A 54,252-nucleotide genomic window follows, 5' to 3' on the forward strand; every position below is an offset into this window, starting at 1 on the left:
GGTGGGACGTTGAACGGCGAGAGTCACCAGTCTATAGCTGGCGACTGATTGCCTGGAGTCCACATCAAAGCCCCTCCCTCAAGGACCGAGGCGCGTAGCGCCGAGGGAGTAGGGTGGGGTAGTTTACTGCCGGGGCCGTCTCGTTCGCGATGGCGGACGGCTACGTCGTCGCGCTACTCTCGCGGGCGCTCATCGGGACGGGCAGCGGCGTCATCTTCGTCTCCATCCTCCGGTTCTGTGCGAACTGGTACGAGGCAGCCGAGTTCGCGACGATGACTGGGCTGACGGGCGCGGTCGCAGGGCTCGGCTCGATACTGGCGACGACGCCGCTTGCACTCGCCGTCGGCGCGGTCGGCTGGCGGACAACCGTTCTCGGCCTCGGGGGCGTCGGCTTCGTTGGCGCTGTCGGCGTCTTCGCACTCGCCCGAAAGTCGCCCGCCGGCGCGGGGCTTGAACCCATCGAGGGCGTCCCCGAACAGCCGTCCGTGACGCTTCGGGAGACGGGCGGACACCTCCGGACGCTGCTCTACGACCTCGACCAGTGGCTCGTCTCGTTCGTCTTCTTTGCGACGATGGGAATGTTGCTGACGCTCATCGGTCTGTGGGGCATCCCGTATCTCGTCGTCGTGTACGGGCTTGACGTGACGACCGCCTCCTACTACACGCTGTTGGGGAGTGTGGGAACGTTCCTTGGGCCGCCGCTCGTCGGGCGGTTTTCGGACGCCATCGAGAACCGCGTGCTCCCGATGTCGGTCTCACTTGGGCTACTCACGCTCGCCATCGCAATCATTCCGGTGTTCGGCAAGCCGCCGCTGCCCGCCGTTGCCGGCTCGTATTTCCTCTGTGGCTTCCTCTTCGGCGGCGCGATGCTCGGGTTCACCATCGTCAAGGAGCGGTATCCGGCGGAGGCAAGCGGCGTCGCGACGGCGGCTGTCAACACCGCCGGCTTCATCGGCGGCGCGCTGTTCCCGACGCTGATGGGGCTGGCGCTTGACGCCTACCGCACCGACGAGGTCGTCGCGGGGTCGGTCGCCTACACCGAGTTTGGCTATCGGGTCGCCTTCTCGATTCTCGTCGCCGCCGTCGGCATCGCGTTCCTGTGTACGCTGTGGTTGGTCGTCCGCGAGCGACGGGTCGCCTAACTCCGGAACATTCGGTAGGCGCCCTGTCCAACCGCGACGGGCTGTTCTTCGCCGTCCGGCGTCTCGCTGACGACCTCGATGTAGGAGACGCCGACGCTGTTGCCGGCGCGGATGACCTCGGCCGTCCCGGTCAAATCGCCCGCTGCCGGGCGGAGGTAGTTGACGTTGAGATTGATGGTCGCGATATCGTCGTCGAGCGGGTCGGAGAGATACGGCCGTAGAGCGATGCCGCCGACCACGTCGATGAGGGTCGATGCGATGCCGCCCTGCACCGTCGGCGGCTCGGTCGGGTTCGTCAGTTTCTCGTCGAACGGCACCGTGCCGACCATCCGCCCGGCCTCGAACTCCTCGACGGTGAAGTCGAGCCACGAGAGGAACTCGTGTTCGTCCTCGAGATACTGTTGTAACACGGCGACGGCCTCGTCGGGCACGTCGCGGGGTTCGATTTCCGTCATGTAGCCAAGTGGCACACGTGGGCGCTTGTAGCCTTGGGTCACCCTGACGCTGAAGTTCACCGATTCCGTATGTGGTGTGTGAGCAAAGTGAAAGCGGAGTTCGACGCCGATGCGCTGGCAGCGGGGCTGGAGACGTTCGGCGGCGACGAAGCCGAACGGCGGGCGGTAGCCCGTCATGCGCGTGACCTCGCCGATAGCGGCCGCTACGAAGCGGACGCCGACGTCGAGTTCACGCCCGAACACGTCGTCGTCCAGTTGGCCGACGCCTCGGAGGGGAGCCCAGCAGAGCGGTGGAACTGGTGGCTCAGCGCCTTAGAGTTCGCCTACGGCGGTTACGCGGAGTTCCAGGTGCGACAGTGGAGAGAGTAGCCTGACCATCCGGATGCTTTTACGCGCGGAGCGCTTCTGTTCTGACGTATGGGTTTTGGTAGCTACGACGAATCCGAGCAGAACGACCAGACCGTCGAGACTGGCGAAGACGAGGCCGTCAACGTCCACGAGAACGAACACGACGGGAGCGTCGAGTTCGAATTCGAGGAAAGCGAGGAATCGTTGATCGACCAGCTACAGGAGATGAAGGACGACGACGAAGACGACGAATAACGACGTCTTCGGGCGCTGATTCTGCCGGTCGCGGCCGAGCGACCGACGAAGGCAAACGGGACGAGCGCGTACACTCGCCAATGGATCTGCAGTTTCTCGGCGGCGCCGGCGAAGTCGGCCGGAGCGCGATTCTCGTAAACGAATCGCTCCTGCTCGATTTCGGCATGAAGACCGACTCGCCGCCGCAGTATCCGGTGGGCGACGTGACTCCGGACGCGGTCGTCGTCAGCCACGGCCATCTCGACCACGTCGGTGCGATTCCGTCGCTGCTTTCGGGACGCGCCCGCCCGCCGATTCACTGGACGCCACCGACCTACGAGCTGGCGATGACGCTGGCTCGCGACACGCTGAAGCTCCACGGCGGGACGATGCAGTGTCCGTTCACCGAGGAAGACCTCCGGCGGGTCACCGAGGTGGCGGAGACACACGGCTACCGCGAGCCGTTCGAGGCGGCCGGCCACCGCGTCGAGTTCTTCGACGCTGGCCACATTCCGGGCAGCGCACACGTCCTCATCACCGAGGGATGTAGTCCCTCGAGCAGTCGGACGCAGTCCGACGACGACGGGGAGACGCGACTCCTCTACACCGGCGATTTTCACACCGACAATCAGCGTCTGGTCTCGGGTACCACCGCCCGCCCCGACGCCGATGTCGTCATCTGTGAGAGCACCTACGCCGACGTCGAACACGAGGAACGGGCCGCGGTCGAAGACCGCTTCGCCGAGAGCGTCAAGACGACGCTGTGGGAGGGCGGCACCGTCGTCGTGCCCGCCTTCGCCATCGGCCGAACCCAGGAAATGATGCTCATCTGTGCGGAACACGACATCCCCTGCTACGTCGACGGGATGGGCAAGCAGGTCACTGAGATGCTGCGGCAGTATCCCGAATTCGTCCGGGACGCAGACGCCCTCAAGCGGGCGAAATCCCACGCGCGATTCGTCACCGGCCGCGACGGCCAGCGCAAACGCATCACCGACCAGAAGGCCGCCATCATCACCACCAGTGGGATGCTCTCGGGCGGCCCGGCGATGACGTACATCCCTGAAATCCGGCGGAATCCGACGAACAAGATCACGATGACGGGGTATCAGGTCGAGGGAACGCCCGGCCGTGACCTGCTCGACACCGGCCGCGCCGAAATCGACGGTCGCGTCATGCCCGTCAGCGCGCAGATCGAATCCTACGACTTCTCGGCGCACGCCGACCGCGAGGGCATCGAAGGGTTCCTGTCGGCGTACGAGGACACGCCGATTCTCGTCAACCACGGCGACTCGACGACGTGGTTCGCCGAACAGCTCGAGGCCGACGGCTATGAGACACGGGCGCCCTCGCTCGGCGAGACGGTCGAGGTGTGATGGGACGAAAGCATCGCTTAAGCCACTCCGGTGCCCAGTGGAACCGATGACAGACCGTCCGCTTGCGCCCGGGGCGACGCTGCTTGTCGACCTCGATGGCGTCGTTGCTGACCAGCTTCCGCGGCTCTGTACGCACCTTCGGGAGACGTACGACCACGACGTTCCGCCCTCGGCCATCGATAGCTGGACGTACGCCGTGCCGGACGCCGACGGCCACATCGGTGATGTCATCGGCGAGCTGATGGCCGACCCCGACCGCGCAGAGTGGTATTTCGGTGGCATGGAGCCGACACCGGGCGTCGCCGACGCGCTCGGGGCGCTCCGCAGCGATTACCGGATCGAAATCGCGACCCATCGGATTCCCGAAACGCACGACGTCTCGAAGGCGTGGCTCGACGACCACGACATCCCCCACGACGCGTTCCACGACGAGGTGCCTGCTGACAAGGGAGCCGTTCCCGGCGACGCGCTCATCGACGATTATCACGGCAACGTCGCGAACGCCCTCGATGCGGGCAAGACGGGCGTGTTGATGCGACAGCCCTACAGCGACCCAACGGCCTGCGACGGCGCCCACGTCGTCGACTCCTGGGCTGACGTTCGGAATCTCCTCGAACTGTAGGCTTTTGCTGACGGGAGCCGATTCGCCCGTATGGACACTTTTGATATCGGCGGCGAGCTGACAGTCGACAGACTCGGCTTCGGTGCGATGCGAATCACCGGCAAGGACATCATCGGCGAACCGGACGACGTCGAGGCGGCCCGCGACGTGCTCCATCGTGCGGCCGACCTCGTCGACCTCATAGACACCGCGGATTCCTACGGCCCCGGCGTCTCCGAACGCCTCATCGGCGAGACGCTCGCGCCCTACGACGACCTCGTGGTCGCAACGAAGGGCGGCCTGCTGCGCAACCGCGACGGCGAGTGGCTCCCCAACGGCGACCCCGATTATCTCCGGAACGCGGTGCTTTGCAGCCTCGACCGCCTCCGTGTCGACACCATCGACCTCTATCAGTACCACCGCCCAGACCCGGACGTCGATTTCGAGGAGAGCGTCACTGCGCTCGCGGAGCTGAAAGACGACGGCGTCATCTCCCATCTCGGTCTCTCGAACGTGAGCGTCGACCAGCTGGAGACGGCCCGCGACCACGTCGAAATCGCGACCGTCCAGAACCGCTATAACGTCGGCTACCGGGAGGAAGAGGCCGTCCTCGACGCCTGCGAGGAGTACGGCATCGGCTTCATCCCGTGGTATCCGCTCGCGGCCAGCGAACTCGACGACGTGGAAGGGCTCGAACGCGTTGCCGAGAGCCACAACGCACCACCACAACAGATCGCGCTCGCGTGGCTGCTCGAACGCTCGCCGGTCATGCTCCCGATTCCGGGCACTTCGAGCGTCGAGCACCTCGAAGAGAACGTCGCCGCGGCCGATATCTCACTCACCGACGAGGAGTTCGCGCGGCTGAACTGAGAATCAGTCGTAGGGATAGTTCGGGTCGCGCTCGTCGTCCTCGCCGGGACTGCGCGTCGATTCGGCGGCGCCCGGGAGACAGGCACCGTACTCACGGAAATTTTCGCGGGCTTCGGACAGCGCGACGTGATTGTAATCGCTCTGAGTAGTCGGATGATAGAAACCGACCAAGTCGTCGAGCCAACCGCAGACGGCACAGACTTCATAGGAACCGGGCTGACCGGGCGACAGCGTGCGATAGCCACAGCAGGGGCAGAATCCGAGTTCGCGGGAGACGGGGCTGCCGCCGCCACCGGCGCGTGGCCCACGCTCGTCGGCCATACGTGCAGTTGGCGCTCGCGGTCTATCAGTGCTCGGCGCTCAATCCTCGTTCGCTTCGACCTTCTCGGCGTGTTTCTCTAGGTCGGCGGCCAGCTCTCGGGCCTCCTCGGGCGTGAGCCGTACCTTGTCGGCGTGCGGCTGGAGATGCTCCAGTTGTGTGTTGTCCAGTTCGAGCTGCAGGGAGACGTGGTCGGGGTTCTTCCGCGGGCTGGTGACGTTCACGACCGCGTAGGCGTCCTCCTCGAAGCCGTGGCCCTCGGCTTCACCGTCCAGGAGGTCGAGCGTCGTGTACGCGTTGACCTTCATGATGCGGTCTGCCATGTCCATTGGGAGGGGATACGCCGGGGTAAGCGTGACGTTCGGTGCGGTGGTTTCACTTCGCTACTCTGAGTAGCGTTCCGATAACACGAGATGCGATATAGTGGCTAATCTGTATATTGAGACCTAATCTATAATAATGGCCTCTTAGTATTGAGAATAGTTAGCATGGAATTGGGGGAACTCGCTGATCAAAACTGGAACTCGTACGAAAAGAAGCGGTTTCTGAAGGATGGTTCGAAACTGAAGACAGACTCCTTTGACCCTGAGTCGTTCAAACATGATGGTTTTGACGACCGTGAGCGGTATCTTGATACCTACGTTCCCGCGTTGGCCGATGAAAGACGGCTTGAAAAAGAGCTTACTAATTTCACACCACCGCGACTCAGTTCGATCAACGATTCACCGTATCAAGCCTTAGTAATCCGGTATGGCGTTCTTCGAACCCTCATCCGACAGCCAGATTTCAGCATGGATAAAAAAGAGTTGCAGAACGCCGTACAGTCGTGGCAACAGGAACTGATACGAAACTCCGATCAAGATGATTTGGCTGATGATGAGTTACTCCACCTCGCGAAAGCCGCTGTAAACTACGGTTCTGATGTCGATGACTCGGAGCTACATATGGTGTATCGGTATTTCGAATTACACAACCGTGCTCAGGAGTGGAAACACCACTACTACACCTGGATAGATGTTTTCGAGCGGCTCTCATCTATCGACAGATTTCCGAAGGTGTCGCGCTCGGAGAAGCCGGAACACGCGCTCGATACAATCGAAAAAGGAATCTGGTCGCTACAGGAACAGGCCCTGGTTTACGAAATCGTTGACTCGGAGCATGGCGATACTGTCGGTATTCCTGAAGAGTACACGGGATTCATCGCTGATTGGCTCAACTACGAGATGACAGAGGAGAATTATCTCACGATGTTGGAGACGCTTGAGCCGTTCGACAAGCAAGCGATCCTCGTCGAAGCGAGTGATACATTCAACATCACCGCAAAGAATCACGGTAGGAATCAGCTCCGTCGAGAAAACATACTTAATGCCGGTATCTTCCCGAGCGACCTGTTCGAAGCAGTGCTGTCTAAAGAACAGCTCAAAGAAATCGTCGATCAGTACGGCCTGGATGCGCACAAGCGGCGGAGCGGTGAGATGATAGAGGCGATTATCGAGTATTTTGAGCGATCACAACGGTCGGTTGATAACAGTCAGGATACTGTCGAGCTGTTTTTAGACGCGTATGAAGATATCGCGGATGGCACCGTTAGGCGAATCCCGCCACAACTGCAGGGCCTCGTCGAGAACGGTAACCACTCCAAAAAGTTGGAAATACTCTTTGAAGAAGCGACAGCAGAAATATTCCGAAACGTGTTCAATCTTGGTGGTACAGAGCTACTGGGGCAGCAGGCGAGTGGTATTGTCGCTGACGGAGAAATCGAACAGGACGGGAAGTGGCTATTGTGGGACAATAAGCGCCGGGCAGGAAAATTCAAGCTGAGTAGCAGCACGCAGAGCAAGATCAAGAATTATATCGACACAAAAAGCCAGCAACACGACGTTGAGTGGTTTCTCATCATCGCTCCTGAGTTTACCTCGATAGCGAGGACAAACGCCAATCAAATGGAAAAGCAAGTCGGCGGTATCGATATCCGGTTAATGCGCGCCAGCGACTTCACGGCGCTTGCAAGATTCTGGCAAGATTCGTTCGAGGATGACGCGGAATTCCCTCTTTCGATGTTCTACGGATCAGACATCGTCGATGTCGAAACGACCAAGGACGCCCTTGAGAAGGAGTTCTCATAAATCCGTCTCCGCACGACCCCCGCTATTCGAACACGAGAACGGTCGCCTCGCCCGCTTCGAGAACGACGACCTCCTCGCCGGTCTCGGAGCGCTGTTCTTCGACGATGTCGAACATCTCCTCTTCGACGGAGACCGTCTCGCCATCGATGTCGAGTTCGATGTGGCCCTTCGTCTCCAGTTCGGCTTTGAGTTCGGCCGGGTCGGCAGCCTCCAGTCGGCCGATAACGTCGCCGGCCGTATCTCGGAAGGCGGGGCCGAGTTCGCTGTGTTCGATGTCAACATCGACGGGCACCATCTCGATGTTCGGGGTGCCCGCCTCGATGTACACCGGGCCGTTGGCCGTATCGGCGAGGTCGTACGTGTCGAGCGGGCGCTCCTCGTCGAGGTACACCTCGATGCGGTCGAGTTCGGCGTTCAGTGGCTTGCCCTCCTCTGATTTCCAGCCGCGGACGGTCGCGGCGATGTCGGCGATGAGTTCGCCACGCGTTTCGGCCTCGGCGTCGCCGGCGGGCAGGTCGGGCCACCGGGCGTTGTGGACGCTCCCATCGGTCGGGAGATGGCTCCAGGCCTCCTCGGAGATGAAGGGGGCGAATGGTGAGAGCATGCGTAGCGACGCCGTCAGCGCCGTGAAGAGCGTGTGCTCGGCAGCTTTTCGCTCGCCGGGACGGCCCTCGTAGAGCCGGCCTTTGACGAGTTCGAGATAATCGTCGGCGAGGTCGTGCCAGACGAAATCCCGAACCTCACGGAGCGCGCTGTCGAAGCGGTGTTCGTCCATGTCTTCTTCGACCGACTCGGCGACGCGTGCGCATTTCGAGAGGATCCACTCGTCGGCGTCGCGGTAGGCGGGGTCGGTTATCTCCGGCGTCGATTCGTCGACGTGGCCGGTGGCGAACTTCGTGATGTTCCAGACCTTCGTCTGGAAGCGAGAGGCGGAGGTGACCTCCTTCCACTGGAACTGGATGTCGGTGCCGGGCTGGCCGCCCAGCGCCATGGCCTGCCGGAAGGCGTCGGCGCCGTACTCCTCGACGACCTCCTCTGGCTGGACGAAGTTGCCGCGGGACTTCGACATCTTGTTGCCGTCCTCGCCGAACACCATGCCGTTGATGAGCGCCTCCTCCCACGGAATCTCGTCGGTGACGGCCGCGGTTCGGAGGATGGTGTAGAACGCCCACGTCCGAATGATGTCGTGGCCCTGTTCGCGCAGCTGGACGGGCTCGAAGGACTCCTCTGGCCAGCCGGAGACGTACATCGGCGAAATCGAGGAGTCCATCCAGGTGTCCATCACGTCGGTTTCGCCAGTCCAAGAGTCGCCGCCACATTCGATACAGGTGTCGGTGGCCGGGTCTTCGGTCATCGGATCGACCGGCACTTCCTCGGGCGTCGCGGTTTGGACGTGCCCGCACTCTTCACACTCCCAGGCGGGAATCGGGGTCGCGAACACGCGCTGGCGGGAGATGACCCAGTCCCACTCCATTCCCTCCGTCCAGTCTTCGAGCCGGTCGTACATGTGCTCCGGATACCACTCGATTCCCTCGGCGGTCTCCAGAATCTCCTCCTGGTCGACCTTCACGAACCACTGCTCTTTCGAGAGAATCTCGATGGGCGTGTCACAGCGCCAACACTGGCCGACGGACTGTTCGGTCGGCGTTTCATCCTCGAGGTGGCCCGACTTCTGGAGTGCCGTCGCGATCTCGTCTTTCGCCTCGTCGATTGTGAGGCCCTCGTAGTCGCCCGCGAGCTCGTTGAGACGGCCGTCCTCGGTGACGGCCGGCCGGAGGCCGAGGTCGTGTTCGGCCCACCAGTCGACGTCCTGTTTGTCGCCGAACGTACATATCATGACGGCGCCGGTACCGAACTCGGAGTCGACGTCGTCGTCGGCGATGAGTTCGACCTCCTGGCCGAACAGCGGCACCTCGAAGGTGTCACCGACGCGGCCCTCGTAGCGCTCGTCGTCGGGGTCGACGACGATGGCGACACACGCCGCGAGCAGTTCGGGGCGCGTGGTCGCGATTTCGATGTTGTCGTTGTTGATGCCGTCGAAGGTGACGTAGTAAAGCGTCCCCTCGTGGTCTTCGTTCTCGACCTCGGCGTCGGCGATGGCCGTCTCACAGCGCGGACACCAGTTGACGGGGTGTTCGTCCTGGTAGACGTAGCCGGATTCGGCCATTTCGGCGAAGGAGCGCTGCGTTTCGCCCCAGTAGTCGGGGTTCATCGTGCGGTACTCGTGGTTCCAGTCCTGAGAGAACCCGAGCGTGTGCATCGTCTCCTTCATCGCGTCAATCTGGTCTTCGGTATGTTCGATACACCACTCGCGGAACTGCTCGCGGGAGATGTCCGTCCGGTGGATGTCGCGGTTCTCCTCGACTTTCACCTCGGTCGGGAGGCCGTGACAGTCCCAGCCCTGCGGGAAGAGCACGTCGTCGCCCTGCAGCCGGTGATACCGGGCCGCGAAATCCATGTAACACCAGCCGAGGGCGTTCCCGATGTGGAGGTTCCCAGTCGGGTACGGCGGCGGCGTGTCGATGATGTAGTCGGGGCGCTCCTCGTCGTCTTCGTATTCGTAGACGCCCGCCTCCTGCCAGTGGTCGCGCCATTTCTGCTCTGCCTCTCCGGGGTCGAAGCTATCTGGAACCTGACTCATTGTTTGGGTGCGTAGACCCGCCGGTAGTCGGAATGGTCGTGCGCGTGATGAGAAAACGCGCGGTTACAGCCCACGTACTACCGACGAGGTCGCGCTCATACCCGACTGGTGGCACGTTCCGGATAAAAAGGTTCGCTTAGCCACCGGCGGTTTCAGGCTATCGCCAATCTGGCGGGGTCGGCTCCGCACAGCCGGCACGAATGTCGTCGCAGTCATGGGATTGTTGGCTGCGGTCGGGGAATGCTCGCTTCGAGCGGTAGTGGAAACTGAGGCGGTCGGCGAAGGCATCGTCGGCCAGGAGTCGGCCGTCGGCGTCGTGATATCCGGACTCCTCGGGCGTCTTGAGCCAGCGGTCGAACCACGCGACAGTGTAGTGGTCGGCGAGGGCGTTGCCGAACTCCCAGGAAGTGGTCGGGAACGTCGGCAGTCGCGACCACTCGTAGTGTGTGCCGCCGCGGATGACGAACTGGTAGGCCGGCACGTCGGCGTCGCGCCACTTTGCGAAGCCGGTCGATTTGGCGTTGGGGTCAGGCGGCCGCTCGTGCGGCGTCGGCGTCAGGAAGTAATCGCCGGACTGGCCCATCGCGGGCACGCGAGGGGTGACGCTGCCTTCGGGTACCGTGTCGAAGAACGCCGCGGTGTCACTGCCCTCGGCTGCGGCACCGTCGCCGCCGATATCATCACTGTTGCCGAGGTTGTCCCACGCGACGACGGCGTCAACGGGGTTTTCGCCGCCCGTCGGCCACGGCGTCAGCCCTTGGACGATGCTGGCGCCGATAGCCCCCGCCGAATGGCCGGCGATGCCGAGACGGTCGCGGTCGAGGCGGTCGAAGACGGGGTTGTGCTCGACGACCGGCGCGCCGTCATCGCGTCGGTACGACGCCCTCGTGTTCGGTTCGTAGGGGTCGTTCGGCGTCGAGTGGAAGAAGTCGATGGCGTCGACCTGGTTCGTGACGAAGACGTCGCCGTTGGCGTTGCTGCCGCGCTCGCCGTCGGGCGTGACGCTGTCGGAGCGCCCCTGCCCGCGTGGGTCGTAGGTGAGAACGGCGTAGCCAGCGGCGACGAGCGACTGGGCAGCCCACCAGTAGGGCGGTTCGGGCGCCTGCACGGAGCCGTTTGTGATGACGACGCCAGGCAGGTCGTCGCCATCCGTCGGCATCCAGAGATGCCCCGAGAGCCGTGCACCCTGTCGGTCGTAGAAGGCAACGCGGCGACGCTCGCCGACGGTGCCGTAGAAGTCGCGGGCGTCGATGTCCCGGTAGAGTGCTGGGTCGCCGGTACACTGCTCGCCCCACGTCGCACAGAGGTTGGCGTGGCTCCGCCAGCCCGGTTCCGTGCGGACGCGGTCGGCGTAGTCGGCGCCGTTTTGCTGGCTGCGGCGCTGCCATCGCTCCATGAATCCGGGGTCGCCGGCCTGTTCGGCCGGCGCCTCCTGTGTTTTCGCGTAGTTGCGGAACTCGCGTTCGTACCATCCAGCGTCGGCCAGTCCATCCGCGGGGCTCTGTGCCGACGCGTGCCCGCTTGCGAGCGCGGGCGCTGTCACCCCCGAGGCGGCGGCGACTTCGAGCAATCGCCGTCGTGTGAACTGGCCCCGCATCGTTTCACCTCGGAGTTGCTGGAACTATATCAAAGGGTTATCGGCGCTTCTAGCCGGCTATTTATCAGGCATTGGGAAGGGTCGCGCGTGCGAGAATCACAATCCTCACTTGTCGGCGCGTGGACGTACCGGTATGCAACTGGGTGTAATCGGGCTCGGACGGATGGGCCGTATCGTCGTCGACCGGGTCGTTGATGCAGGCCACGATGTCGTCGCCTTCGACCTCGACGAGGAGGCAGTGGCGGCCGCCGCCGACGCCGGGGCCTCGCCCGCGGATTCCATCGAGGATTTCGTCTCACAGCTCCCCGAGGAGAAGCGCATCTGGCTGATGGTGCCGGCCGGTGACGCCGTCGACGCGACGCTCGATGACCTCGAACCACACCTCGACGAGGACGACATCGTCGTCGACGGCGGCAACTCCCACTTCGAGAAATCCGTCGCCCGCGGCGAGGCGCTGGAGGCCGCCTATCTTGACTGTGGAACATCGGGCGGCCCCGCCGGCGCCGAACTCGGCTTCTCGCTCATGGTCGGTGGCCCCGAGTGGGCCTACACCGAGATGGTGCCGGTGCTCGACGCCATCGCGACCGGGCCGCAGGGCCACGACCACATGGGCGCGCTCGGCTCCGGCCACTACGTGAAGATGGTGCACAACGGCGTCGAGTACGCGCTGATGCAGGCCTACGGCGAGGGCTTCGAGTTGCTCTCGGAGGGCCGCTACGACCTCGATATGGAGTCGATCGCACGAACCTGGAACAACGGCGCTGTCATCCGGTCGTGGCTGCTCGAACTCTGTGAGGAGGCGTTCCGCGAGGAGGGTAACGACCTCGGGACGGTCGCAGACCACATCTCCGGCGGGTCGACCGGCACGTGGACGGTACAGGAGGCGCTCGAACAGGAGGTCTCCATCCCGCTCATCTACGAGGCGCTCGGCGAGCGGTTCGACTCCCGTGTCGGCGAGGACGGGAAGTTCTCCCGGCGGCTCGCGAACCGACTCCGCTACGGCTTCGGTCGCCACGAAATCGAACGGCAGGAGTGAGCGGCCAGGCACGCCCCCTGTTTCAGGTCGAGATTGCTTCGGGCGGCGTCCCCTGCGGGCGGTACAACCCAGTTCAGCACGCCCGTGCGGCGGCGGTTTCAATATCTGTGTCGGTCTGAACCTTATTTGAGGAGTAGGGGCTATCGTATAGTGGCTAACGGCCACAGCCGTTGGCTCTGTCTTCGGGCTGGCACCCCGCATCACTGCTTTTGACGGGAAAAACGGAGAGTGCGGCATCCCGCGCTCGTCTCGCAAATATTGCCGTAACTCTTGGTTATAGAAGCGAGTAGTGATATGCACACCATACATGAACGACGAGGAGCGGCAGTTGGGCTTCGGAACGCGGTGTCTGCACGTCGGGCAGGGCCCAGAGCCCGAGACGGGCGCCGCCGCGCCGCCCATCTACCAGACGACGTCCTACGAGTTCCCGGATGCCGATATCGCGGCGTCTCGCTACGCGCTTGAGGACGAGGGAAACGTCTACTCTCGCATCGCCAATCCGACTGTGCAGGCCTTAGAGGAACGCCTCGCCTCCCTCGAGGGCGGCACCTCGGCGCTCGCCACCGCGTCCGGGATGGGCGCGCTCGATGCCGCGACGCTCGTGCTCGCCGAAGCCGGCGACAACGTCGTTTCGGCCTCATCGATCTACGGTGGCACACACGCCTACCTCTCGCATACGGCCGCCCGCCGCGGTATCGACGTGACGTTCGTCGACACGCTCGACCCCGAATCCTACGCCGAAGCAATCGACGAGAACACTGCGTACGTCCACTGTGAGACGGTTGGCAACCCCTCACTCGTGACGCCGCCGCTGGAGGAGATCGCTGACGTGGCACACGACCACGGCGTGCCGCTGTTCGTCGACAACACCTTCGCGACGCCCGCGCTGTGTCGTCCGCTGGAACACGGCGCCGACATCGTCTGGGAGTCGACCACGAAATGGATTCACGGCTCCGGGACGACGCTCGGCGGGATTCTCGTCTCCGACGGCTCCTTCCCGTTCGAGGAGCACCCCGAGAAATACCCCGAAATCGGCGGGCCGAACCCCGCCTTCGACGGCCTGAACTTCAGCGAGCGCTTCGGCGACCGCGCGTTCACGATGGCCGCTCGCCAGCGTGCGACGCGCAGTCTCGGCGACCAGCAGTCCCCGTTCGACGCCTGGGTGACGATGCAAGGCGCCGAGACGCTCGACCTCCGGATGGAACGCCACTCAGAGAACGCCCGCGCTGTCGCGGAGTTCCTCGACGACCACCCCGCAGTCGGCTGGGTCACCTATCCCGGCTTGGAGAGCCACGAAACCCACGACCTCGCCTCGAAATACCTCGACGGCGGCTACGGCGGCATGATCGCCTTCGGCCCCGAGGAAGGCTACGAGGCCGCCAAACGCGTTTGTGAGGAGACCGAGGTGGCGAAGTTCCTCGCGAACATCGGCGACGCCCGGACGCTCGTCATCCACCCGGCCTCGACGACGCACGCGCAGTTGACCGAGGCCGAACAGCGCGCCAGCGGCGTCACGCCCGACCTCGTTCGACTCTCCGTCGGTATCGAAGACGTAGCTGATATCATCGCAGACCTCGATAGCGTACTATGAGCAGTGAACAGAACGTCGTCTCGCTCGGCGAGTTCACCTTCGAGAGCGGCGAGTCCATCCCCGACCTCGAAATCGCCTACGAGACTTACGGCGAGTTCACCGGCGACAACGCCGTCCTCGTCTGTCACGCGCTGACCGGCAGCGCCCACGTCGCGGGCAGTCGGCGCCGTGCCGACACCGCCGGGCAGGCCCACGCCTGGTGGGACGACATCGTCGGGCCGGGCAAGGCCGTCGACACGACCGAATACTACGTCATCTGTGCGAACGTGCCCGGGTCGTGTTACGGCTCGTCCGGCCCCGCCTCCATCAACCCCGAGACGGGCGAACCATGGGGCACTGATTTCCCGGCGGTCACGGTCGGTGACTGGACGCGCGCCCAGCGCCGCCTGCTCGACCATCTCGGCATCCCGAACCTCCATGCGGTCATCGGTGGCAGCGTCGGCGGCATGAACGTCCTCGATTGGGCGAAGCGCCACCCCGACCACGCCGACCGCGCCATCGTCATCGCCGCGTCGGCCCGCCTCGACCCCCAATGCCTCGCGCTTGACGCCATCGCGCGGCGCTCGATTACCACCGACCCGAACTGGTCGGGCGGTGACTACTACGGTGAGGACGACGACCCGCCGACCCAGGGGCTTGCGTTGGCCCGCCAGATCGGCCACGTCATGTACCTCTCGAAATCGTCGATGGAGAAGAAGTTCGGCCGCCGGTCGGCCGGGATGGACGTCGGCCGCGACACGTTCCCGACCGACCCCGCAGCCGGATTCTTCCCGTATCGGGAGGTCGAATCGTATCTCGATTATCAGGGCGAGAAGTTCGCGGAGCGGTTCGACGCCAACGCCTATCTGTATCTCTCGCGGGCGATGGACAACTACGACCTCTCGTCGGGGTACGAATCCGACGCCGACGCCCTGGCGGCGTTCGACGGCGAAGCCCTGTTGGTCTCCTTTACCGGCGACTGGCATTTCACCGTCGAACAGAGTGAGGCGCTGGCGGAGGCGTTCCGGTCGAGCGACGCCGGCACCGCCCACCACGTCATCGACTCCGACCACGGCCACGACGCCTTCCTCGTCGAACCCGACCGGCTCGGCCCGCCGCTGGCCGATTTCCTCGAGGACGGCGTTCGCGGCAAGGCCGTCTCGGATACGAAAACGGAGACGGACACGGGCGACGATTTCGCCCCCGTCCACACCAGTCTCTTTTCGGACTGAGTTCAGCCGTCGTAAAAGAGGAACACTGCGAGGCCGACGACGGCAGCGACGACGTATGCAGGCTGGGCGAGCGCCGTCTCGGAGATCGCGGTGGCCGTCGCGCCATCGAAGGTGAGGCCGCCGCTGGTCTCGGCGACGACGCCGACCGACGCCAGGAAGACGGCGAGCGCGCCGAGTGCCACGATGACTCCGGCGGCGCTCAGCGGGTTATCATCGGCCCAGCCAGCGATGCGGTACAGCGGCCACAGAAGCGTCCCTCGGAGTCCCATGCCCACCCGGACGTTTCGTATGGAGATAAAACCGCGTCAGACATCCGCCACCGACCGCCGGCGGCCGATTCTTACGAATTGTTGTAACTGTTTACCGCGACGACCGCCTGAAGACTGGCGGTCGATGCGGAAATGAATTACAACAGTCCGTATCAAATGACGTGTTCGGTGTCGTAGGAGCCGAGCACGCGAACCCAGCCGGTGGAGGCGATGTCGCGGAGGTCGTCGATGGCTTCCTGGGCGCGCTCCTCGTAGAGGCCGGCGGCGAAATCGAAGTGGAAGACGTAATCGCCGAGGCGCTCGCCGCTGGGGCGGGATTCGACCCGCGAGAGATTGACATCACGTTCTGCGAACGGTTCGAGCATCTCCAAGAGCAGGCCTGGGTAGTTCGTGTTCGGGTAGACGACGACGCTGCTTTTGCCGCCGGCGTCGGAGCGTTCGGTTTCGGGCGCGAGCACGACGAACCGGGTGGCGTTCGAGTCGCTATCCTGGATGTCGCGGGCGAGTACCTGCAGGTCGTCGCCGGCGGTCGCGGGATGGCCGATAGCGGCGACGGTGGAATCCTCGCGCGCTCGTTCGACCCCGCGGGCGGTGGAGGCGACGGCCTCGGTTTTGACGCTCGGGTACTCACGGGAGAGGAACTCCCGGCACTGGGCGAGCGCCTGGGGGTGGCTCGTGACAACCTCGAACTCGCTCGTCTGGGCGAGGAGGGCGTGCTGGATGGGCGTGACAATCTCACGGACGACGGAGACGTTGCGGTCGGCGAGGGCGTCCAGCGATTCGGTGACGCTGCCCTCGATGCTGTTCTCGATGGGAATGACGCCGCGCTCGTATTCGCCGCTTGCGACGCCTTCGACGATGCCGGTCACGGATTCGACGAAATCGATCTCGTCTGCGACGGCCTTCGTCGCGCGGTGTGAGTAGGTTCCTTCCGGGCCGAGCGTGAGCGCCTTCATTGCACCGGGGTAGTGTGGGAGTTGGCAAAAGAGCGTCGGGTGCGGGACTCCGAGCAGAGCGAGGAGTCCCGATGTAGCGAGCGGGAGGAGCGAGTGCAACGATCGACGACACGCGAGCGGCGAGAGCCTGAGCGCAGCGAAGGCTCTCGATATGACGAGCGGGAGGAGCGGTAGCGAGACACGACCGGAGGGAGTGTCTCGAAGAATCGAGCGGAGAACGAAGTGAACCGCGAGACGTGCGAACCGCGAGCAGCGAGGCTGAGCTCCAGAACAAACCGCGAGCAGCGAGGCCGTAGAGTCACCGATTCAGCGTGTGAACGGCCATGTCACGAGCGTTCGCGGCCGCCTCGGCAACAGCCTCCGACAGCGTCGGGTGGGTGTGAATCGTCGCTGCGATATCTTCGAGTTGCGCTCCCATCTCGATGGCGAGGCCGACCTCGGCGATGAGTTCGGAGGCCTCGGGAGCGACTATCTGGGCGCCGAGGACGAACTCGGTTTCGGCGTCGGCGACGATACGGACGAAGCCCTCATCGGCGCCGAGCGTGAGCGCGCGGCCGGAGGCACGCAGCGGCATCTCGCCGACGATTGGGTCGAAGCCGGCCTCCTCGGCCTCGGCTTCGGTCATCCCGACCGTGCCGATTTCGGGGTCGGTGAACACCGCAGCCGGGACGGCCTGGTAATCGAGGGCTGCCGGTTCGCCGGCGATGACTTCGGCAGCGACGTGGCCCTCCTTGTACGCCTTGTGTGCGAGCATCGGCTCGCCGGCTACGTCGCCGACGGCGAAGACGTGTTCGACGTCGGTTCGGGCCTGGTGGTCGGTTTCGATGGTGCCGTCCTCGTTCGGTTCGAGGCCGATGCCGTCGAGGTTGACCGTGTCCGTGACGGCCCGGCGGCCGACGGCGACGAGCACCTTCTCGGCGGTATATTCGTGGGTGTCGCCGTCCTCGGTTTCGGTGGTGACGAGCGCCTCGCCGCCAGCTTCCTCCCAGCCCTGGGCTGCCTCGCCGAAGTGGAAGTCGATGCCGTGTTCCTCGGCGCGGTTCCGGATGATGCGCTTGACGTCGTCCTGATAGCCCGGCAGGATATCGTCGAGCATCTCGACGACGGTAACGTCACAGCCGAGTTTCGCGAGCACGGTCGAAAGCTCCATGCCGATGTAGCCGCCGCCGACGACGAGCATGGATTCGGGCACCTCATCGAGGTTCAGCGCCCCGGTGGAGTCGAGAATCCGGTTGCCGTCGAAATGTAGTCCCGGAAGCTGGACGGGGCGGCTCCCCGTCGCGATGATGGCGTGTTCGAACTCGATGGATTCGCTGCCCTGCCCCTCGCCGCCGTGGGCGACGCGAGCCGTGTTCTCGTCGACGAACTCCGCGCGGCCCGAGATGAGGTTGACACCGTTGGCTTTGCAGAGCTTCTCGACGCCGTTCGTTAGCTGGTCGACAACGCCATCCTTCCAGCCGACGAGGCCCTTCATATCGACGGCGGGGTCGGCGTGGATGCCCATCTGCTCCGCGTCACCGACCTCGTCGGCCAGCCCCGTCGCGTGGATGAGCGCCTTCGAGGGGATACACCCCTCGTTGAGGCAGGTGCCGCCGTAGGCGTCCTTCTCGACGAGCGTGACGTCCAACCCGAGCTGTCCGCCGCGAATCGCGGCGACGTAGCCGCCCGGCCCGCCACCGATGACCAGTACCTCCGTTCCTGTCGCGATGTCTCCGACGACCATTCGTTGTAGACCTCTCGCCCGGAGGGGTTAAAAACTGGCAGGAATTGCCGAGGGGGTCGGCGCGCGTGGAAGAAAGGCCGAGGCCGAAGGCGCTACTCGTCGTCGTCGGGCGCGTAGTAGTACTCGCCCGCTTTCTTCTGCTCGCGGTCTTTCTGGGAGCCGGGCTTGTTGATGCGGGGACGACCCGTCCGTTCGTCGCGGCGGAAGGTGACGTCGAGGTTCGACAGGAAGGTGTTCATCCCCTCGCGCATCCCCATCGGCTCGCCAGCGCGGCCGTGTTCGGCCGGCTGGCCTTCGAAGACCTGGAGCCGGTCGGAAAGCAGGTCGATCATGTAGATATCGTGGTCGATGACCATCGCCGTCGCACCGTGGTTTTCGGTGTAGCGGCGGATGGCTCGCGTCGCGAGGACGCGCTGTTCGACGTCGAGGTGTGCGGAGGGCTCGTCAAGGAGATACAGGTCGGCCTCTCGGGAGAGACACGCCGCGATGGCGACGCGCTGGCGCTCGCCACCGGAGAGGTCGGTGAGGTTCTGCTCCATGATGCGCTCGAGCTGGAGCGGCTGGGCGATCTCGGTGTTCCAGTACGAGGAGCCGAAATCGTCGGTGATGGAGCGAAGGAACGAATCGACCCGCATCGGCTGGTCGATTTCGACGTACTGCGGCTTATACGAGATATCGAGACGGGCGTCGAACGACCCCTCGTCCGGTTCGATGCGGCCGGCGAGCAGTTTCGCGAACGTCGATTTCCCGATTCCGTTCGGGCCGACGATGCCGAGTACCTCGTTCTGTCTGATTTCGCCAGCGTCGACCTCCAGCGTGAACTCACCCTCGCCGTAGGATTGCGTCATGGCCGGATACTCGACGAGCGTGTCGCCGTGCGAGGCCGTCCGCGGGGCGTGTTCCTCGAACTCGATGGATCCCGGCCGGATGCGCATGTTCTCGTTTTCGAGGTAGCCCTCGAGATACTCGTTGATGCCCGATTTCGTGGATTTCGGCGGCGTGATGACGCCGAAGACGCCGGGCTCACCGTAGGCGACGTGGAGCGCGTCGGCGAGCAGGTCGAGCACCGCGAGGTCGTGCTCGACGACGAGCATCGACCGGCCCTCCTCGGAGAGTTCCTGGATCAGGCGGGCGGCGGTGACGCGCTGGCCGATGTCGAGATACGGCGTGATCTCATCGAGGAAGTAGAAGTCGGCGTCCCGGACGAGTGTCGCCGCCAGCGCGACCCGCTGGAGTTCGCCGCCCGACAGCGTGTCGATGGGCTGGTCGATGACCGGCTCGATGCCGAGCCGTTCGACCAGCTCGTCGGCGGCATCACGTTCGTCGACGCCGGCAAGTAGTTCGCTCGTCTTCCCGTCGAAGGTGTCGGGGATCTTGTCGACGTACTGCGGTTTGCGGGCAACGGTGACATCACCCTCTCGGAGGTCTTGGAGGTATCCCTGTAGTTCCGTGCCGCGGTACTCATCGAGCACCTCGTCCCAGTCAGGTTCGTCCTCGAAGCGGCCGAGGTTCGGCGTGATTTCGGCCGCAAGGACGTGAACGGCGGTCGTCTTCCCGATGCCGTTCGGCCCCAGGATGCCGGTGACGCGGCCCTCCTGTGGCGCCGGCAGGCCGTACAGGGCGAAGCTGTTCTCGCCGTAGCGGTGGGTGGGATCGTCCTCCAGTTCCTGCGGGAGGTTGATGATTTCGAGGGCGTCGAAGGGGCATTTCTCGACGCAGATACCGCAGGTCTCGCCGAGACAGAGGTCTTCGGAGATGGAGACCTGGTCGGGCGCGCCGGCGAAGAGGCCGTCCTCGCCGTGGCGCTCCTCGCGCGTGACGATGCACTCCTCGCCCGTCCGGTTGGGCGGGCAGAAGTTCGCACATTCGTAGTTACAACGGTCGGGCTGACATCTGTCGAGGTCAACGACCGCGATACTGTCTTCGGCCATCAGAACGTCGTCCCCGTTACGAGCAGGATCGACCAGCAGACGAACCAAAGCGCGAACGTCATGAACGCCACGTACAGGTAATCCTTCACGCCGAAGTCCTCGACGTCGATTTCGAGCCCGGCCGCTTCCAGAGCCCGAAGCAGGGGGAACTGCACGATGACGGCACCGGCGAGCACGTAGACGGCGAGTGGGTCTTCGGCGCCGCCGGCGACGGTGCCGGAGATGAGCGCCGCAACCACGCCAGCGAGACACGCGATCGCCGTGACCGTCACGCCGCGGACGTGCGCGACTCGGCGTTCGGCCGTATCGGTTGCCATACGGCATACTCGGCCATCCGTCGTCAAAAGCGGTTCGTTCCCACGACGGGGGTGTTGGCGACAATACCACACCTGTTGGGGTCAATGTTTATACTCCTGGCAACCCTCCTTTCAGGTACAAATGGCCGATTCTGACGGGGAAGAACTCACTGACCTTCCGCCCAGCGCGAAACTCGTCTACAAGGTGCTCGAATACAACGGGCCGATGACCCAGAAGGCCATCGTCGAGGAGTCGATGCTCTCGGCTCGGACGGTTCGGTACGCCCTCGAGCGGCTCGAGGACATCGACATCGTCACCGAAGACGTCTACTTCGCCGACGCTCGGCAGAATCTCTATGAGATCGAGGCACCCGTGGAAGCTGCGGCCGACGGCGGCACCGAGGCGGCCTCCTGCGACGACTAATCCCGCTGCTTTTGTTCGGCATCACACCGTAGCGACAGCCGTATCGAAAACGGAAGCGAGCGACTACTGCGGGACGGCCGTAATCTGATTGCCGCGGTCGATAGCCTCCTCGATTTCGTCGGCGATGGCCGATCCACGAGAGACCTGCACCTCGCCGCCGCGTGAGACGGTCGCGGTGAACAGGTACTCGCCGTCGGCCCGCACCTCGACGGTTTCGCCCTGATGGCCGGACATCGGGATGACGACGTGGCGGTTCGTCACTTCGGGCGTGACGACTTCGCCGGCGTGTTGGGTGGTGCCACCACCACCGCTGCCACCGCTGGAGGCAGATTTCCCACCGGGACGCTCGGAGAAGGTTCGGACGTCGATGCTGATGCCGAGACGGTCTTCGATCTGGCTGATACGGCCGCCACCCTTGCCGATGACGTAGGAGATGTCGTCGTCCTCGACATAGACGACTGCCTTCTCGCGGCCCTTGATTTCGACCTCGACGTGCCCGCGGGCGACGGAGCGGATCTCGCGTTCAATCTCCTGTTTCGCGACGCGTTCGATACCGCTTTCCTCGCCGTCCTCGCCCTCGGCGCCTTCCAGCGGCACGGTGACGACCTGGCGGTTGAACGTGTAGATCTCGTAGGCGGGCTCGCCCGTCTCGAAGTCCTCGATGACGATGACCGGGCGGGCGAGGTCTTCCTCGACGAGGCCGTGGGGCACTTTCACTTCGGTCTTCACGTCGTAGACGGTGTGGACGTCGCCGGCTTCGATGTAGACGACGGTGTCGACGACCTGCGGAATCATGCCGAGTTCGACGCGGCCGACGAGCCGCTGGAGGGCGTCGATGGCGCGAGTGGCGTGGACGACGCCAATCATGCCGACGCCGGCCATCCGCATGTCCGCGAACGTCTCGAAGTCGGACGTTTTGCGCACCTCGTCGTAGATGGTGTAGTCGGGCCGCACCATGAGCAGCGAGTCGGCGGTGTTCTCCATCGATCCGCTGAGTTCCGTGTACTGGGTGATTTCGGGGCCGACCTGGAGGTCACGCGGCTTCTCCATCGTCTTGACGGCGTAGCCGGAATCGCTGAGGAACTCGGCGACGGCCTGTGCGAACGTCGACTTCCCGGCGCCGGGCGCCCCGGAGATGAGGACGCCTCGCTGCCGTTCCGTAAACCGGTCGCGGAGCGCGTCGGCGTTCTCGTAATCCTCCAGCGTCGTCTTGACGATGGGTCGGACGGCAGTCACCTCGACGCCGTCGGAGAAGGGGGGTTCGGCGACGGCGATTCGCATGTCGCGAATCTGAACGATGGTCATGCCGGGGTGGGTGAGTTCGATGAACCCCTCGGCCGAGGAGCGAGCGGTATCGATGATGTCGTTGGCGAAGGTGCGCATCTGCTCTTCGGTGAGCGTCTCCTCGCCGATGTGTTCGTACGACATCTCGCCGATGGTGCCGCGTTTCGCCATCGGGCGCACGCCGGTCTTCAGATGCACCGACATGGTCTGGTCGTCGAAGTACGTCTTGATGGCCAGTTCCGTCTCCTCCTCGGTGCGGGGTTCGACGTAGCTGACGTCGAGCCCCTTCGCCTTCGCGACCTCGCTTTGGACGACATCGCTCGTCAATAGGGTGGCGTCGTACTCGTCCGCGAGATCGCGAATCAGGGCGTCGATTTCGCCCTCGCCGGCTTCGCGTTTCTCGATTGCGGCGGGGCGTCGGCCGACATATTCGAGGGCGATTTGCCCCTCCGCTTCGTAGTCGATGAGCCGCTGGAGTTCCTCGAGGCCGTTCCAGCCGCTATCGCGGCCTTCGTTGGCCTGCGCCTCCAGTTCACCGACGACCGCCTCCGGAACGTAGACGGTGCCATCGAAGCTCTCGGCCTCGATGCGTTCCGATACCCGGCCGTCGATTACCGCGCTCGTATCCGGGAGAATGTCCATACCGAATTTCGGTTCCCAACGCGTATAAATTCGGTGATACTTGGAGTGAGAGCAGGAATACATCACGGTACAGAACCGCTTCCTGTGGGTGTATCGCGCGCGGCCGACCATCAGAAGCGTGTTACACGTCCACACAGCAGTTCGGAGGGTTCTTTTGCTGTGAATCCGCAGTATTTGCCATGGCAACCGACCAAACGACGGTTCCAGAGGCCTATGGCGACCTGCTGGAGCAGTACAAGCGGTCGACGTATCTCGGCGATGCGAACATGGTGTTGAGTTGGGATCAGGAAGTCATGATGCCGGAGGGCGGCACGCCCGCACGGTCGAAACAGCGCGGCGCTATCTCCGCCGTCGCACACGACATGCTCGTCGACGACGATGTCGCCCAACTGCTCGACGAGCTGGAGGGCGCGGAACTGCCGGACGGCGAAGCCGCGAACGTCCGCGAAATCCGCAGACAGTACGAGCGGAAGGCTCGCGTCCCGACCGACCTCGTCGAGGAGATCAGCGAGGCCACAAGCGACGCCCACCCCGTCTGGCAGGAGGCCAGGGAGAACGACGACTGGGACACCTTCGCGCCGACCGTCGAGCGCATTCTGAACCTCAAGAAGGAGTACGCAGAGCACATCGACCCTGATTCCGACCCCTACGAGGTGCTGTTTGCCGACTACGAGCCGTATCTCGACCTCGAGACGGCCGAGCGCATCCTCGAACGGCTGCGCGACCGGCTCGTCCCGCTCATCGACGCCATCCGCGACTCGGACACCGACCTCTACTCGGTCGAGGGAACGTACCCCGAAGACCAGCAGATGGAGCTGGCGCGTGACACGCTCGACACGCTCGGCTACGACTTCGAGCACGGCCGCATCGACACCGCACCGCACCCCTTCTCCAGCGGCACGCAGTTCGACGCCCGCGTGACCACGCGCTTCGATGAATCCGACCCGCTGGATTCGCTCGGCTCGACCATCCACGAGTTCGGCCACGCCACCTACACCCAGGGGCTCCGAAAGGACGCCTACGGCACGCCGCTGGGCGAGCATCGCGGCCTCACCGTCCACGAATCGCAATCCCGGCTCTGGGAGAACCACGTCGGCCGCACGAAGGATTTCTGGGAGCTGTTCGCGCCCCAGTTCAACGACCAGTACGGCACCGACCTCTCGGCACAGGACGCCTACGAGGCCGCGAATCAGGTGTACGAGGACAACCTCATCCGCGTCGAAGCGGACGAGCTCACCTACCACCTGCACATCATCCTCCGGTTCGAAATCGAGCGCGACCTGCTGACCGGCGACCTCGACGTCGAGGAGGTGCCGGCCGTTTGGAACGACAAGATGGAGGAGTATCTCGGCATCCGGCCCGATGCCGACAGCGAGGGCTGTCTGCAGGACATCCACTGGAGCCACGGCTCGTTCGGTTACTTCCCGACGTACTCGCTGGGCAGCGTGCTTGCGGCCCAGCTGCACGCCGCGGCGAAAGACGACATCGGCACCCTCGACTCGCAGGTGCGGGCCGGCGAGTTCGACGCCCTCCACGAGTGGCTCACCGACAACGTCCACAGCCAGGGCCAGCGGTACACCACCGACGCCCTCATCGAGGCGGCCACCGGCGAGGCGTTCACCGCCGACTACTTCCTCGAATACGCGGAGTCGAAGTTCGCCGACCTCTACGACCTCGACCGCTAAGGTGTGGCCGGCGTGACGCCGGGCTTTTCTACGCGCGCCCCGAGAGGTGATGCATGGACACGGACGCGAAACGCGAGGCCGCAATCGACGACCTCCGTGAGTTCGATGGGGTCGTCATCGCCTTCTCCGGCGGCGTCGATTCGGCCGTCGTCGCCGCCCTCGCAAAAGAGGCGCTCGGCGGCGACGCGGTCGCCTGCACCGCCAAAAGCGAGACGCTGCCGGCGGCCGAGCTGACCGACGCGACTCGGGTCGCCGAGGAAATCGGCATCCGCCACGAAATCGTCTCCTTCTCCGAACTCGACAGCGAGGCGTTCATCGAGAACGACGACGAGCGCTGCTATCACTGCCGGTCGATGCGACTCGGGAAGATGTTCGAGACGGCCCGAGAGCTGGGCATCGAGACGGTGTGTGACGGGACGAACGCATCCGACCCCGGCGATGGCCACCGCCCCGGACTCCGGGCCGTCGAGGAGCTGAACGCCTACTCGCCGCTTCTCGAACACGGCATCACGAAAGACGAGGTGCGCGACATCGCCCGCCACTACGACCTCTCGGTGGCCGACAAACCCTCGATGGCCTGTCTCTCCTCGCGCATCCCGACGGGACTCGAAGTGACCGAGGAGAAACTGACCCGCGTCGAGAAAGCCGAGACGCTCCTGCGGACGTGGGGCTTCGAGCAGTTCCGCGTGCGCGACCACGACGGCCTGGCACGCATCGAGGTCGGGGAAGCGGAACTCGACCGGGCGCTCGACCCCGATTTCGCCGCCGCCGCCCGCGAGCACCTCGCTGACGTCGGCTTCGACCACGTGACACTCGATTTGGAGGGCTACCGGACGGGCAGCGTTTCGCCCTCGGATTCCTCCGACGACGTTCTCGACGCCGAATACCCCACGAGCGACGATTGAGGCGGCGAGTTCGACCTCGATGAGGAGGCGACCGACGCCGCCGGATAAGCAATAATCGCTACCCGTCCCACTCCGTTGCGTTCTCACGGAGGATGTCCACAGTACCGTCCTCAGCGACGAACTCGTTGACCGCGCAGTTGGCCTGATGGTGCTTGCCGAGCGCGTCCTGCAGTTCCATCCCCTTCGCATAGCCCAGGAGGACGTGCAGTGGGCCACCGTGTGTGACGACGAGTACCGTCCCGCCGTCGTGGTCGTCGACGAGGCGTTTGAACCGGCCGGTGACGCGGTCGGAAACGTCCCGGAGCGACTCGCCGCCTTCCGGCACCGCGAGAGCGGCCTCGTAGGCGGCGTCGCCGAGGCCGAACTCGGGGAACCGCTCCTCGACATCGGCGTAGGTGAGGCCCTGATACACGCCGAGATCGCGCTCGCGCCAGTGGGGTTCGTACTCGACGTGGCGGTCGCCGATGTCGACGGAGTCGAGGATATGGTCGGTCGTCTGTCGCGTGCGCAACGAATCGGAGGCGAAGACGCGGTCGATGTCGTGTTCGTATCGGTCGGCCAGCCACTCGCCGGCGGCCGCCGCCTGCGTTCGGCCGGTGTCGTTGAGCGGCACGGGGGCCCACCCCTGCATCCGGCCGTTTCGGTTCCAGTCGGTTTCGCCGTGGCGGACGGCGACGACGCGCGTCATTGGGTAGCCGTACTTCACGGTGGGCAATGAGCTTTCGGTCACCGAGGCCGACAGTAGTTCTATACGGCCGAGCGGTGTGGCTCGCGTATGGCGTCCGAGGAATCGACCGGCCCACCCCCGGTCGAACGCATCGGGTGGTCGCTGCTGGCGGGTGGCTGTTTCGCGGCCTCGGCATCGCTTTTCGTCGTCCCGTTTATCGGCGCCGGGCGGGTGTGGTCGAATCCGCTGTCGGATAGCGACGCCGCGCTGGGCGTAGCAGCGCTGCTCGCCGCGTTTCTCGTCGGCGGCGCGTCCTGGTACTACGTCGAAGCGAACGCTACCCGGCGCTACGTCAGCGCCGGCGTCGTCGCTGGCGTCGTCACCGGAACGGTCGCACACCCTGTGATGTGGTTCCTCTGGGGACTGTTTGGCGGATCGCTCTTTTATGCCGTCCTGTTCGTCGTGGTGCCGCTGTTCTGGCTGTTCGGATTGCTCTTATTCGGTATCGTCACCATCCCGCTCGCGGTCGGTGCTGGGGTCGTGGTCGGCACGCTCCGAATCGTGACGATACGGTACCGAGAACGGCGCGCGGAGTGATTACCGCTTGACCCACTTCAGCGTGAGCAGCGTGCCCTCGAAGAGGCTGATCATCGTCGCGGCGACCATGATGGGCGCCATTCCGGTCGGGTCGGGGCTGAAGAGGAACGCGATGCCGAGGAACGCACCCCAGAAGTAGAGGCGCTTGTCGGCCAGCCACGCCCGCGTCGTCAGCCCCATCATGATGGCGAGCATGACGAACAGCGGAATCTGGAAGACGGCGGCGAAAAGCCCCATCATGAGGACGATGAGGTCGAACGTCTCGGTGAGGCCGAACGCGATGACGGCGGCGTCCTGTGAGTACGTGAGGAAGTACGTGAAGATGGCCGGGAGGATGAGGAAGTACGCGAAGAGCACGCCGACGCCGGCGAGCACGAGGCTCGCGGGCACCGAGGCGAGGTAGTACCGTCGTTCGTGCTGGTAGAGGCCGGGGCGCATGAACAGGTACGTCTGATAGACGAAGACGGGGAGAGCGATGATGAAGCCGCCGAGGGTGGCGACTTTCAGCCGGGCGAGGATGAGCGCGAGGGGGTGGTACACGCGGGGTCGGGCGATGTCGCCGCCCGGCAGCACCGAGTACCACAGGAAGTTGATGATGCGCTCGCCGAAGGGAAAGATGACGCCGGAGATGAGCGCCATGACGATGAGGACGACGCCGAGCCGGTAGACCATCTCCTCGATGTGGTCTGCCAGCGGCATCTCCTGGTCGCTTTCGGGGGCCTCGCCGACGACGCCCTCGTCGGGGTCGTAGCCGTCGTCGGGCTCATATCCCCCTTCGGCGGTCTCTCCCATTGTGCTTCGCTCAGCGCCGGCCGTTTGTAAGCCTTCTCGTCGCCGCGGCCGCCGGATTTCCCTTCCCGCTTCGAAAAGGTTGATAACTGCGAACAGACAACCTTCCCTCGTGTCTAGCGCCGTAGACGACGATGTCGCCGAGACGGTCGCTGATGGGCGCCAACAGCTCGGGGCGCTTCTGTCGACTGCCCAGACGCATCTCCAGAAGGTGTTCATCGTCTTCGTCATCGGGCTGGTCGGAACGATATACGTCCTCAGAGCGTTCGTCTGGGCGCAACTGAAAGCCGACCTGAACACCAACCCCGATATCGTCGTCGTCGCCATCACGCCCTTCGAGGTTATCCTCCTGCAGGTGAAGATCGGGCTCGTCGTCGGCGTGTTGCTCTCGGTGCCCCCGCTCATCTACTACTCGCGTGATTCGCTGAAGCGCCGTGGCCGGTGGCCGGAGCACCTCCCGCGCTGGAAGGCTGCGGGCTTCATCGGCGTCAGTGCCGCCCTCTTCGCCGGCGGCGTCGCCTACGCCTACAACCTCTTTTTCCCGCTGATGTTCTCCTTTTTGGCGTCGAACGCCGTCAGCGTCGGCTTCCAGCCCACCTACTCCATCTCGATGTGGGCGCAGTTCATCTTCCTCCTGTCTTTGTCGTTCGGGCTTGCGGCCCAACTGCCGCTTTTGATGAGTACGCTCGGCTACACGGAGATCGTCCCCTACGAGACGTTCCGGGACAAATGGAAACACGCCATCGTCCTCATCTTCGTTTTCGGGGCACTGTTCTCGCCGCCCGACCCCTTCACACAGGTGATGTGGGCGGTGCCGCTCGTCACCCTCTACGGCGTCTCGCTGTACATCACGAAGGTCGTCGTCACCGCGAAGCGGTCGAGCGACTCCGTCGACATCCGCCAGACAGCGCTCGACCACTGGAACGTTCTCGGTGGTCTGTTCGTCGTCGGCCTCGCGCTTATCTACGCCTTCTACACCTACGGCGGCTACGAGGTCGTCAACAGCGGGCTCGCGGCCGTCGATTCCAGTTATCGGTTCCTCCCCGCCGGTGAGGGATACGGCATCGCCGAACCCGCGTACATCGCCATCTTCGGCGTCATCTACGGCAGCGTCTTCGCGATAATCGGGCTCGCGTACCTGGTGTACGACCGGCTCGAATCCGTCGAAGAGAGCCGCTATGCGGTTGCGGGCGGCCGGCAGGGCGACCCCGCCGATATCGACCTTTCACAACTCGACGAAGCCGGTATCCGGGCGGCACCCGCGGCGGCCTTCGCCCGACTGGACGAGGACGAGGCGCTCGCACTCGCCGGCCAGGCAATGGAAGAACAGGACGACCCCGACAAGGCCCAGGCCATCCTCGACCGCTACGACGACATCAATCCGCCGAGCCCGGACTTGTCACCGAAAGACCACGACGGCGAGGGTGCGAGGCCGACGGCCGAGCCGGACGGGACGATGCCCAACGAGGGCGACGAGGAAGCGGAGGGCGGTCTCCTCGCTCGCCGCGGCGCCGGCATGCTCAGCGCCTTCAGCGAGGACGAGATCGACGAGGACGACATCGGCGGCTACGCCTACGACATCGCGTTCGTTCTCGACAGCCTCACCTCGAAATCGTTCCGCCTCGTCGGTATCTTCATGGCCGTCATGGCGACCACGTTCTTCGTGCTATATCAGGGCGGCATCGGGGTGCTCAACGACCAGTTCGTCAGCCGGATGCCCTCGGAGTTCGCCGCCGAACAGGTGTCTATCGTCACGCTACATCCCGTGGAGGCGCTGATCTTCCAGATCAAGGTCTCCGTCATCTTCGGCGCCGTGGCCGTCGTGCCGTTGCTCCTCTACTACGCGTGGCCGGCGCTGAAAGAGCGCGGCGTCGCTCGTGGTGACCGCCGCGTCCTCCTGGTGTGGGGCGGAAGCCTCGTGCTCGGACTGGCCATCGGCAGCGTCGTCGGCTTCATCTACGCCGCCCCCGCGGTCATCTCGTGGCTCGCTGCGGACGTCCTCGGTGCCGGGATGATAATCGCCTACCGTATCAACAACTACGGCTGGCTCATCTTCTTCCTCACCGTCGGCATCGGCGTGCTCGCGATGATCCCCATCTCGATGCTCCTGTTCCAGCACGGCAACATCGTCCCCTACCGCATCATGCGGGAGCGCTGGCGGGAGTTCACCCTCGCCGTGCTCGCCCTCTGTGCGTTCCTCTCGCCGCGAGGCGTCTTCACGATGTTCCTGCTCGGCATCCCCGTCGTGGCAGCCTACGGCGTCGGACTCGGGCTCGTGTGGCTCGTCACGCTCGGCGGGCGGCGGACGGCCGAACCGGTCGAGCCGGCGGACTGAGCCCCGCTCGCGGCACTCTTTCCACTTCGATTGTTCTCTCACCGACCGATTCGACGGCGTTTAGTGCTCGCGAGGTATTCGTCCAGTATGCCCAAGATAAGCGTCGAGATTCCACAGGAACTCCTCGAAGACCTCGACGACCACGTTGGAGACGACGGCAAATACGTCAACCGCAGCGACGCCATCCGGGCGTCCATCCGCAAGAATCTCGATATCCTCGATGAGATAGACGCTCGCCACAACCGGCTGGAGGACGATGAGTAACGTCACCGCCGGTCAGCGACCCACACTACCCGCCGTTGCGGTCGCGCTCGCGGCGCTTTTCGTCACCGCACTGGTCACCGCACAGGTGACCGCGGCGAAGGTGCTGTCCTTTGACCTGCCGTTCGCGCTGCCCGTCGCCGGCGCCGAGCTGGCGCTTCCGGGTGCCGCCCTCGCGTACGCGCTCACCTTCTTCGCGACGGACTGTTACACGGAGCTGTACGGCAAACGCGCCGCGCAGGTGCTCGTCAACGTCGGCTTCGTGATGAACTTCCTCGTGCTCGCGCTCATCTGGAGCACCATCCTCGCGCCCGCCGCACCCTCGAGCATCGACCCGGCGGCGTTCAGAACCGTGCTCGGAGCCTCCACCAACATCGTCGCGGCGAGCCTGTTCGCGTACGTCATCAGCCAGAACTACGACGTCGTCGTCTTCCATTATCTCGCCGACCTGACCGACGGCGACCACCTGTGGCTCCGCAACATCGTCTCGACGGGGACGAGCCAGGCCATCGACACCGTCATCTTCGTCGGTATCGCCTTCTGGATACTCCCGCAATACGCCGGCCTCGGCCCGGAGCTGCCCGGCAGCGTCGTCCTCTCGCTCATCGTCGGCCAGTACGCGCTGAAACTGCTCATCGCGCTCGTCGACACGCCGTTCGTCTACCTCGTCGTCGGGGGCGTCCGTCGCGCTGACACGTCCGGCATCGCAGTCGGCCGATAGCCGCCGAACGCTTTTCTAACAGCCCCGATACGTCGGATGCATGCTGCCCCTCCAGTTCGCCATCCCCGGTGGCCCGGAGTTGCTCGTCATCCTGCTGATTGCCATCCTGCTTTTCGGCGCGCCGCTACTGCTGGTCGTGCTACTCATAGCGAAGCAGGGCAGCGGAACCGACAGCGACCGCGTCGCAGAACTCGAACAGCGAGTCGAAGAACTGGAAGCCGAACTCGAAGAAGAGCGTTAGGCGAGTCGCTCGGCGAAGCCGTACCGCGGTTTCACGTCCGTCACGCGAACTTCGACGGTGTCGCCAGCCTCGGTGCCGGCGACGAACAGCGTGTAGCCGTCGACCTTCGCGATGCCGTCGCCCTCGCTGCCGACGTCCTCGATGTCGACCTCGAGCGTGTCACCCTCCCGGACGGGCCCGGTCAGCCGACCCTTCGCGACCATGTACAGCTCCGAGGAGGAGTCACGAGAGGCCTTCGGATGGATGGTGCGGACGTACTCGAACTCCTCGTCGATGTCCGCTCGGAGGTCGTTCGTGTCCTGGCCCTCGAACACCTTGGCGACGAAATCGCCGCCAGGGGCGAGCAGTTCCAGCGAGGTTTCGAACGCCATCCGCGCGAGATACACCGACCGCGCGTGGTCGAGGGAGTACTCGCCGGTCATGTTCGGTGCCATGTCGGAGATGACGACGTCCGCTTCGCCGCTCGCGGGGCGTTCCGCTCCGCTCCCGCTGCCCGAGGTCTCCCGCTCGACCTCGCGCACCGAGTCGATGACCCGCTCGCGCGTCTCTTCCTCGGTCATGTCGCCGCGAACCGTCTCGACGCCGTCGATGGGTTTGATGCTCTGGAGGTCGATGCCGACGACGGTGCCCTCCTCGCTGACGAGTTCGGTCGCGACCTGCAGCCAGCCGCCCGGAGCAGCACCGAGGTCGACGACGGTATCGCCGCGGCTCATCAGCCCCGCATCCTCGTTCAGTTGCTTGAGTTTGTAGGCAGCCCGGGAGCGATACCCCTCCTGTTTCGCCCGATTGTAATACTCGTCTTTACCAGTCATAATGGCTCACCAAATTTGCTGACATGTTCCGCGGGAGAACCGCAGGCGAATTCGCGTTCATACTAATTACGACGGGGTCGAAGCGGAAAGGGACATCGGATGGCGTCGGCTCCCTTTCGAATTAGCGCCTTTGCCTCGATATCCGCGACCGTTTCGGCCGGCGATTCAATAGGGAATGGCTGCTCCCACCGAATTTTGATATCCGTCTAGTTGTTAGTGAGACTATGACTGGCTCGGAGCGTTCTGAACGGCTTCGACAGCTGAAACAGATGGTTCGGGAGGAACTGGAACGTCGAGAGGATGTTCGCGAATTCACCATCCGGGAACACGATGTGCAGGGGATTCTCGTCGACGCCACCGAAGAAGACGAGGATCGACTGTATCACGTCACGCTCGAACGGCTGCCGGACGGAACCGAGGAAACTCATTGGAGCTACCTCGGGACGGAGAAATCCGAGTGAGGAATCTACAGTCGGCCTCTACACTCAGCCGTGTGGAACGATAGCAGAGAGCGCCTTGGCGGAACCGACGGCTGGTCGTCCCATTTAAGCCCCCGCACGACCGACCACACATCGATGCCGAATTCGAACGCCAAAGGCGACCGCCGGGAGCGCGAACTCGTCAACGACCTCGACGAGTCCGGGTTCGCGGTGATGCGGGCGCCCGCCTCGGGCAGCGCAACCGAGCGGGAACTGCCGGACGTGCTCGCTGGCGACGGCGACACCTTCTACGCCATCGAGGCGAAATCCTCGGCCGGCGACCCAATCTACCTGACCGGCGAGGAGATCGAGGCGCTCGTCTACTTCGCACAGAACTTCGGCGCGAAACCCCGTGTAGGCGTGCGGTTCGACCGCGAAGACTGGTATTTCTTCCATCCCGGCGACCTCTATCAGACCGACGGCGGAAACTATCGGGTGAAAAAGGAGACCGCGCTCGCCGACGGCACCGATTTCGCGGAGTTCACCGGCGCCTCCGAGAAGGTGACACTCGATGAGATCACTGTCGAGAAATCCGAGGACGACGAGAACGTCCGGGAGATCCTGGGCGCGGTCGAACGGGGCGACCTCCCCATCGCGGATGCCGCCGAGATGCTGTAAGCCGTTCTATTCGATTAGCATCTGGTCACGAACCGCAAGCCGGGAGTACGGGAACGCGTAGCGAGGTCGTTCGTCGAGGTCGGCTTCGGCGTCGCCGCTGAAGGGGTAGACGACCTCGACGACCGGGTCGTCGGTCGGATAGCCGTCGTTTTTCGGGTAGTCGGCGACGGTGCAATCGGCCGAATCGATGTATCGCTTCGAAGCGGTTTCGTCGGTCAGTCGGTAGACGACGACCGTATCGCCCGTCTCGCGGTCAGTCGCGACGTCGCCGCGTTCGAGCCAGCAGTCACCGCAGACGGCCGGCCCAGACTCGGGGACGAACGACTCGCGGGTACAGATGTCGCAGTCGCCGCGCACCTTTCCGGGTGGCGGGACGCGGCCCTCGGTCACCTCGATGGCGACCCGGCGGAGGTGTTTGCAGCGCTCGCCGCGAATCTCGTGGTCGGGGCAGGTACAGTCGCTGCGCGGGAGGGAGACGAGATACGTCGCGCCGGATTGGCTCTCGACCGCGTATCGGCCGTAGCCGAGCGGGCGAACCGCCATCGCCTCCGTCCACGCGCGAGCCGAGCGGTCGTCGAGCCGGCTCGTGTCGGGCGCCAACGGGCGCCGAACGTCGGAATCCGATGACGCGGCTGTGTATTCGGGATGCGTCATTCCAGTTGAAACGTAGGTGTTCGACGCTAATGAGTCGTTCGACCGTTCAGACCGTTACGGACAGTTTTTCGGCCGTTTGGCGGCTCCAATCGGGTGTTTTCGCTGCCTGCAACAGCCAGGCCTTGCACCGCAGGGTCGTCTCGCCTTCGAAGCGCTTTTCTCCCAGACCATCGGATGGGCGGGCATGGATAGGGATGCCGTCGTCGAAGCCGTCGTCGCCTTCGTCGGCGTCGCCACGCTCGCCGCCATCATCATCGGAGTCGGCGTCGCTTACAACGACAGCGGCCTCTCGGCCGACGGCGGGCTCGCGCTCGTCGGCGCAATCGCGTTCTTCATCGTCCTCATGACCGCCGTCGGCGTCGGCCTCTCACGCCGCTACTGAGCGCGCCAATCGGCGATGCGGTCGTCCGGGGCCTGCTGGAGCCGTGATTCGTAGTACGACAGCGGGTGCTGAATCGTCTCACAGACGTCGTCCTTGTCGACGCAATCACCGTACTCGTCCATCACGGTACACGACGGCGGCGCGGCGACGGCGCCGTTCTCGTCCTGCAGACGGCCGACCTGCTCGGCTACCGCGTCGGCGGCGTCTCCCGAGAGGTCACACAGGGACGTCACCTCCTCGGCGTCGAGGCCGGTGCTGACGAGAAACGAGACCAGCGAGAACCGAGACGTATCTGAAAGTGACTCTCCTTCCCGCACCCGCGTCAAAAGGGCGCGCATGCATGGCGGGAAGAGACCTGGAACGACGGCGTCGAACGCCATCGGCGGGTCGAGGTCAGCGACGCTGCGCCGGATGACGCCCAGTTCGTCGTCGAGCGGGTCGGCGATGGGGTCGGGAACCGACAGCGGCAGCCCCTCCTCGACGCGGCGGCGGACGGCCTCCCGAAGCAGCGTGTAGAGTTCGGGGCGGTCGACGGGCACGCGGCCATCGGCGAGCGGGCGGGCGGCCAGCCGCCACTGGCTGCCGTCGAGCGACGCCGCGAGTTCGAGATACGCGGTGACGGCGACGCTGAACCGGCCGTTTCCGGTCGGCTCGACCCGACCGGACATCCCGAAATCGGCGAGCATGCGGTCGAGGGTGAGCCGCTGGTCGGCGGCGCTGCGCAGTTCGATATCCGCCTCGAAATCCTCGACGAACCGCTCGCGGGCGGTGGCAGCCTCGGCGGCGGCGTACTTCTCGACGGCGCCGGGGACGTCGAGCAGCGAGACGAGCACACGGGCGACCGGATAGGAGAGCAGTTCCGCGCGGTCGCTCCAGGTGCGTGGCTCCTCGGCTTCGGTGGTTCCTTCGAGCAGCGCGCGGCGGACGCGCTCGCGACCGCGCTCGACCGCCGGGCCACCCGCAGCGACGAGGGCCGCGAGGTCGACGTCCGCGGCCTCGACCGCATCGCGAGAGGCCGCAAGGAAGGGGTACCGGGCGTGGAGCCGCTCCATACCCACCGGTATCATTCGGGTGCCGATAAACGCACCGACCCCAACTGCGTGAATATTTGTCGAAGTAATCGAGTGAAGGGACGCGAGTACCGCTACCCAGAAAGCCCTCGGTGCGGTGGCGGCCGCTGCGGCGGATATCCTCCCTCCGGTCGGATAGGGCCGCCGCAGCGACTCCCCTCCAGCGCCACCTTGCCTCACGGGTCGCTCCGCTCCCCGTTCGGCCAATCGAGACGCTCACTCCGTTCGCGTCTCGCGCGCCTCGCCCTTTCATCCACCAGGACAGCAAGCCTGCCCTTCCCCGGCCGAACAGTCATCATCCGGCGCGGGAACGGTAGCCATTCGAGAAGCCGTCTCCAGAGAGTCGACACGCCTTTGACCGCCGCCGTCCACCCGACGAATACCCGTGCGCCTCAGGTACCGCTGTCCCGGCTGCCGGACGACGAGCAACCTCCACGACCCCGGCTGTGAGTTCGAGGGCACCGAGCGGGTACATATCGAGAAGGCGTACACCGACCTGCTCGGGCCGCTTTCGGCGCGCACCTACGCGGACGAGGACGCGCTCCGTGAGGCCGTCCCCGAGCGCTGGAGCGGGCTTCACGCCGCCGTCCTCTCCCGGCTTCGAGGCGACCAGCGCGTCGTCGACGAAGAGGGTGAACTGCGTCTCCTGCCGCCCGAGGAGTACAAAGAGCGCGTCGCCCAGCCGACGTTCGAGCCGCTGAAAACCATCTACGAGAAGGGGAGCGTGCCGGGCGCCCACGACAACAGCGTGTTCAGCCTGCTGGCCTTCTACGAGATGGTCGGCCTCTCGTGGGAAGAAGCCCGCGAGAACACCGTCGATTGGCTCATCGAATCCGGGACGTGGAACCGCGGCGGCTTCGAGGAATCCTCACCGGAGGAGCTGGTCGACTCGAAACAGCACGTCTTCGAGATGGGATACGGCTGGAAGGAGAAAGCGCAGGCCGCGAAGGCGGTCATCGACCGCCACCTCTAATCGGGCGTCCACCGGTAGCGCGTCGTCCGCGTGCCATCGAAACTGGGCCCGGGGCCGTGCTCCTCGAACCCCGCCCGCTCGACGGCGGTCTGTGCCGACTCGTCGGCCTCCGTGACGAGCAGTTCGACTTCCATGTTCTCGCCGGCCGCGAACCGCGTCGGCTCCTCGAGCAGCCGTTCACACAACTCTGGGTCGCCCTCCAGTTGCGTTACGTGGATGGTTTTCTCCTGGGCGTCGTAGCTGACGAACCCCCGCACGTCGTCGGCCTCGTGGGCGACGCGCACCGTCCGGTCGTGGACGAGGTTCCGCATCACGTCCGTCGGCGCGCCCGTCAGGGTCGCCAGCCGTTCGGCGTCGGCCTCGATGGCGTCCCGGATGTCCATGTCAGGCGATAACGGACTCGGAGGGATTAACCTTTGCTGGCGTTGCCATCGTGCGGTCGCGCTTCCGGGTGCGCAAGAATCGCCGTGAAACGGGGCTGTCGCAAGCGTTCTCCAGATGGACAGGATTATCTCCCGTGACCGGCTACCGGCGGACATGAGCCACCACGCCGCACAGCAGGTGATTGTATGCGCGTAGTCGCCAAGTTCGGCGGCACGAGCCTCGGGAACGGCGACCGAGTGAACCGGGCCGCCGACTCGATTGCTGATGCCGTCGAGAAGGGTCACGAAGTCGCTATCGTGGCGAGCGCGATGGGGTCGACCACCGACTTCCTGCTCGACGCCATCACCTTCGAGGCGGACGAGTCCGACGAGGCCGAAATCGTCTCGATGGGCGAGCGAACCTCCGTCCGGATGCTGAAAGCCGCCCTCGGCGCCCGCGGCATCGACGCGAAGTTCCTCGAACCCGGCGTCGACGGCTGGCCGGTCATCACCGACGAACACGGCGAGGTCGACGTCGAGGAGACCCAGCGCCACGCAAAGCAGTTGGCCGCCGACATGGCCGCCAAAGGATACGTCCCCGTCATCACCGGCTTCCTCGCCCAAGACCACGCCGGCAACGTCACGACGCTCGGTCGCGGCGGCTCCGACACCACCGCTGTCATGCTGGGCAACTACATGAACGCCGACGAGGTCGTCATCATCACCGACGTCGAAGGCGTCATGACCGGCGACCCCCGCGTCGTCGAAGGCGCGCGAAACGTCGGCGAAATCACCGTCGACGAACTCCGGAACCTCTCGTTCCGCGGTGCCGAGGTCGTCGCTCCCTCCGCGCTTTCCTACAAGACGGCCGATATGACCGTCCGCGTCGCCCACTACCAACACGGGGACTTACTGGAGGGCGGCACGACCATCGAGGGGCAGTTCAAGAACCTCATCGACCTCCGGGAGACGCCGCTTGCCTGCCTGACGGTCGCCGGCCGAGCCATCCGGAACACGCCGGGCATCCTTTCGGACCTGTCGGTCGCACTCTCGGATTCGGACATCAACGTCGACGCCGTCGCGAGCGGGATGGACTCCGTGACGTTCTACGTCGACGAGGAGATCGCGGAGCGCGCCGAGAACGTCCTCCATCAGGCCGTCATCGACGCCGAACCCCTCTCGAGCGTCACCGTCGACGACGGCGTCGCCGTCATCCGCATCACCGGCGGCGAACTCCCGAACCAATCCGGCGTCCTCCAGGACATCATCGAACCGCTCTCGGAGGAGCATATCACCATCCACGACCTGATTACGAGCGCGACCTCGGTCTCCGTCTTCGTCGACTGGGACGACCGCGAGGAGGCGCTCGAAACCATCCAGCGAACGGTTTAGAACGGCCCGTTTTTCGTTCGTTCACCGCCCCTTCAGGAGCCGCGTCCCCGTCCCTTCTGGGAGTCCGGCCGCCTCGATGGCGTCGATGACCTCGCCGACATCGTACTCGACGCGGTGTTCCTCCACGGTCATCGCCTCGAGGTCGACGACGCTGTAGGCCGCCTTCGGGTCGCCGTCTCGTGGTTGGCCGACACTGCCGGGGTTCATCACGATGCCGTCGTCGTATATTTCGTGCGCCTGCACGTGGGTGTGGCCCATCACGAGAACGTCCTCGTCGTCGAGCAGCTCCTCGGAGAACAGCGCCGGGTAGGTGTAGCGGTTCGGGTCGTCCGGATGGCCGTGGACGAGTTTCAGCCGGCCGTCGAAGCGGTGTCGTTCTTCGGGGAGGCCTGCGAGCCACTCGGTTCGGTCGTCGTCAAGCACCTGGAGGGCGTACTGGACGCCGGCGTCGGCCATGCTGTTGCCGCCGAAGCCCGTCCCCGTCACGACGGCGCGGTCGTGATTCCCCATGATCGTCGGCACGTCACGCTCACGCATCGCGTCGACGCAGTCGGCCGGCCACGGGTTGTAGCCGACCACGTCACCGGCACACACAACCTCGTCGATGTCGGGCATGTCCGAAAGCACCGCATCGAGGGCGACGCGATTGGCGTGGATGTCCGAGATGACCCCGATAAGCATCGTCCGGAACGTCGACCCGAGGGGGCTAAGGCCTGATGGTGGCGCGGGAAGCGCTCACACGACGGCTCACTCGCCGTTGCCGTTGTACAGCCCCGTCTCGAAGCCCTCGTCGGTTCGGGTGACGGCGGCGGCACACACCGCGTGCTCGAAGTCGGCGTCGTAGAGCTCCCGGGCCATCGCCGCCGGCTCGGTCGCCTCGAGGTCGACGGCCTCGGGGCGGTTCTTCTCGTAGGTCGCCACGAGCGTCGGCTCCTCGACGGCGTGGACGAGGACGGCGTCCCGGCGGACGGTGCCGATGTAGCTCTCCTCGTCGCCGACGACGCCCGCGATGCGGGGCGTATCGTAGTCGTCCTTCTCGTAGTCGAGGGCGAGCAACGACTCGGTCAGCGCGTCCCGCGCCGGATAGCCGAGGTCGAGTTTCTCGGTGATGGGGTCGACCTGCGTCCCGTTGCCGATGACGGCCTGTTCGTCGTCCGCGGTCGTCCGCAGGCAGTTGTACGAGATGTAGGGATTGTCCGTCTCCGGGGCGTCCGGAGTCGGCGCGACGGTGAGCAGCCCGTCGCGTTCGATGACCTGTCGGTTCGGGAACGACCGCGAGGAGACGCGGTAGGCGGCACGATTCGGTGCGACGACGATGAAACGACCGACGTACATACATCCGTCTGCCAGCGGTGGGAGTATGTCGGTGTCGGTTCGCGCCGGGAGCTATCGGAGTTCAGCGACGAGGCCCTCCTCGAGTAACTGCTTCGTTCCGTCGGGCCCGTCGAACTGCAGCCGAACCGTCTCGAAGGCCTGCGGCACCTCGATTCGGAACCGGGCGAACGAACAGCACTCGGCCTCCCGCTTGACGAAGGTCGACACCGCCTCAAACACTTCCTCAGTGCCCCGGAATACGAACTCGTAGCCGTCTTCGCGTTCCTCGATGTCAGTTAGCTCGGTGGTGAGCGTCGTTTCAACCCAGTCGCGCCGATTCTCTCGCTCGGCTTTGGGCAGCGTGCACGCGACCGGAACGTTGTCATACTCTGTTTCGTCCGTCATACGCCTATGCTTCGGAGAGCGAAGTTATTAAGCTGTGAAGTCCAAAGTGTTCAACTAGCTTCGAGGAACCAAAGCGATGGCACAAGATTGCACCTTCACTGAGGGCTCGTTCACCTGCTTCTGTCCCCTGACGGGCGTCGTCGACCTGCTCGGACGGAAATACACGATGCAAATCGTCTGTGTCGTCGGCGCCCACGAACCCGTCCGGTTCGGCGACGTCGAGGCGCACCTCCCCTCCGCGAGCACGTCGACGCTGTCCTCGCGGCTCGAAGAGCTGGCCGAGGCGGGACTCGTGACGCGGGAGCAGTACGACGAGATTCCACCGCGCGTCGAATACGAACTCACCGAGGATGGCCGAGAGCTCTGTGGACGACTGGAGCCACTCCTGGAGTGGGCGGCAGCGCGGCAGTGACCCAGCGGGGCGTCGGGACGTTACGACAATCATAAGTATCGCCGTGGCGTTCGTGTTGTTGTGGCAGTTCCGTGGTGTAGTGGCCAATCATGAGGCCTTCTGGGGGCTTCGACGGAGGTTCGAATCCTCCCGGAACTATTCTCTCGACGCTATCTCGGACAGCGAGGGGTTCGCTCGCGCGGTGGCTTTAGGCTTCGACGCCCGAAGACGGCCCATGCACGAGCCGACCGCATCGACAGCATCGACGGCCTCTCGGCGCCGCCACCGGAAAGGGGCCTTCTACGCGTTTCTCACCCCAACGTCGACGCGGATTCGCTCACGGTCGCGAAATACCTGCTCGAAGAACACGTCGTCGTGCTCGCACCCGGCAGCGGCTTCGGGACGGCCGGCGAGGGATGGCTCCGGCTCTCCTTTGCCAACTCGTTGGAGCGGTTGGAGATCGGCCTCGACCGCATCGCGGCGGGCATCGACGCGTACTGACCACGTCCCACCCCGCGTTTGCCGCGGAAAGAAACGCTTTCCCGGCTGCTCCGGCTAATAGCGGGTGTGTCCTCCCCGTTCGACGTGCTGGGCATCGACGCCGATGCGGACGAAGCGGAGATCAAGCAGGCCTATCAGGAGCGAGTGAAGGAAGCCCACCCTGATCACGGCGGCACCATCCAGGAGTTCCAGCGCGTCCGAACGGCGTACGAATCGGTCAAGTCACAGATACAGCGGAGCGACGGCACTGACGAAGCGAGAGTCGTCGACGGCGAGCCGGCTGCTGAGGCCGAACCGGACGAAGAAGAACCCGAAGAACAGCAGGCCGAGGTGCGGGCCCGCGTAGAGTATCTCAACTACGAGGTGCTCGACGACCACGGCTGGAGCCTCGACGACGACGAACTGTTCGAGCGGGCCTCGGACGCCGGCCTCGACCACAACGACTACGGCCGCATCCTGGTCGAGTCGGGCGAATCACTGCTGGAAGCCGCCGAGAATCGTGGCTTGACGTGGCCGTACGCCTGTCGCGGCGGGGCGTGTGCGAACTGCGCCATCGCGGTCGTCGGCGGCGAGTCGTCGATGCCCGTCGACCACATCCTGCCCGAGGAGATGACCGACCGTGGTATCCGGCTTTCCTGCGTCGGCGAGCCGATAACCGACGAGATGCAGGTCGTCTACAACGTGAAGCATCTGCCGTATCTCGACGACCTCCGGCTGCCGCCGCATCCCTTCGAGCACGCCCACCGGAACGATTGAGCGGGTCGCGGTGGCCGATTACCGCCGGTCGACGAACTCGACGATGTGCTCGGCACAGGCCTCGCCGGCCTCCTCCTGCAGGAAGTGGCCGGCGCCCTCTATCCACACGTCGGGTTCCTCGGACGCCGTGGGGACGAGGTCACGGAAACGGTCGCGATACTGGTTCGTGATGGGGTCGCTGTCGGAGAACAGCGCGAAGAAGGGTTTCTCCCACGTTTCGAGGTCATCGCGCAGTTGGGCGTGGCGGTCGGCGCCGGGCATGTCGGGGTTCTGCGGCACCATTGGCGGCCACGCGTAGGCGCCAGCCTTCGATTCCTCGTCGGGGAACGGCGCGTCGTAGCCTGCCTTCGCCTCCTCGGAGAGGTCGCTCACGCAGGCGCCGTCGATGACCCGGGCAGCGTCGAGTTCCTCCGCGGCGACGACCATGTTCTTGAAGTCGTGCCAGATGTCGGGGAGGGCGGTCTCGCCGTCCGTCAGGAGCGCGTTCATCGCGACGATGCGGTCGAAGCGCTCGGGCTGGTCGGAGACGGCGAAGGGAAGCCCGAGGATGCTGCCCCAGTCCTGGCAGACGAGCGTTACCGAATCGAGGTCGAGTGCCTCGACGAACGCTCGGAGCGTTCGGTAGTGGAGTTCGAAATCGTACGTGTCGGGGTCGGTGTACTTATCGGAGCGGCCGAAGCCGATGAAATCCGGGACGACGACGCGACCGCGGTCACGCAGGCGTGGAATCATCGTCCGGTAGAGGAACCCCCAGGTCGGCTCGCCGTGCAGACAGAGGAACGTCTCGTCAGCGTGGCCGCTGCCACGTTGGTCACCCGCAACATCAACGTAGGCCATCTCGGCGCCGTCGTCGGTGACTGTCACGCTGTCGGTCGGGTAGTCGTAGTCCGTGACGGCATCGAACCGCTCTTCTGGCGTGCTGATAAGTGCCATGCGGTAACGAGTTGTGACGGCCCCTCATAGAAGTGGGGGCAATCAGTATCCGGAAACGGCGACCGGCGGTTTCGGGGAGTGGCTACTCCGCCGTATCGTCCGACTCGGCGGCCGCCTCGTAGAGCGTCTGCCGGTCGTCGAAATACACCGGGGCGTCGTGTTCGCGCTCGAAGGTGACGACCCGCTGAAGCGCCGTCTCCCAGTCGTCGATTTCGGCGTCGAGCGTCTCCGCGAGTTCGAGATACTCCGCAGCGAGGTTCTGGAAGGCGGACATCCGGGCCTGCTTGGCCTCGACGATGGCCTGCTTCTCTTCGAGGTCGGATTCCAGCGTCTCGAGGTCGGAGACGTCGCGCGTTTCGGCGGGCTCCGCTGCTTCGGCGTGGGCTTCGAGCCCCGCCCGGACGTCGCCGATGTCCGTGTCGATCTCGTCCAGCAGCGCGTCGGCTTCCTCGCCGATGGTTTCAGCGCGGCCGGAGAGGAGGCCCGCCTGTATCCGACAGTATTCGATGAGTTCGTCGATGGTGAGCGGCTCGTCGGTCATAGTCGGATTTCACGCTCCACGCCGAAGGGCGTTGTCACGCTGGCTCGGGCGCGTACCACGCCAGAAGCGTTCCGAGCGCGCCGAGGGCGCCCGCAAGGAGGAAGGCGACGCCGTAGCCCGCGGTCTCGATGATGCGACCAGCGACAATGGGCGCGATGAACGCGCCAGCGAGACCGACGCTCGTGAGGAAGGCGACGGCCGTGGCAGCGACGCCGGGGTCGACCAGTTCGCGGACATACGCGAAGACGAGGCCGAGACAGAGCTGGATGGCGAAGCCGGCGACGAGCAGCGCCGCGACGACGACGGGCACGGTTTGGAGCAGCGTGAACCCGGCGATGACGGGCGTGGCGACGAGGAAGGAAAGCAACACGACCGGGCGGCGACGCCCGCCAAAGAAGGTATCGGAAAGGAGGCCCCCGGTCACCCGCGAGAGGACGCCGACCGCCGGGAACAGCGCCACGAGCGCGCCGCTGAGGGCGAGCGAGAGTTGGAGTTCCTCGGTGAGATACGACGGCGCCCAGCTGTTGACGAACAGGTACAGCGAGTAGCCGAGGAATCCGAGGAGGCCGACCGTCCAGACCCGGCGGTTCGTGACGACATCGCCGAGGTCGGACAGAATCGGCGCCGGCGTCCCCGTCGCGCGACCGCTGCCTCGACTCGGGAGCCAGAAGACTGCCAGCCCGACGACCGCGAGCGCGGTGTAAACCGGGAAGATGGCCGGCCAGCCGAACGCGTCGGCGACGATGGGGCCGGTGCCCTGCCCGATGGCGAAACCGAGGGGGCCGCTCGCGGTAAACGTCGCGACCGCCGTCCCCTGTCTGGCCGGGTCGAACGACCGGCCGACGATGTCGATGCCGGCGTTCCAGACGACGACGTAGGCGATTCCACCGAGCACGCGTGAGCCGACGAGCGACCAGAAATTGCCGGCACGGGCGGCCTGCAGGCCCCACAAGCCCGCAGCGACCAGCACGCCGACGGCGACGGCGACGGCGTATCGGGAGTTCGTCCGGTCGAGGACGATACCGGCGGGGATGCTGGCGACCACGGCGGTTCCGAACATCACGCTGACGAGCAGGCCCGCTCGCGACGCGCTGACGCCGAGGGAGTCCCGAATCAGCGGCGTGACGCTCGCCGGAACGAGTTCGTACGCACCGAGTGCGATAGAGAGGATGCTCGCACCCACCAGCAGTCCCCACCGGGCGCGCTCGCTCGACACGGTCGTTGTTGCGTGCGGGGCGGCTTCGTTCGACACACCAGGGTCGTTCAGGCCGACGCGGTATCAACGTATCGCGAGAGGAGCGAGGCGCTATCAGGAACGCTGCCCGCGCTCGGTCGAGAGACCGGGAACCTCCGGCGTCTCGATGCCGCGCTTCTCGAACGCTTCGAGCGACCGCTCGGTCACGTCGGAGGCGAACGCCATCTCGTCGCGGAGGTCTGCGACGTAGGCCTTCCCGCGGATGGTGCGGTAATACTCCTCGTCGCGGACGCGAACCGCGACGGGGCGGTTCTTGTCGACGTAGACGTACGGCGAAGTGACGATGGCGTCCTCGACGATTGCTTTCGCGCTGTCGATATCGGCGCCGGGGGCGACGGCGAGGTCGACGACGACCATCATCTCCGGGGCGCCGGAATTGGCGTTGGCGACGTTCGAGGTGAAGAGGGCGTCGTTGGGAACGACGATGGCCGTATCGTCCGGCGTTTGCAGCGTCGTCGAGCGAAGCCCGATGGCGGTCACCTCGCCGTAGTCGTCGCCGACACGCACCTTGTCGCCGACCTGATACGGCTTCTCGAAGATGATGACGAGGCCGCCGACGATGCCCGCAAAGAGGTCTTTGAGGCCGAACCCGATCGCCGCGCCGATGAGCCCCGAGACGGCGAGCACCTGGGCAGCCGTCAACTCGAGCAGGGGGACGAACACCACGTAGACGGCCCCGGCGTACACGACGAGCTTCAGAATCGGGCCGAACATCTTGATGGTGATACGGCGGGTCGGGCTCCGATCTGCGGCCGCCGACAGCAGGAACGTGATGACCCTGACGAGCACGTACGCGCCGATGAACACCGCGACGGCGCTCAAAAGCAGCGCGGGGTCGAGGACGCGTTCGACCTCCTCGACGCCAGCCTGTGCGAGCCTCACAGTATCCGCCCCCGTTCGGTTATCTTGGCCACGGTCGGCACCGCGGCGGGGTCGAGCTGCACCACGCCGTTCGACACGGTGACGAAGCCGGCGCGGGTGAATCGCCCGAGCAATCGGTCGAAGCGGTCGCCGATGCGGTCGGAAAGCGTCGACCGTGCGACGCGCTCCGTTGCGAGAATGATGCGCAGACAGAACGCTGCCTCACGGTCGAACGTCTCGTCAGTCGTCGGCACCTCGAGGGCACTCGGGCGGAGGATTTCGGCGTCGTGGTGGCGCTTCCACAGTGCGAGTGCGGTGCCCGGATCGCCGTTCGAGAGGTCGGCGAGCCGTTCGAAGACGGCATCACTCGGGTCGGGGCGGTCGGCGCGGCGGGCCTCGATGGCCTCGCGGTTCGGCATCGGCACCGAGACGGTTCGACCTGTCGACCCGAGCGATATCTCCTGGGTCATCAGGAGGGCCTCGTCGAGTTCGTCGCGTCGGAACTCCGGCAGCGACGCCTCCTTAGAACGGATGAACTCGAGCAGTTGGGTCGCCGACAGCCCCTCGACGTCCGTTCGGGTCGAAAACGCCGTCTCGATGTCGCGAACCGCGTCGAGATACGACCACGCGTAGCTGTTCCAGCCGGTGACGACCGGCACATCGGCGGTGGCAAGCGCGTCGAGAACGGACGAAAGCGGCTCGAAGCCACCGACGCTGCGAGTGTAAAGCTGGTGGCAATCGTCGACGACGAGCGGGCCGTCGCCGAGTGCCGCCTCGACTGCGTCGGCGCCGGTGTTCTGGTCGAGGCGAACGCGAGTCGCATCGAGGCGTGTTTCGGCGCGGTCGAGCACCGTCTCGCGGCCACCGTAGGGGTCGCCGACGACGGCAAGCGGCCCGGCTGTCGGGTCGGAGAGGGCCGCCTCGAACGGTTCGTGAGCCTCACCGAGCAGCGTTTCGGCGTCGAGCGGCGTGTCCGTCATCCTACTATCTCGGCTCCTGTCGGCCCGTTCGCGGCGGCTCCAATTATATCCACAGGCTCGGACGGGGGGTTCGACCCACACGTTTCAACACCGATGCCGGCGTGATGTGTGGGTATGAAGGCCTCAGAACTCGCGGCGCAGGTGCAGGAGGCACTGGACATCGACGGGTCGGAGTTCGCGTCGCGGGTCGACGAGGAGGTCGAAGCGCTGCGGGAGGAGATAGCCGACGGAACCTTCGACAACCCCCAGGCCATCGTCGGCCTCGAATGCGAGTTCTACGCCGTCAACGCCGAAACGGACGCCCTCATGCGCGTCCCGCGGCGGCTGCTCGAATACATCGGCTTCGAGAAGGAACTCGGATTGCACAACGCCGAGCTGTCGACCCAGCCGCAGCCGCTCTCGCCGTATGGCCTCCGGGCCCAGGAGGCGGAGGTGCAGGCGAAGCTCGACGCCGCCCAACAGGAGGTCGCTCGCGAGGGGATGTCGCTCGTCAGCGACGGCATGTGGACGGTGCCACCCATCGGCGAGACGGCCTCGCAGTATCTCACCGACAGTATCGAAGAGGGCGGCATCCGGATGGCGACGAACATGTCGGCAGCCGTCCGGTACCACGCGATGGCGAACACGGCGTACGGCGCGGAGCTGCGACTGGAGGCCCCGCACGTCTCGCTGGCCGCGGACACGGTGATGCCGGAGAGCCTCATCACGTCGATTCAGCCCCACTACCAGGTGTCACACGCCCACGACCTGCCGGAGAAGTTCCGGTATGCGCTACGAATCGCGGGGCCGCTGCTCGCCATGTCAGTCAATTCGCCGTTCTTCCCACCCGACCTCTACAACGCCAGTCCGGACGACATCCTCACGGAGTGCTGGATGGAGAATCGGGTGCCGGTGTTCGAGTCGGTGCTCAATCCCGCCGACAGCGAGAAGGTGACGTTCCCGAAAGACATCGACGACATCGACCAGGCGCTGGCGCGGGTCGCAGACGACGAGACCGTCGTGCCTGCGCTGCTGGACTCGTGGGGGCGGTTCGACGATGAGTTCGTCCACTTTCGGCAGAAACACGGGAGCTTCTGGCGGTGGGTTCGGCCCGTGTTCGACGGGCCAACACGGGAGGCAGCCAACGCCCGCATCGAGTTCCGGCCGCTCCCGGCCCAGCCGACGGCCCACGACACCGTCTCGTTGCTTGCGGTGTTCGCCGGCCTGCTTGAGAGTCTCCCGCGGCGCGAACACCCGATTTACGACCAGGACTGGGCAACCGCTCGCGAGAACTTCTACGCGGCCGTTCGTGACGGCCTCGACGCCGAACTGCGGTGGATTACCGCCGACGGGCTGGAGACGACCGATACCGAGGAGCTCTACGCCGAGCTGTTCGAGCTCGCCCGCGACGGCCTAGAGCTTCGAGGATTGGACGCCGAGGAGGCGAACCGCTACATCCAGCCGCTCAGAGAGCGCGTCGATCGCCGGGTGACGCCCGCACGCTGGAAACACGAGCAGGTCGCCGAGGCCGTCGGGCGCGGCGAGCCGTTCCCACAGGCAGTGTGGGGAATGCAGGCCGAATACATCGATAACCAGTCCGAGACGCTCATCGAAGGGTCGTTCGTCGACTGGCTTCCGTGACCGCACGGCAGGTATTGCCGGAACTGCACTAACATTCATGAGGTTTATTACTGTGGAGTTTTGACGTGTAGGTAGATGACGAACGACGAAATCGAGCCGATGGTTCCGGTGATGCCTCGACAAACGTCCACCGACACGCTCCGCGCCGACGGCGGCGCCCCGAAGCGCTACGACGAACTCGAGGTAACCGCACCGCTCGTCCCCCAGTTCTGAATCGGCTCGTTCTTCGCTGTGTTTTCACACTCGGGAGTCGCACCGCCCGGTTCAGACCAACACGTCGACTTCGTAGCCCTCGGCTTCCAGGGCGTTGAGCAATTCCAGAACGTGTTCGTGGCCCCGCGTTTCGAGGTCGAGTTCGACCTCGGCGGCGTTCATCGCGATATCCTTCGAGGCGCGGTCGTGCTCGATGGCGTAGATGTTGGTACGGTAGTCGGCGAGCAGGTCGACCAGATCCTGGAGAGCACCGGGACGGTCTTTGAGCACCGTCCGGATGCGGAGGAACCGGCCGCGCTCGACGAGCCCGCGCGTGATAACGGTCGTGAGGACGTTGAGGTCGATGTTGCCGCCGCAGAGGGCCGGGACGATGGTCTCGCCGTCCTCGTACTCGAAGCGCTCTTCGAGGACGGCCGCAAGCGGGACGGCACCAGCGCCTTCGACGAGCGTTTTCGAACGCTCCAAGAGCGAGGTGACCGCGTTCGCGATTTCGGGGTCGGTAACGGTGACGACCTCGTCGACGCGCTCTTCGATGACCTCGAACGTCTGGTCGCCGACCTTGCGGGTGGCGATGCCGTCCGCAATGGTGTCGACGGAGTCGCGCTCGACGACCGAGCCCTTCTGGAGGGATTCGGCGACGCTCGAGGCGCCCTCTGCCTGCACGCCGACGACGCGGGCGTCCGTCTTGGCTTTCACTGCGGTCGCGATGCCGGCGATGAGGCCGCCGCCGCCGATGGGAACGACGACCGTGTCGACGCCCGGGCATTCCTCGACGATTTCGAGGCCGATGGTTCCCTGCCCGGCCATCACAGCGGGGTCGTCGAAGGCGTGGACGTACGTTCGGTTCTCCTCACGCTCGATTTCGTGGGCGCGCTCGGCGGCCGTGTCGTAGTCGACGCCGTGGAGGACGACCTCGGCGCCGTACTCGCGGGTCGCGTTGATCTTCGAGATGGGCGCGTACTCCGGCATGACGATGGTGGCGTCGACGCCGGCTCGCGTGGCCGCCAGAGCGACGCCTTGGGCGTGATTGCCGGCGCTTGCGGTGACGACGCCGGCCTCGCGTTCGGTCTCGTCGAGCAGCGCGATCTTGTTCGTCGCACCGCGAATCTTGAACGAGCCGGTGCGCTGGAAGTTCTCGAGTTTCAGATGGACGTCGGCGTCGGTGCGCTTCGAGAACGTGTTTGAGTATTCGAGCGGCGTGTCCCGCGCCGTCTGGGCGACGCGGTCGCGGGCCGCGGTCACGTCCGCGAGTTCGAGCATGAACACAACTACTCCGGCGTGGGTGGTATGCCTTCCGACGAGCGCCGCCGCTGGGCGGTGTCGGTCAGAAAGGGGAAGGAGCGTGTGCAACTGGATTTGGGGGAGGTAGCATCATAAAACCCGTGCATGCGGACTGAAAGTATAATCGCAAGAGGGAAGCAGGGTGAAACTGGTGTCAGACGGTCGTTCGACGGCTGGCCGACAGCTCGGGCGGCAAAAAAAAGCACTCAGCCTACAGGTCTACCGATTCGAAGCGGAGGTAGCCGACCGCAAGCGGCACGAAGATCCAGATGGCGAGGACGATGAAGCCGAACCACGGTTCGAGGTAGAATGAATCGGCGGCCTGCTGGGCCTGCTGGGCCTGTTGGCTGTCGGAGACGCGGTTGAGAAGCCACCGGGTCGCCTGGCTGTAGGCGTTCGTCGGGTTCAAGACGAAGACGACTTCGGCCCAGTCCGGCGGCGCCTGGCCGATTCCGGGCCGCTCGAAGCCGTTAGCGGCGTACAGCAGGATGCGGATGACGAACGTCCAGGCGTACTGGAAGAGGACGAAGATGCCGAACGACCCGAGCGCGGCCGGGAACGTCGAGGCGGTGAACGCCGAGACGCTCACGGCGATGCTGACGAACACCAGGGCCAAAAGGAGCGTCGACAACATGTACGCGAAGAAGACGTTGATGTCGAAGCCGCTGTCGAAGGCGGCGGCGCTGGCGATCAACATCGCGAGGAAGCCGATGACGACGGCCAGTCCCACGACGGCCGAGCGGCCGAGGAACTTTCCAATGACGATGTCGCTTCGGGAGTTCGGTAGCGACAACAGCAGTTTCAGGCTTCCGCTCTCCAGTTCGCCCGCGATGGCCCGGTAGGAGACCGCGATGGCGATGATGGGGACGAACGTCCCCGTTGCGAGCAGCATCAATTGGAGAATCAGCCCGAGGGCATCCCCGCCGGCGAGGCCGAGCGCGGAGCCACCGGCGACGCCGCCGACGGTGAACAGCACGAACAGAACAGCGACGCCAATCATCAGCCGCGAGCGAATCGCGTCGTGGAAATCCTTCTCGGCGACGGCCAGCCAGCTCATGCATTCCCCTCCGTGTAGGCGGCGAAGAGGTCTTCGAGCGGCGCTTCCTCCGTCGAGAAGTCGGATACCGTCGCGCCGAGAGCCTCCAGCTCAGAGATGACGTCCATCTTCGATTCGCTGTCGCAGGCGACCCGGAGCGTCGTGCCGTCGACAGTCACGTCGGAGACGCCCTCCATGCTCTTCAGCCGGTGGGCCACGTCGTCCGGCACCTGGTCGACCTCGACGACGAGCGTCGAGCCGCCAGCGACGTTCTCACGGAGCCCGTCGATGGTGTCGACGGCGACGAGTTCGCCCTCACGGATGATGCCGACGCGGTCACAGACGGATTCGACCTGTCCGAGGATGTGACTGGAGAAGAAGACCGTCGCGCCGTTTTCGGCCTCCTGTTCGACGATGTTCCGGAGTTCGCGGGCGCCGTTGGGGTCGAGCCCCGAGGAGGGTTCGTCGAGGATGAGGAGGTCGGGGTCGCCGACGAGCGCCATCGCGAGCGCGAGGCGCTGTCGCATTCCGGTCGAGAAGCCACCGGCCTTCCGGTCGGCGGCGTCCTCCAGTCCGACCCGTTCGAGCAGCGGGTAAGGGTCGTCGTCCGCCTCTTTCGAGTCGATGGCGAACTCCAGATGTTCACGAGCGGTGAGCCGCTCGTAGAGGTCGAACCCCTCCGGGAGGACGCCGGTTCGCTCCCGGACGGCAACACTCTCCTCGCGCGCGTCGTGTCCGAGGATGCGGGCAGTGCCCGAATCCGGCCGGACGAAATCGAGGATGATGTTGATGGTGGTCGACTTCCCGGCCCCGTTCGGGCCAAGGAAGCCGAATATCTCGCCTTCCTCGACATCAAGGTCGACGCCGCGCAATGCCTGCACGTCGCCAAACGACTTCTGTACGTCGTCCAATTCGATAGCGGCCATATCGATACCGGCTTCAAACCGACGGATTATAGGCCTTGAGGCTTTCTTGCGGCGTGTTAGATAGGGTCATTCGGGTCGTAGTCGGTCCGAACACGCTCGACCTCGGTGGCGTAGCGCTCCCGCGTCGCCTCGTCGTCGACCGGCTCCAGTTGGTCGGGGTCGGCCTCGATAGCTGCCGTCACGGTCGTCCGTTGCAGCATCGTCGAGGCGAGTTCTTTCCGGCGTCTTCGGTCGCCCTCCGGCGTCGCGTACACGAGTACGACGATGTCGCGGTCGGTGTAGGTGCGCTCGACGAGCCACAGCTGCTCCGTGTCGGTCATTGCTGTCTTTGAGGCTGCGGGCGGTTTGTACGTGGCGCTCCGGGGTGAACGCGTCACGCTGATACCGCTTCACGACTAGACACGGACATGGACGCGGGTGCGGTGCGGGAGCGCGCGAACGGCTTGCCACGGGAGCCTGGCGTCTACCAGTTCGAGGCGGACGAGCGGGTGCTCTACGTCGGCAAGGCCGTCGACCTTCGTGACCGGGTACGCTCCTATGCTGACCCGCACAGCGAGCGAATCCGACGGATGGTCGAGGCCGCAGAACGCGTCGATTTCGCCGTCACGGATACGGAGACACAGGCGCTTTTGCTCGAAGCCAACCTCATCAAGCGCCACCAGCCGCGGTACAACGTCCGACTCAAGGACGACAAATCCTACCCGCTGGTGCAGTTGACCGACCACGAGTTCCCGCGCATCGAGGTGACGCGCGACCCGGACGACGGCGCGACCGTCTTCGGCCCGTTCACGAACAAGGGGCGGGTCGAAGCAGTCGTCAAAGCGCTCCGGGAGACGTACGGGCTTCGGGGCTGTTCCGACCACAAATACGCCAACCGCGACCGGCCGTGTCTCGACTACGAGATGGGGCTGTGCACGGCGCCCTGTACCGACGAAATCAGCACAGAGGCGTACCTCGAAGACACGGAATCTGCCGTCCGGTTCCTTGAGGGCGAGACGGGCGTGCTCGCGGAACCGATCCGGCGGCGGATGGAAACCGCTTCCCAGGAGCAGGCATTCGAGCGGGCCGCCGCACTGCGCGACAAACTCGACGCCGTCGAGGCGTTCCACGAGGGCGGCGGAGCGGCCGTCATCAGCCGAGAGGAGGAGCGCGTCGACGTCCTCGGAGTGGCCGTCGAGGGCGATTCCGCGACGGTCGCCCGCCTGCACAGCGAGGACGGCAAACTGGTCGACCGTGAGCGCCACCGTGTCGATGCCCCGGACGGCGAAGAGCGCGTGGCTGCGGTGCTTTCGGCGTTCATTCCGCAGTTCTACGCCGACCGGACGCTCCCTGATGCGTTGCTTCTGCCAGAGGATCACGGCGACGAGAAACTGGCTGGCTGGCTCGACGCGGAGGGGGTCGCCGTCCGCGTGCCGGGGGCCGGCCGGGAAGCAACGCTCGTTGAGCTGGCGCTGAAAAACGCCCGCAGGAAGGCCGGCGAGACGGACGGTGCGGCGGCGCTCGCGCGACGCCTCGGCATCGACCGCCCCGAACGCATCGAGGGGTTCGACGTCAGCCACGCCCAGGGGAAAGCTGTCGTCGGGAGCGACGTGACCTTCGCCGACGGGTCGCCGGAGACGGGCGCGTACCGCCGGAAGAAACTCGAGGAGACCAACGACGACTACGCGAACATGCGCGCGCTGGTGTGCTGGCGGGCGCTCCGGGCCATCGAGGGCCGGGACGACCGCCCCGACCCCGACCTGCTGCTCATCGACGGCGGCGAAGGGCAGTTGGGCGCCGCCCGCGACGCCCTCGCGGAGACCGGCTGGGACGTGCTGGCCATCGCCCTGGCGAAAGACGAAGCGCTCGTCATCACCGACAGCGGTGTCCACGATTGGGACGGCGACGACCCGGCGCTTCATCTCCTCCAGCGCGTGCGCGATGAGGCCCACCGCTTCGCCGTCCAGTACCACCAGACCGTCCGCGATGCGGTATCGACGCCCCTCGACGACGTGGCTGGCGTCGGGCCCGAACTCCGGAACCGGCTGCTCCGGCGGTTCGGCAGCGTCGACGGCATCCGGGCCGCCTCCCACGAGGAGTTGGCGAGCATCGACGGCGTGGGCGACGCGACGGCCGAGGCTATCGACCGGGCACTCTGAGGCGTGCTGGCGGCGTGGGTTGAAGTGTGAACGCGCCTAACGAGGGTGTATGTCGGACAGCGTCGCTCGGGAACTCGGCCGCGAGAGCGCGGGCACCTCCGCGCGTGTCCTCGTCACCATGATCGCGCTGTTGACGGTCGGCGGCGCCGTCTGGCTCGACCTCATCGACGTCAGTCCGGGGCTCATTGCCGGCATCGCGCTGCTCGCCATCGCTATCTCGGCCGTCTTCAGCGCCATCGAAATCGTCGAAGCCTACGAGAAGCGGGCGCTGACGGTGTTCGGCGAGTACCGGCGGCCGCTCGACCCCGGTATCCACCTCGTCCCGCCGTTCGTCTCGCGGGCGTACCGCTTCGATATGCGCACGCAGACGATGGACGTGCCGCGCCAGGAGGCCATCACTGGGGACAACTCGCCGGTCACGGCCGACGCCGTCGTCTACATCAAGGTGATGGACGCAAAGCGGGCGTTCCTCGAGGTGGACGACTACAAGAACGCCGTCTCGAATCTCGCACAGACGACGTTGCGGGCGGCGCTCGGCGACATGGAACTGGACGAGACGCTCAGCCAGCGTGAGAAGATCAACGAGCGCATTCGCCGGGAACTCGAGGGGCCGACGGACGAGTGGGGCGTCCGCGTCGAGGCCGTCGAGGTTCGCGAGGTGAACCCCTCTCCGGAAGTTCAGAGTGCGATGGAGCAACAGACCGCCGCGGAACGCCGGCGGCGGGCGATGATTCTGGAAGCGGAGGGGGAGCGCCGCTCCGCCATCGAGCGTGCGGAGGGTGACAAGCAGTCGAACATCATCGAAGCCCAGGGTGAAAAACAGAGTCAGATTCTGGAAGCACAGGGAGACTCTATCTCGACGGTGCTGCGGGCGAAATCCGCCGAGTCGATGGGGGAACGGGCCATCATCGAGCGTGGCATGGAATCGCTCGAAGAGATCGGCACCAGCCCCTCGACGACGTACGTCCTCCCGCAGGAACTCACCTCGCTGCTCTCACGGTACGGGAACCATCTCACGGACGGCGTGGGCGGTGACGGGCCGAGCCTCGAATCGCTCGATTTCGACGCGGAGACCCAGGAACTGCT

General features: G+C 65.1%; 58 protein-coding genes, 1 tRNA gene and 1 pseudogene (1 of these 60 only partly in view). 31 read left to right on the forward strand and 29 right to left on the reverse strand.

The window, feature by feature from the left end:
* Positions 1–125: 125 nt before the first annotated feature.
* Positions 126–1,142 (forward strand): annotated as a pseudogene (locus ACI8UR_RS02820) (MFS transporter); the annotation flags it as partial.
* On the opposite strand, the gene ACI8UR_RS02825 reads toward ACI8UR_RS02820, so the two are convergent.
* Positions 1,139–1,597, reverse strand: coding sequence for a PaaI family thioesterase (locus tag ACI8UR_RS02825; RefSeq protein ID WP_411716358.1), 459 nt, complete (start codon positions 1,595–1,597; stop codon positions 1,139–1,141). The pseudogene ACI8UR_RS02820 and the gene ACI8UR_RS02825 overlap by 4 nt on opposite strands.
* A gap of 78 nt (positions 1,598–1,675) precedes the next feature.
* Between ACI8UR_RS02825 and ACI8UR_RS02830 the strand changes: the two genes are divergently transcribed.
* The 5 genes from ACI8UR_RS02830 (at position 1,676) to ACI8UR_RS02850 (ending at position 5,026) form a co-directional block, all read left to right on the forward strand.
* The gene (locus ACI8UR_RS02830; protein WP_411716359.1) at positions 1,676–1,966 is read left to right on the forward strand and encodes a hypothetical protein; all 291 of its coding nucleotides are present in this window, start codon (positions 1,676–1,678) and stop codon (positions 1,964–1,966) included.
* Between the two features lie 48 nt (positions 1,967–2,014).
* Entirely contained in the window at positions 2,015–2,200 is a 186-nt protein-coding gene (locus ACI8UR_RS02835; protein WP_411716360.1) for a DUF5786 family protein, read from the forward strand.
* 80 nt (positions 2,201–2,280) lie between these two features.
* Complete coding sequence (locus ACI8UR_RS02840; protein WP_411716361.1) at positions 2,281–3,555, forward strand: MBL fold metallo-hydrolase; 1,275 nt, start codon at positions 2,281–2,283, stop codon at positions 3,553–3,555.
* Positions 3,556–3,601: 46 nt separating this feature from the next.
* On the forward strand, positions 3,602–4,177 hold the full coding sequence (locus tag ACI8UR_RS02845; protein ID WP_415087530.1) for a 5' nucleotidase, NT5C type: 576 nt from the start codon (positions 3,602–3,604) through the stop codon (positions 4,175–4,177).
* Between the two features lie 30 nt (positions 4,178–4,207).
* On the forward strand, positions 4,208–5,026 hold the full coding sequence (locus tag ACI8UR_RS02850; RefSeq protein WP_411715411.1) for an aldo/keto reductase: 819 nt from the start codon (positions 4,208–4,210) through the stop codon (positions 5,024–5,026).
* A 3-nt stretch (positions 5,027–5,029) separates the two neighbouring features.
* Here ACI8UR_RS02850 and ACI8UR_RS02855 read toward each other — a convergent pair whose 3' ends face one another.
* Both ACI8UR_RS02855 and ACI8UR_RS02860 read right to left on the reverse strand, forming a co-directional pair.
* Positions 5,030–5,347 (reverse strand): CPCC family cysteine-rich protein, encoded by a 318-nt coding sequence (locus ACI8UR_RS02855; protein ID WP_411715410.1) that lies wholly within the window; start codon positions 5,345–5,347, stop codon positions 5,030–5,032.
* A gap of 39 nt (positions 5,348–5,386) precedes the next feature.
* Positions 5,387–5,668 (reverse strand): DUF6360 family protein, encoded by a 282-nt coding sequence (locus ACI8UR_RS02860; RefSeq protein WP_411715409.1) that lies wholly within the window; start codon positions 5,666–5,668, stop codon positions 5,387–5,389.
* Between the two features lie 165 nt (positions 5,669–5,833).
* Here ACI8UR_RS02860 and ACI8UR_RS02865 point away from each other — a divergent pair, with 165 nt between their 5' ends.
* Complete coding sequence (locus tag ACI8UR_RS02865; protein WP_411715408.1) at positions 5,834–7,471, forward strand: hypothetical protein; 1,638 nt, start codon at positions 5,834–5,836, stop codon at positions 7,469–7,471.
* A 22-nt stretch (positions 7,472–7,493) separates the two neighbouring features.
* Here the strand turns inward: ACI8UR_RS02865 and ACI8UR_RS02870 are convergent, their stop codons facing one another.
* Together ACI8UR_RS02870 and ACI8UR_RS02875 are read right to left on the reverse strand one after the other, a co-directional pair.
* On the reverse strand, positions 7,494–10,112 hold the full coding sequence (locus ACI8UR_RS02870; RefSeq protein WP_411715407.1) for a valine--tRNA ligase: 2,619 nt from the start codon (positions 10,110–10,112) through the stop codon (positions 7,494–7,496).
* A 157-nt stretch (positions 10,113–10,269) separates the two neighbouring features.
* A complete protein-coding gene (locus ACI8UR_RS02875) occupies positions 10,270–11,709 on the reverse strand; it encodes an alpha/beta hydrolase family protein (protein WP_411715406.1) in 1,440 nt (479 codons plus the stop codon).
* 133 nt (positions 11,710–11,842) lie between these two features.
* On the opposite strand from ACI8UR_RS02875, the gene ACI8UR_RS02880 reads away from it, so the two are divergent.
* The 3 genes from ACI8UR_RS02880 (at position 11,843) to metX (ending at position 15,547) form a co-directional block, all read left to right on the forward strand.
* A complete protein-coding gene (locus tag ACI8UR_RS02880) occupies positions 11,843–12,745 on the forward strand; it encodes a decarboxylating 6-phosphogluconate dehydrogenase (protein WP_411715405.1) in 903 nt (300 codons plus the stop codon).
* Between the two features lie 307 nt (positions 12,746–13,052).
* On the forward strand, positions 13,053–14,336 hold the full coding sequence (locus ACI8UR_RS02885) for an O-acetylhomoserine aminocarboxypropyltransferase/cysteine synthase family protein (protein ID WP_415087531.1): 1,284 nt from the start codon (positions 13,053–13,055) through the stop codon (positions 14,334–14,336).
* Positions 14,333–15,547 (forward strand): homoserine O-acetyltransferase MetX, encoded by a 1,215-nt coding sequence (gene metX, locus ACI8UR_RS02890; protein ID WP_411716119.1) that lies wholly within the window; start codon positions 14,333–14,335, stop codon positions 15,545–15,547. The genes ACI8UR_RS02885 and metX overlap by 4 nt, the downstream gene beginning before the upstream one ends.
* A gap of 2 nt (positions 15,548–15,549) precedes the next feature.
* On the opposite strand, the gene ACI8UR_RS02895 is transcribed toward metX, so the two are convergent.
* The 5 genes from ACI8UR_RS02895 to ACI8UR_RS02915 all read right to left on the reverse strand — a co-directional run bounded on the left by ACI8UR_RS02895 (position 15,550) and on the right by ACI8UR_RS02915 (position 20,743).
* Positions 15,550–15,816 (reverse strand): hypothetical protein, encoded by a 267-nt coding sequence (locus ACI8UR_RS02895; RefSeq protein WP_411716118.1) that lies wholly within the window; start codon positions 15,814–15,816, stop codon positions 15,550–15,552.
* A gap of 152 nt (positions 15,817–15,968) precedes the next feature.
* The gene (gene pheA, locus ACI8UR_RS02900) at positions 15,969–16,772 is read right to left on the reverse strand and encodes a prephenate dehydratase (RefSeq protein WP_411716117.1); all 804 of its coding nucleotides are present in this window, start codon (positions 16,770–16,772) and stop codon (positions 15,969–15,971) included.
* Between the two features lie 298 nt (positions 16,773–17,070).
* Complete coding sequence (gene lpdA / locus ACI8UR_RS02905) at positions 17,071–18,495, reverse strand: dihydrolipoyl dehydrogenase (protein WP_411716116.1); 1,425 nt, start codon at positions 18,493–18,495, stop codon at positions 17,071–17,073.
* 92 nt (positions 18,496–18,587) lie between these two features.
* Positions 18,588–20,426 carry a ribosome biogenesis/translation initiation ATPase RLI gene (locus ACI8UR_RS02910; RefSeq protein WP_415087532.1) on the reverse strand — a complete coding sequence of 613 codons (1,839 nt, stop codon included), beginning with the start codon at positions 20,424–20,426 and terminating at the stop codon, positions 18,588–18,590.
* Positions 20,426–20,743 (reverse strand): hypothetical protein, encoded by a 318-nt coding sequence (locus ACI8UR_RS02915; RefSeq protein WP_415087534.1) that lies wholly within the window; start codon positions 20,741–20,743, stop codon positions 20,426–20,428. The genes ACI8UR_RS02910 and ACI8UR_RS02915 overlap by 1 nt, the downstream gene beginning before the upstream one ends.
* A gap of 121 nt (positions 20,744–20,864) precedes the next feature.
* Here ACI8UR_RS02915 and ACI8UR_RS02920 point away from each other — a divergent pair, with 121 nt between their 5' ends.
* Positions 20,865–21,146 (forward strand): winged helix-turn-helix transcriptional regulator, encoded by a 282-nt coding sequence (locus ACI8UR_RS02920; protein WP_415087535.1) that lies wholly within the window; start codon positions 20,865–20,867, stop codon positions 21,144–21,146.
* 63 nt (positions 21,147–21,209) lie between these two features.
* Here the strand turns inward: ACI8UR_RS02920 and ACI8UR_RS02925 are convergent, their stop codons facing one another.
* A complete protein-coding gene (locus tag ACI8UR_RS02925) occupies positions 21,210–23,072 on the reverse strand; it encodes a PINc/VapC family ATPase (RefSeq protein WP_415087537.1) in 1,863 nt (620 codons plus the stop codon).
* Positions 23,073–23,251: 179 nt separating this feature from the next.
* On the opposite strand from ACI8UR_RS02925, the gene ACI8UR_RS02930 reads away from it, so the two are divergent.
* Positions 23,252–24,757, forward strand: a complete 1,506-nt coding sequence (locus ACI8UR_RS02930) for a carboxypeptidase M32 (RefSeq protein ID WP_411714557.1) — start codon at positions 23,252–23,254, stop codon at positions 24,755–24,757.
* Positions 24,758–24,810: 53 nt separating this feature from the next.
* Positions 24,811–25,662: an ATP-dependent sacrificial sulfur transferase LarE gene (gene larE, locus ACI8UR_RS02935; RefSeq protein ID WP_411714556.1), complete on the forward strand. Its 852-nt coding sequence runs from the start codon at positions 24,811–24,813 to the stop codon at positions 25,660–25,662.
* A gap of 58 nt (positions 25,663–25,720) precedes the next feature.
* Here larE and ACI8UR_RS02940 read toward each other — a convergent pair whose 3' ends face one another.
* On the reverse strand, positions 25,721–26,350 hold the full coding sequence (locus ACI8UR_RS02940) for a histidine phosphatase family protein (RefSeq protein WP_411714555.1): 630 nt from the start codon (positions 26,348–26,350) through the stop codon (positions 25,721–25,723).
* 87 nt (positions 26,351–26,437) lie between these two features.
* Here ACI8UR_RS02940 and ACI8UR_RS02945 point away from each other — a divergent pair, with 87 nt between their 5' ends.
* Positions 26,438–26,926, forward strand: coding sequence for a hypothetical protein (locus ACI8UR_RS02945; RefSeq protein ID WP_411714554.1), 489 nt, complete (start codon positions 26,438–26,440; stop codon positions 26,924–26,926).
* Here the strand turns inward: ACI8UR_RS02945 and tatC are convergent, their stop codons facing one another.
* Positions 26,927–27,718 carry a twin-arginine translocase subunit TatC gene (gene tatC / locus ACI8UR_RS02950; protein WP_411714553.1) on the reverse strand — a complete coding sequence of 264 codons (792 nt, stop codon included), beginning with the start codon at positions 27,716–27,718 and terminating at the stop codon, positions 26,927–26,929.
* Positions 27,719–27,827: 109 nt separating this feature from the next.
* On the opposite strand from tatC, the gene ACI8UR_RS02955 reads away from it, so the two are divergent.
* From ACI8UR_RS02955 to ACI8UR_RS02970, 4 genes are all read left to right on the forward strand, one after another.
* The gene (locus ACI8UR_RS02955; protein WP_411714552.1) at positions 27,828–30,050 is read left to right on the forward strand and encodes a twin-arginine translocase subunit TatC; all 2,223 of its coding nucleotides are present in this window, start codon (positions 27,828–27,830) and stop codon (positions 30,048–30,050) included.
* A gap of 87 nt (positions 30,051–30,137) precedes the next feature.
* On the forward strand, positions 30,138–30,314 hold the full coding sequence (locus tag ACI8UR_RS02960) for a ribbon-helix-helix domain-containing protein (protein WP_411714551.1): 177 nt from the start codon (positions 30,138–30,140) through the stop codon (positions 30,312–30,314).
* Positions 30,307–31,032 (forward strand): queuosine precursor transporter, encoded by a 726-nt coding sequence (locus ACI8UR_RS02965; protein WP_411714550.1) that lies wholly within the window; start codon positions 30,307–30,309, stop codon positions 31,030–31,032. The genes ACI8UR_RS02960 and ACI8UR_RS02965 overlap by 8 nt, the downstream gene beginning before the upstream one ends.
* Positions 31,033–31,072: 40 nt before the next feature.
* A complete protein-coding gene (locus tag ACI8UR_RS02970) occupies positions 31,073–31,273 on the forward strand; it encodes a hypothetical protein (RefSeq protein WP_411714549.1) in 201 nt (66 codons plus the stop codon).
* Here ACI8UR_RS02970 and ACI8UR_RS02975 read toward each other — a convergent pair.
* Positions 31,270–32,085 carry an SAM-dependent methyltransferase gene (locus ACI8UR_RS02975; RefSeq protein ID WP_411714548.1) on the reverse strand — a complete coding sequence of 272 codons (816 nt, stop codon included), beginning with the start codon at positions 32,083–32,085 and terminating at the stop codon, positions 31,270–31,272. The two genes, ACI8UR_RS02970 and ACI8UR_RS02975, sit on opposite strands and share 4 nt — an antisense overlap.
* Before the next feature lie 224 nt (positions 32,086–32,309).
* Between ACI8UR_RS02975 and ACI8UR_RS02980 the strand changes: the two genes are divergently transcribed.
* Positions 32,310–32,546 (forward strand): hypothetical protein, encoded by a 237-nt coding sequence (locus ACI8UR_RS02980; RefSeq protein ID WP_411714547.1) that lies wholly within the window; start codon positions 32,310–32,312, stop codon positions 32,544–32,546.
* Positions 32,547–32,660: 114 nt separating this feature from the next.
* Entirely contained in the window at positions 32,661–33,182 is a 522-nt protein-coding gene (hjc, locus tag ACI8UR_RS02985; RefSeq protein ID WP_411714546.1) for a Holliday junction resolvase Hjc, read from the forward strand.
* 6 nt (positions 33,183–33,188) lie between these two features.
* On the opposite strand, the gene ACI8UR_RS02990 is transcribed toward hjc, so the two are convergent.
* Complete coding sequence (locus ACI8UR_RS02990; protein WP_411714545.1) at positions 33,189–33,836, reverse strand: SWIM zinc finger family protein; 648 nt, start codon at positions 33,834–33,836, stop codon at positions 33,189–33,191.
* Between the two features lie 184 nt (positions 33,837–34,020).
* Here ACI8UR_RS02990 and ACI8UR_RS02995 point away from each other — a divergent pair, with 184 nt between their 5' ends.
* Complete coding sequence (locus ACI8UR_RS02995; protein ID WP_411714544.1) at positions 34,021–34,218, forward strand: hypothetical protein; 198 nt, start codon at positions 34,021–34,023, stop codon at positions 34,216–34,218.
* Here ACI8UR_RS02995 and priL read toward each other — a convergent pair.
* Positions 34,212–35,270 (reverse strand): DNA primase regulatory subunit PriL, encoded by a 1,059-nt coding sequence (gene priL / locus ACI8UR_RS03000; RefSeq protein ID WP_411714543.1) that lies wholly within the window; start codon positions 35,268–35,270, stop codon positions 34,212–34,214. The two genes, ACI8UR_RS02995 and priL, sit on opposite strands and share 7 nt — an antisense overlap.
* Before the next feature lie 403 nt (positions 35,271–35,673).
* Here priL and ACI8UR_RS03005 point away from each other — a divergent pair, with 403 nt between their 5' ends.
* A complete protein-coding gene (locus tag ACI8UR_RS03005; RefSeq protein ID WP_411714542.1) occupies positions 35,674–36,261 on the forward strand; it encodes a hypothetical protein in 588 nt (195 codons plus the stop codon).
* Here ACI8UR_RS03005 and ACI8UR_RS03010 read toward each other — a convergent pair.
* Positions 36,258–36,644, reverse strand: coding sequence for a hypothetical protein (locus ACI8UR_RS03010; protein ID WP_411714541.1), 387 nt, complete (start codon positions 36,642–36,644; stop codon positions 36,258–36,260). The genes ACI8UR_RS03005 and ACI8UR_RS03010 overlap by 4 nt on opposite strands.
* A 186-nt stretch (positions 36,645–36,830) precedes the next feature.
* On the opposite strand from ACI8UR_RS03010, the gene ACI8UR_RS03015 reads away from it, so the two are divergent.
* On the forward strand, positions 36,831–38,015 hold the full coding sequence (locus tag ACI8UR_RS03015) for an aspartate kinase (RefSeq protein ID WP_411714540.1): 1,185 nt from the start codon (positions 36,831–36,833) through the stop codon (positions 38,013–38,015).
* Between the two features lie 21 nt (positions 38,016–38,036).
* Here ACI8UR_RS03015 and ACI8UR_RS03020 read toward each other — a convergent pair whose 3' ends face one another.
* From ACI8UR_RS03020 to ACI8UR_RS03030, 3 genes are all read right to left on the reverse strand, one after another.
* Entirely contained in the window at positions 38,037–38,696 is a 660-nt protein-coding gene (locus tag ACI8UR_RS03020) for a metallophosphoesterase family protein (RefSeq protein WP_411714539.1), read from the reverse strand.
* Positions 38,697–38,762: 66 nt separating this feature from the next.
* Positions 38,763–39,350: an IMP cyclohydrolase gene (locus ACI8UR_RS03025; RefSeq protein ID WP_411714538.1), complete on the reverse strand. Its 588-nt coding sequence runs from the start codon at positions 39,348–39,350 to the stop codon at positions 38,763–38,765.
* 51 nt (positions 39,351–39,401) lie between these two features.
* Positions 39,402–39,734: a hypothetical protein gene (locus ACI8UR_RS03030; RefSeq protein ID WP_415087538.1), complete on the reverse strand. Its 333-nt coding sequence runs from the start codon at positions 39,732–39,734 to the stop codon at positions 39,402–39,404.
* A gap of 76 nt (positions 39,735–39,810) precedes the next feature.
* On the opposite strand from ACI8UR_RS03030, the gene ACI8UR_RS03035 reads away from it, so the two are divergent.
* The 4 genes from ACI8UR_RS03035 (at position 39,811) to fer (ending at position 41,382) form a co-directional block, all read left to right on the forward strand.
* A complete protein-coding gene (locus ACI8UR_RS03035) occupies positions 39,811–40,146 on the forward strand; it encodes a winged helix-turn-helix transcriptional regulator (protein WP_415087539.1) in 336 nt (111 codons plus the stop codon).
* A 65-nt stretch (positions 40,147–40,211) separates the two neighbouring features.
* Positions 40,212–40,284 (forward strand) — tRNA-Gln (locus tag ACI8UR_RS03040).
* 102 nt (positions 40,285–40,386) lie between these two features.
* Positions 40,387–40,626 carry an aminotransferase class I/II-fold pyridoxal phosphate-dependent enzyme gene (locus ACI8UR_RS03045; RefSeq protein WP_415087545.1) on the forward strand — a complete coding sequence of 80 codons (240 nt, stop codon included), beginning with the start codon at positions 40,387–40,389 and terminating at the stop codon, positions 40,624–40,626.
* A 66-nt stretch (positions 40,627–40,692) separates the two neighbouring features.
* Positions 40,693–41,382: a ferredoxin Fer gene (gene fer, locus ACI8UR_RS03050; protein ID WP_415087540.1), complete on the forward strand. Its 690-nt coding sequence runs from the start codon at positions 40,693–40,695 to the stop codon at positions 41,380–41,382.
* A gap of 18 nt (positions 41,383–41,400) precedes the next feature.
* Here fer and ACI8UR_RS03055 read toward each other — a convergent pair whose 3' ends face one another.
* The 5 genes from ACI8UR_RS03055 to ACI8UR_RS03075 all read right to left on the reverse strand — a co-directional run bounded on the left by ACI8UR_RS03055 (position 41,401) and on the right by ACI8UR_RS03075 (position 45,952).
* Positions 41,401–42,315: a haloalkane dehalogenase gene (locus ACI8UR_RS03055; RefSeq protein WP_415087541.1), complete on the reverse strand. Its 915-nt coding sequence runs from the start codon at positions 42,313–42,315 to the stop codon at positions 41,401–41,403.
* An 82-nt stretch (positions 42,316–42,397) separates the two neighbouring features.
* Positions 42,398–42,856, reverse strand: a complete 459-nt coding sequence (locus ACI8UR_RS03060; RefSeq protein ID WP_415087542.1) for a hypothetical protein — start codon at positions 42,854–42,856, stop codon at positions 42,398–42,400.
* A gap of 34 nt (positions 42,857–42,890) precedes the next feature.
* Positions 42,891–44,108, reverse strand: a complete 1,218-nt coding sequence (locus ACI8UR_RS03065) for an MFS transporter (RefSeq protein ID WP_411716261.1) — start codon at positions 44,106–44,108, stop codon at positions 42,891–42,893.
* Positions 44,109–44,165: 57 nt separating this feature from the next.
* Positions 44,166–44,993, reverse strand: coding sequence for a mechanosensitive ion channel family protein (locus ACI8UR_RS03070; protein WP_411716260.1), 828 nt, complete (start codon positions 44,991–44,993; stop codon positions 44,166–44,168).
* Positions 44,990–45,952, reverse strand: coding sequence for a hypothetical protein (locus ACI8UR_RS03075; protein WP_411716259.1), 963 nt, complete (start codon positions 45,950–45,952; stop codon positions 44,990–44,992). The genes ACI8UR_RS03070 and ACI8UR_RS03075 overlap by 4 nt, the downstream gene beginning before the upstream one ends.
* 114 nt (positions 45,953–46,066) lie before the next feature.
* Here ACI8UR_RS03075 and ACI8UR_RS03080 point away from each other — a divergent pair, with 114 nt between their 5' ends.
* Both ACI8UR_RS03080 and ACI8UR_RS03085 read left to right on the forward strand, forming a co-directional pair.
* Positions 46,067–47,572 carry a hypothetical protein gene (locus ACI8UR_RS03080; protein ID WP_415087543.1) on the forward strand — a complete coding sequence of 502 codons (1,506 nt, stop codon included), beginning with the start codon at positions 46,067–46,069 and terminating at the stop codon, positions 47,570–47,572.
* Positions 47,573–47,647: 75 nt separating this feature from the next.
* Positions 47,648–47,785 (forward strand): hypothetical protein, encoded by a 138-nt coding sequence (locus tag ACI8UR_RS03085; RefSeq protein WP_411715201.1) that lies wholly within the window; start codon positions 47,648–47,650, stop codon positions 47,783–47,785.
* A 51-nt stretch (positions 47,786–47,836) separates the two neighbouring features.
* On the opposite strand, the gene ilvA is transcribed toward ACI8UR_RS03085, so the two are convergent.
* The 4 genes from ilvA to ACI8UR_RS03105 form a co-directional block, all read right to left on the reverse strand.
* Entirely contained in the window at positions 47,837–49,045 is a 1,209-nt protein-coding gene (gene ilvA / locus ACI8UR_RS03090; RefSeq protein ID WP_411715200.1) for a threonine ammonia-lyase, read from the reverse strand.
* A gap of 232 nt (positions 49,046–49,277) precedes the next feature.
* Positions 49,278–50,123, reverse strand: a complete 846-nt coding sequence (locus ACI8UR_RS03095) for an ABC transporter permease subunit (RefSeq protein WP_411715199.1) — start codon at positions 50,121–50,123, stop codon at positions 49,278–49,280.
* On the reverse strand, positions 50,120–51,028 hold the full coding sequence (locus tag ACI8UR_RS03100; RefSeq protein ID WP_411715198.1) for an ABC transporter ATP-binding protein: 909 nt from the start codon (positions 51,026–51,028) through the stop codon (positions 50,120–50,122). The genes ACI8UR_RS03095 and ACI8UR_RS03100 overlap by 4 nt, the downstream gene beginning before the upstream one ends.
* 56 nt (positions 51,029–51,084) lie before the next feature.
* A complete protein-coding gene (locus tag ACI8UR_RS03105) occupies positions 51,085–51,348 on the reverse strand; it encodes a hypothetical protein (RefSeq protein ID WP_411715197.1) in 264 nt (87 codons plus the stop codon).
* A gap of 87 nt (positions 51,349–51,435) precedes the next feature.
* On the opposite strand from ACI8UR_RS03105, the gene ACI8UR_RS03110 reads away from it, so the two are divergent.
* The gene (locus ACI8UR_RS03110; protein ID WP_411715196.1) at positions 51,436–53,166 is read left to right on the forward strand and encodes an excinuclease ABC subunit C; all 1,731 of its coding nucleotides are present in this window, start codon (positions 51,436–51,438) and stop codon (positions 53,164–53,166) included.
* A gap of 49 nt (positions 53,167–53,215) precedes the next feature.
* On the forward strand, positions 53,216–54,252 hold the 5' portion of the coding sequence (locus ACI8UR_RS03115) for an SPFH domain-containing protein (protein ID WP_411715195.1). The gene runs 103 nt beyond the window's last position; the window shows 1,037 of its 1,140 coding nt (coding positions 1–1,037); the start codon lies at positions 53,216–53,218; its stop codon lies beyond the right edge, outside the window.

This window comes from Natronomonas sp. (genome assembly GCF_047616845.1).
Lineage (GTDB): Archaea > Halobacteriota > Halobacteria > Halobacteriales > Haloarculaceae > Natronomonas.

Bases quoted from the DNA above. Each gene is read 5' to 3' on its own strand.
- ACI8UR_RS02825 (WP_411716358.1), bottom strand. From the start codon at position 1,597: ATGACGGAAATCGAACCCCGCGACGTGCCCGACGAGGCCGTCGCCGTG.
- ACI8UR_RS02835 (WP_411716360.1), top strand. From the start codon at position 2,015: ATGGGTTTTGGTAGCTACGACGAATCCGAGCAGAACGACCAGACCGTC.
- ACI8UR_RS02840 (WP_411716361.1), top strand. From the start codon at position 2,281: ATGGATCTGCAGTTTCTCGGCGGCGCCGGCGAAGTCGGCCGGAGCGCG.
- ACI8UR_RS02845 (WP_415087530.1), top strand. From the start codon at position 3,602: ATGACAGACCGTCCGCTTGCGCCCGGGGCGACGCTGCTTGTCGACCTC.
- ACI8UR_RS02850 (WP_411715411.1), top strand. From the start codon at position 4,208: ATGGACACTTTTGATATCGGCGGCGAGCTGACAGTCGACAGACTCGGC.
- ACI8UR_RS02855 (WP_411715410.1), bottom strand. From the start codon at position 5,347: ATGGCCGACGAGCGTGGGCCACGCGCCGGTGGCGGCGGCAGCCCCGTC.
- ACI8UR_RS02860 (WP_411715409.1), bottom strand. From the start codon at position 5,668: ATGGCAGACCGCATCATGAAGGTCAACGCGTACACGACGCTCGACCTC.
- ACI8UR_RS02865 (WP_411715408.1), top strand. From the start codon at position 5,834: ATGGAATTGGGGGAACTCGCTGATCAAAACTGGAACTCGTACGAAAAG.
- ACI8UR_RS02870 (WP_411715407.1), bottom strand. From the start codon at position 10,112: ATGAGTCAGGTTCCAGATAGCTTCGACCCCGGAGAGGCAGAGCAGAAA.
- ACI8UR_RS02875 (WP_411715406.1), bottom strand. From the start codon at position 11,709: ATGCGGGGCCAGTTCACACGACGGCGATTGCTCGAAGTCGCCGCCGCC.
- ACI8UR_RS02880 (WP_411715405.1), top strand. From the start codon at position 11,843: ATGCAACTGGGTGTAATCGGGCTCGGACGGATGGGCCGTATCGTCGTC.
- ACI8UR_RS02885 (WP_415087531.1), top strand. From the start codon at position 13,053: ATGAACGACGAGGAGCGGCAGTTGGGCTTCGGAACGCGGTGTCTGCAC.
- metX (WP_411716119.1), top strand. From the start codon at position 14,333: ATGAGCAGTGAACAGAACGTCGTCTCGCTCGGCGAGTTCACCTTCGAG.
- ACI8UR_RS02895 (WP_411716118.1), bottom strand. From the start codon at position 15,816: ATGGGACTCCGAGGGACGCTTCTGTGGCCGCTGTACCGCATCGCTGGC.
- pheA (WP_411716117.1), bottom strand. From the start codon at position 16,772: ATGAAGGCGCTCACGCTCGGCCCGGAAGGAACCTACTCACACCGCGCG.
- lpdA (WP_411716116.1), bottom strand. From the start codon at position 18,495: ATGGTCGTCGGAGACATCGCGACAGGAACGGAGGTACTGGTCATCGGT.
- ACI8UR_RS02910 (WP_415087532.1), bottom strand. From the start codon at position 20,426: ATGGCCGAAGACAGTATCGCGGTCGTTGACCTCGACAGATGTCAGCCC.
- ACI8UR_RS02915 (WP_415087534.1), bottom strand. From the start codon at position 20,743: ATGGCAACCGATACGGCCGAACGCCGAGTCGCGCACGTCCGCGGCGTG.
- ACI8UR_RS02920 (WP_415087535.1), top strand. From the start codon at position 20,865: ATGGCCGATTCTGACGGGGAAGAACTCACTGACCTTCCGCCCAGCGCG.
- ACI8UR_RS02925 (WP_415087537.1), bottom strand. From the start codon at position 23,072: ATGGACATTCTCCCGGATACGAGCGCGGTAATCGACGGCCGGGTATCG.
- ACI8UR_RS02930 (WP_411714557.1), top strand. From the start codon at position 23,252: ATGGCAACCGACCAAACGACGGTTCCAGAGGCCTATGGCGACCTGCTG.
- larE (WP_411714556.1), top strand. From the start codon at position 24,811: ATGGACACGGACGCGAAACGCGAGGCCGCAATCGACGACCTCCGTGAG.
- ACI8UR_RS02940 (WP_411714555.1), bottom strand. From the start codon at position 26,350: ATGACGCGCGTCGTCGCCGTCCGCCACGGCGAAACCGACTGGAACCGA.
- ACI8UR_RS02945 (WP_411714554.1), top strand. From the start codon at position 26,438: ATGGCGTCCGAGGAATCGACCGGCCCACCCCCGGTCGAACGCATCGGG.
- tatC (WP_411714553.1), bottom strand. From the start codon at position 27,718: ATGGGAGAGACCGCCGAAGGGGGATATGAGCCCGACGACGGCTACGAC.
- ACI8UR_RS02960 (WP_411714551.1), top strand. From the start codon at position 30,138: ATGCCCAAGATAAGCGTCGAGATTCCACAGGAACTCCTCGAAGACCTC.
- ACI8UR_RS02965 (WP_411714550.1), top strand. From the start codon at position 30,307: ATGAGTAACGTCACCGCCGGTCAGCGACCCACACTACCCGCCGTTGCG.
- ACI8UR_RS02970 (WP_411714549.1), top strand. From the start codon at position 31,073: ATGCTGCCCCTCCAGTTCGCCATCCCCGGTGGCCCGGAGTTGCTCGTC.
- ACI8UR_RS02975 (WP_411714548.1), bottom strand. From the start codon at position 32,085: ATGACTGGTAAAGACGAGTATTACAATCGGGCGAAACAGGAGGGGTAT.
- ACI8UR_RS02980 (WP_411714547.1), top strand. From the start codon at position 32,310: ATGACTGGCTCGGAGCGTTCTGAACGGCTTCGACAGCTGAAACAGATG.
- hjc (WP_411714546.1), top strand. From the start codon at position 32,661: ATGCCGAATTCGAACGCCAAAGGCGACCGCCGGGAGCGCGAACTCGTC.
- ACI8UR_RS02990 (WP_411714545.1), bottom strand. From the start codon at position 33,836: ATGACGCATCCCGAATACACAGCCGCGTCATCGGATTCCGACGTTCGG.
- ACI8UR_RS02995 (WP_411714544.1), top strand. From the start codon at position 34,021: ATGGATAGGGATGCCGTCGTCGAAGCCGTCGTCGCCTTCGTCGGCGTC.
- priL (WP_411714543.1), bottom strand. From the start codon at position 35,270: ATGGAGCGGCTCCACGCCCGGTACCCCTTCCTTGCGGCCTCTCGCGAT.
- ACI8UR_RS03010 (WP_411714541.1), bottom strand. From the start codon at position 36,644: ATGGACATCCGGGACGCCATCGAGGCCGACGCCGAACGGCTGGCGACC.
- ACI8UR_RS03015 (WP_411714540.1), top strand. From the start codon at position 36,831: ATGCGCGTAGTCGCCAAGTTCGGCGGCACGAGCCTCGGGAACGGCGAC.
- ACI8UR_RS03020 (WP_411714539.1), bottom strand. From the start codon at position 38,696: ATGCTTATCGGGGTCATCTCGGACATCCACGCCAATCGCGTCGCCCTC.
- ACI8UR_RS03025 (WP_411714538.1), bottom strand. From the start codon at position 39,350: ATGTACGTCGGTCGTTTCATCGTCGTCGCACCGAATCGTGCCGCCTAC.
- ACI8UR_RS03030 (WP_415087538.1), bottom strand. From the start codon at position 39,734: ATGACGGACGAAACAGAGTATGACAACGTTCCGGTCGCGTGCACGCTG.
- ACI8UR_RS03035 (WP_415087539.1), top strand. From the start codon at position 39,811: ATGGCACAAGATTGCACCTTCACTGAGGGCTCGTTCACCTGCTTCTGT.
- ACI8UR_RS03055 (WP_415087541.1), bottom strand. From the start codon at position 42,315: ATGGCACTTATCAGCACGCCAGAAGAGCGGTTCGATGCCGTCACGGAC.
- ACI8UR_RS03060 (WP_415087542.1), bottom strand. From the start codon at position 42,856: ATGACCGACGAGCCGCTCACCATCGACGAACTCATCGAATACTGTCGG.
- ACI8UR_RS03075 (WP_411716259.1), bottom strand. From the start codon at position 45,952: ATGACGGACACGCCGCTCGACGCCGAAACGCTGCTCGGTGAGGCTCAC.
- ACI8UR_RS03080 (WP_415087543.1), top strand. From the start codon at position 46,067: ATGAAGGCCTCAGAACTCGCGGCGCAGGTGCAGGAGGCACTGGACATC.
- ACI8UR_RS03085 (WP_411715201.1), top strand. From the start codon at position 47,648: ATGACGAACGACGAAATCGAGCCGATGGTTCCGGTGATGCCTCGACAA.
- ilvA (WP_411715200.1), bottom strand. From the start codon at position 49,045: ATGCTCGAACTCGCGGACGTGACCGCGGCCCGCGACCGCGTCGCCCAG.
- ACI8UR_RS03095 (WP_411715199.1), bottom strand. From the start codon at position 50,123: ATGAGCTGGCTGGCCGTCGCCGAGAAGGATTTCCACGACGCGATTCGC.
- ACI8UR_RS03100 (WP_411715198.1), bottom strand. From the start codon at position 51,028: ATGGCCGCTATCGAATTGGACGACGTACAGAAGTCGTTTGGCGACGTG.
- ACI8UR_RS03105 (WP_411715197.1), bottom strand. From the start codon at position 51,348: ATGACCGACACGGAGCAGCTGTGGCTCGTCGAGCGCACCTACACCGAC.
- ACI8UR_RS03110 (WP_411715196.1), top strand. From the start codon at position 51,436: ATGGACGCGGGTGCGGTGCGGGAGCGCGCGAACGGCTTGCCACGGGAG.